General features: G+C 34.1%; 42 protein-coding genes (1 of these 42 only partly in view). 26 read left to right on the top strand and 16 right to left on the bottom strand.

Features of this window, described 5'->3' with window-relative positions; all coding sequences use genetic code 11:
- The 12 genes from K1X16_RS14525 to K1X16_RS14470 all read left to right on the top strand — a co-directional run.
- Positions 1–1,676, top strand: partial view of a SusC/RagA family TonB-linked outer membrane protein gene (locus tag K1X16_RS14525; RefSeq protein WP_225036927.1) — the 3' portion only. Its footprint begins 1,375 nt before the window's first position; the window shows 1,676 of its 3,051 coding nt (coding positions 1,376–3,051); its start codon lies beyond the left edge, outside the window; it ends in the stop codon at positions 1,674–1,676.
- 11 nt (positions 1,677–1,687) lie between these two features.
- Positions 1,688–3,163, top strand: a complete 1,476-nt coding sequence (locus tag K1X16_RS14520; RefSeq protein WP_225036926.1) for a RagB/SusD family nutrient uptake outer membrane protein — start codon at positions 1,688–1,690, stop codon at positions 3,161–3,163.
- 11 nt (positions 3,164–3,174) lie between these two features.
- A complete protein-coding gene (locus K1X16_RS14515) occupies positions 3,175–5,274 on the top strand; it encodes a hypothetical protein (RefSeq protein ID WP_225036925.1) in 2,100 nt (699 codons plus the stop codon).
- Positions 5,275–5,287: 13 nt separating this feature from the next.
- A complete protein-coding gene (locus tag K1X16_RS14510; RefSeq protein ID WP_225036924.1) occupies positions 5,288–6,898 on the top strand; it encodes a family 16 glycosylhydrolase in 1,611 nt (536 codons plus the stop codon).
- A 178-nt stretch (positions 6,899–7,076) separates the two neighbouring features.
- Positions 7,077–10,538, top strand: coding sequence for a hypothetical protein (locus K1X16_RS14505; RefSeq protein ID WP_225036923.1), 3,462 nt, complete (start codon positions 7,077–7,079; stop codon positions 10,536–10,538).
- 13 nt (positions 10,539–10,551) lie between these two features.
- Positions 10,552–11,844 carry a glycosyl hydrolase family 17 gene (locus K1X16_RS14500; RefSeq protein ID WP_225036922.1) on the top strand — a complete coding sequence of 431 codons (1,293 nt, stop codon included), beginning with the start codon at positions 10,552–10,554 and terminating at the stop codon, positions 11,842–11,844.
- A 2-nt stretch (positions 11,845–11,846) separates the two neighbouring features.
- On the top strand, positions 11,847–12,902 hold the full coding sequence (locus K1X16_RS14495; RefSeq protein WP_225036921.1) for a glycoside hydrolase family 2 TIM barrel-domain containing protein: 1,056 nt from the start codon (positions 11,847–11,849) through the stop codon (positions 12,900–12,902).
- Between the two features lie 11 nt (positions 12,903–12,913).
- Positions 12,914–14,431 (top strand): glycoside hydrolase family 30 protein, encoded by a 1,518-nt coding sequence (locus K1X16_RS14490; protein ID WP_225036920.1) that lies wholly within the window; start codon positions 12,914–12,916, stop codon positions 14,429–14,431.
- Between the two features lie 2 nt (positions 14,432–14,433).
- Positions 14,434–15,855: an MFS transporter gene (locus K1X16_RS14485; RefSeq protein ID WP_225036919.1), complete on the top strand. Its 1,422-nt coding sequence runs from the start codon at positions 14,434–14,436 to the stop codon at positions 15,853–15,855.
- A gap of 13 nt (positions 15,856–15,868) precedes the next feature.
- Positions 15,869–16,753 (top strand): glycosyl hydrolase family 17 protein, encoded by an 885-nt coding sequence (locus K1X16_RS14480; protein WP_225036918.1) that lies wholly within the window; start codon positions 15,869–15,871, stop codon positions 16,751–16,753.
- Between the two features lie 660 nt (positions 16,754–17,413).
- Positions 17,414–19,015 (top strand): T9SS type A sorting domain-containing protein, encoded by a 1,602-nt coding sequence (locus tag K1X16_RS14475; RefSeq protein ID WP_195871508.1) that lies wholly within the window; start codon positions 17,414–17,416, stop codon positions 19,013–19,015.
- A 249-nt stretch (positions 19,016–19,264) separates the two neighbouring features.
- Entirely contained in the window at positions 19,265–20,272 is a 1,008-nt protein-coding gene (locus K1X16_RS14470; protein ID WP_225036917.1) for a LacI family DNA-binding transcriptional regulator, read from the top strand.
- 74 nt (positions 20,273–20,346) lie between these two features.
- On the opposite strand, the gene K1X16_RS14465 is transcribed toward K1X16_RS14470, so the two are convergent.
- The gene (locus K1X16_RS14465; protein ID WP_225036916.1) at positions 20,347–20,748 is read right to left on the bottom strand and encodes a hypothetical protein; all 402 of its coding nucleotides are present in this window, start codon (positions 20,746–20,748) and stop codon (positions 20,347–20,349) included.
- 294 nt (positions 20,749–21,042) lie between these two features.
- Between K1X16_RS14465 and K1X16_RS14460 the strand changes: the two genes are divergently transcribed.
- Together K1X16_RS14460 and K1X16_RS14455 are read left to right on the top strand one after the other, a co-directional pair.
- On the top strand, positions 21,043–22,362 hold the full coding sequence (locus tag K1X16_RS14460) for a M20/M25/M40 family metallo-hydrolase (protein WP_225036915.1): 1,320 nt from the start codon (positions 21,043–21,045) through the stop codon (positions 22,360–22,362).
- 28 nt (positions 22,363–22,390) lie between these two features.
- A complete protein-coding gene (locus tag K1X16_RS14455) occupies positions 22,391–22,993 on the top strand; it encodes an alpha-ketoglutarate-dependent dioxygenase AlkB family protein (protein WP_225036914.1) in 603 nt (200 codons plus the stop codon).
- Between the two features lie 15 nt (positions 22,994–23,008).
- On the opposite strand, the gene K1X16_RS14450 is transcribed toward K1X16_RS14455, so the two are convergent.
- Complete coding sequence (locus K1X16_RS14450; protein ID WP_225036913.1) at positions 23,009–24,247, bottom strand: 3-deoxy-D-manno-octulosonic acid transferase; 1,239 nt, start codon at positions 24,245–24,247, stop codon at positions 23,009–23,011.
- 124 nt (positions 24,248–24,371) lie between these two features.
- Here K1X16_RS14450 and K1X16_RS14445 point away from each other — a divergent pair, with 124 nt between their 5' ends.
- The 4 genes from K1X16_RS14445 to K1X16_RS14430 all read left to right on the top strand — a co-directional run bounded on the left by K1X16_RS14445 (position 24,372) and on the right by K1X16_RS14430 (position 28,228).
- A complete protein-coding gene (locus K1X16_RS14445) occupies positions 24,372–25,532 on the top strand; it encodes a DegT/DnrJ/EryC1/StrS family aminotransferase (RefSeq protein ID WP_195871502.1) in 1,161 nt (386 codons plus the stop codon).
- 1 nt (position 25,533) lies between these two features.
- Positions 25,534–26,553 carry a UDP-glucose 4-epimerase GalE gene (galE, locus tag K1X16_RS14440; protein ID WP_195871501.1) on the top strand — a complete coding sequence of 340 codons (1,020 nt, stop codon included), beginning with the start codon at positions 25,534–25,536 and terminating at the stop codon, positions 26,551–26,553.
- A gap of 16 nt (positions 26,554–26,569) precedes the next feature.
- On the top strand, positions 26,570–27,847 hold the full coding sequence (locus tag K1X16_RS14435; protein WP_225036912.1) for a metal-dependent hydrolase family protein: 1,278 nt from the start codon (positions 26,570–26,572) through the stop codon (positions 27,845–27,847).
- A 189-nt stretch (positions 27,848–28,036) separates the two neighbouring features.
- A complete protein-coding gene (locus tag K1X16_RS14430; RefSeq protein ID WP_195871499.1) occupies positions 28,037–28,228 on the top strand; it encodes a hypothetical protein in 192 nt (63 codons plus the stop codon).
- On the opposite strand, the gene lspA is transcribed toward K1X16_RS14430, so the two are convergent.
- The 6 genes from lspA to K1X16_RS14400 all read right to left on the bottom strand — a co-directional run bounded on the left by lspA (position 28,225) and on the right by K1X16_RS14400 (position 37,349).
- Positions 28,225–28,734 carry a signal peptidase II gene (gene lspA / locus K1X16_RS14425; RefSeq protein ID WP_195871498.1) on the bottom strand — a complete coding sequence of 170 codons (510 nt, stop codon included), beginning with the start codon at positions 28,732–28,734 and terminating at the stop codon, positions 28,225–28,227. The genes K1X16_RS14430 and lspA overlap by 4 nt on opposite strands.
- 11 nt (positions 28,735–28,745) lie before the next feature.
- Positions 28,746–29,639, bottom strand: a complete 894-nt coding sequence (gene fabD, locus K1X16_RS14420; protein WP_225036911.1) for an ACP S-malonyltransferase — start codon at positions 29,637–29,639, stop codon at positions 28,746–28,748.
- 658 nt (positions 29,640–30,297) lie between these two features.
- The gene (locus K1X16_RS14415) at positions 30,298–30,996 is read right to left on the bottom strand and encodes a LytR/AlgR family response regulator transcription factor (protein WP_225036910.1); all 699 of its coding nucleotides are present in this window, start codon (positions 30,994–30,996) and stop codon (positions 30,298–30,300) included.
- Complete coding sequence (locus tag K1X16_RS14410; RefSeq protein ID WP_225036909.1) at positions 30,986–33,061, bottom strand: tetratricopeptide repeat protein; 2,076 nt, start codon at positions 33,059–33,061, stop codon at positions 30,986–30,988. Before K1X16_RS14410 ends, K1X16_RS14415 begins: the two co-directional genes overlap by 11 nt.
- Positions 33,062–33,110: 49 nt before the next feature.
- Positions 33,111–34,670, bottom strand: coding sequence for an NAD(P)/FAD-dependent oxidoreductase (locus K1X16_RS14405; RefSeq protein ID WP_225036908.1), 1,560 nt, complete (start codon positions 34,668–34,670; stop codon positions 33,111–33,113).
- A gap of 132 nt (positions 34,671–34,802) precedes the next feature.
- Positions 34,803–37,349, bottom strand: coding sequence for a S9 family peptidase (locus K1X16_RS14400; protein ID WP_225036907.1), 2,547 nt, complete (start codon positions 37,347–37,349; stop codon positions 34,803–34,805).
- 162 nt (positions 37,350–37,511) lie between these two features.
- Between K1X16_RS14400 and K1X16_RS14395 the strand changes: the two genes are divergently transcribed.
- Positions 37,512–38,516: an App1 family protein gene (locus K1X16_RS14395; protein WP_225036906.1), complete on the top strand. Its 1,005-nt coding sequence runs from the start codon at positions 37,512–37,514 to the stop codon at positions 38,514–38,516.
- A 56-nt stretch (positions 38,517–38,572) separates the two neighbouring features.
- Here K1X16_RS14395 and K1X16_RS14390 read toward each other — a convergent pair whose 3' ends face one another.
- The 4 genes from K1X16_RS14390 to K1X16_RS14375 all read right to left on the bottom strand — a co-directional run bounded on the left by K1X16_RS14390 (position 38,573) and on the right by K1X16_RS14375 (position 42,292).
- Positions 38,573–39,187 carry a deoxynucleoside kinase gene (locus K1X16_RS14390; RefSeq protein WP_195871491.1) on the bottom strand — a complete coding sequence of 205 codons (615 nt, stop codon included), beginning with the start codon at positions 39,185–39,187 and terminating at the stop codon, positions 38,573–38,575.
- 3 nt (positions 39,188–39,190) lie between these two features.
- Positions 39,191–39,985, bottom strand: a complete 795-nt coding sequence (locus K1X16_RS14385; protein ID WP_225036905.1) for a hypothetical protein — start codon at positions 39,983–39,985, stop codon at positions 39,191–39,193.
- 92 nt (positions 39,986–40,077) lie between these two features.
- Positions 40,078–40,761 carry a response regulator transcription factor gene (locus K1X16_RS14380; protein ID WP_195871489.1) on the bottom strand — a complete coding sequence of 228 codons (684 nt, stop codon included), beginning with the start codon at positions 40,759–40,761 and terminating at the stop codon, positions 40,078–40,080.
- Positions 40,754–42,292, bottom strand: coding sequence for a sensor histidine kinase (locus tag K1X16_RS14375; protein ID WP_225036904.1), 1,539 nt, complete (start codon positions 42,290–42,292; stop codon positions 40,754–40,756). The genes K1X16_RS14380 and K1X16_RS14375 overlap by 8 nt, the downstream gene beginning before the upstream one ends.
- Positions 42,293–42,416: 124 nt before the next feature.
- On the opposite strand from K1X16_RS14375, the gene K1X16_RS14370 reads away from it, so the two are divergent.
- The 5 genes from K1X16_RS14370 to K1X16_RS14350 all read left to right on the top strand — a co-directional run bounded on the left by K1X16_RS14370 (position 42,417) and on the right by K1X16_RS14350 (position 48,413).
- Positions 42,417–42,791, top strand: coding sequence for a hypothetical protein (locus K1X16_RS14370; RefSeq protein WP_225036903.1), 375 nt, complete (start codon positions 42,417–42,419; stop codon positions 42,789–42,791).
- Between the two features lie 10 nt (positions 42,792–42,801).
- The gene (locus tag K1X16_RS14365) at positions 42,802–43,650 is read left to right on the top strand and encodes a GLPGLI family protein (RefSeq protein ID WP_225036902.1); all 849 of its coding nucleotides are present in this window, start codon (positions 42,802–42,804) and stop codon (positions 43,648–43,650) included.
- A 118-nt stretch (positions 43,651–43,768) separates the two neighbouring features.
- Positions 43,769–44,626 carry a GLPGLI family protein gene (locus tag K1X16_RS14360; protein ID WP_225036901.1) on the top strand — a complete coding sequence of 286 codons (858 nt, stop codon included), beginning with the start codon at positions 43,769–43,771 and terminating at the stop codon, positions 44,624–44,626.
- A 112-nt stretch (positions 44,627–44,738) separates the two neighbouring features.
- The gene (locus tag K1X16_RS14355) at positions 44,739–45,608 is read left to right on the top strand and encodes a GLPGLI family protein (protein WP_225036900.1); all 870 of its coding nucleotides are present in this window, start codon (positions 44,739–44,741) and stop codon (positions 45,606–45,608) included.
- 75 nt (positions 45,609–45,683) lie between these two features.
- Positions 45,684–48,413 (top strand): TonB-dependent receptor, encoded by a 2,730-nt coding sequence (locus tag K1X16_RS14350; RefSeq protein ID WP_225036899.1) that lies wholly within the window; start codon positions 45,684–45,686, stop codon positions 48,411–48,413.
- A 358-nt stretch (positions 48,414–48,771) separates the two neighbouring features.
- Here K1X16_RS14350 and K1X16_RS14345 read toward each other — a convergent pair whose 3' ends face one another.
- Both K1X16_RS14345 and K1X16_RS14340 read right to left on the bottom strand, forming a co-directional pair.
- Positions 48,772–51,189, bottom strand: a complete 2,418-nt coding sequence (locus tag K1X16_RS14345; protein WP_225036898.1) for a sodium-translocating pyrophosphatase — start codon at positions 51,187–51,189, stop codon at positions 48,772–48,774.
- A gap of 145 nt (positions 51,190–51,334) precedes the next feature.
- Positions 51,335–51,862 carry an inorganic diphosphatase gene (locus tag K1X16_RS14340; protein ID WP_195871481.1) on the bottom strand — a complete coding sequence of 176 codons (528 nt, stop codon included), beginning with the start codon at positions 51,860–51,862 and terminating at the stop codon, positions 51,335–51,337.
- A gap of 293 nt (positions 51,863–52,155) precedes the next feature.
- Here K1X16_RS14340 and epsC point away from each other — a divergent pair, with 293 nt between their 5' ends.
- A complete protein-coding gene (gene epsC, locus K1X16_RS14335; RefSeq protein WP_225036897.1) occupies positions 52,156–52,944 on the top strand; it encodes a serine O-acetyltransferase EpsC in 789 nt (262 codons plus the stop codon).
- 1 nt (position 52,945) lies between these two features.
- A complete protein-coding gene (gene cysM / locus K1X16_RS14330) occupies positions 52,946–53,824 on the top strand; it encodes a cysteine synthase CysM (RefSeq protein ID WP_225036896.1) in 879 nt (292 codons plus the stop codon).
- Between the two features lie 49 nt (positions 53,825–53,873).
- Here the strand turns inward: cysM and K1X16_RS14325 are convergent, their stop codons facing one another.
- On the bottom strand, positions 53,874–56,384 hold the full coding sequence (locus K1X16_RS14325) for a DUF5686 and carboxypeptidase-like regulatory domain-containing protein (RefSeq protein WP_195871478.1): 2,511 nt from the start codon (positions 56,382–56,384) through the stop codon (positions 53,874–53,876).
- Positions 56,385–56,474: 90 nt separating this feature from the next.
- A complete protein-coding gene (locus K1X16_RS14320) occupies positions 56,475–57,452 on the bottom strand; it encodes a pyruvate dehydrogenase complex E1 component subunit beta (RefSeq protein ID WP_195871477.1) in 978 nt (325 codons plus the stop codon).
- Positions 57,453–57,671: the final 219 nt, after the last annotated feature.

Below are 57,671 nucleotides of genomic sequence, written 5' to 3'. Positions count from 1 at the left end.
AAATGGTAGACTACGGAGGTAAAGTATTTGATGTAGGGCGAAGTAGAGTAGATCAAAATGCCATAAATGACAATGATTACTCATTAGATATATTTGCGACCTATCAAAACACATTCTCTGATAAGCACAATGTTACTTTTACAGGAGGTACAACTATCTTTAAAACATTTGGAAATGGTTTATTTGCTACAGGATATGATGTGCCAAATAACTCATGGAGCTTTGCAGATATTGCATTAGCTCAAGGAACTGGTGGAGATGGAGTAAGAGATGTAGGTTCTTATGCTTATGATGAAAGACGCTTGTCTTTCTTTACAAGATTGCAATACGATTTTAAAGGAAAGTACTTATTCTCTGCAATGTTACGTAGAGATTCATCAACTAAATTTGGTCCAGATAATAGAGTGGCTTATTTTCCATCAGCAACGGCTGGTTGGGTAATTTCAGATGAAGATTTCTTTGGCGACTCAAGTATATTTAGTTTTATGAAACTTAGAGCGAGTTACGGTATTTTAGGAAACGATCAAATTCCTAACAATGGCTACGTAGGTCAATTAAGTGGAGAAGCGACTTACCTTTTTGATGATGTATTAACAAATGGTAGAGCAATTGGACAATTACCAAACTCAGAATTACAATGGGAGGAAGCTAAAAAGTTTGATGTTGGTTTAGATTTTAGGCTATTAAATAATAAAATAGACATTACAACAGATTACTTTATAAACAAACGTGATAATTTATTAATTACTAACATCCCTGTTTCTGGTATCACTGGTGTATTTGGACCTGGTGGAGGATCACCGACAGTAAATGCTGGTGGAGTTGAAAATAGAGGATTTGAATTTGCAATTAATTATAGAGAAAACTTCTCAGATGATTTTAGAGTTTCCGCGAGCTACAATGTTACTACATTACAAAATGAAGTAACTGAAGTAAATAACAGTACAGGTTTCTTAGAAGCTGGTAATTTTAGTGTTGGTCAGCCTGTGATTTCAAGAATGGAAGTGGGGCAACCAATAGGCTACTTTTATGGTTATAAAACAGATGGTATTTTTCAAAACCAAGATGAGGTTAATGCACATCCTTCACAATTAGATTTAGGGGCAGAAGCATCACCAGGTGATATTAGATACGTAGATATTAATAACGATGGTGAAATTACAATAGATGATAGAACAAATCTGGGTGATCCAATTCCAGATGTTACAATGGGACTTAACCTAACATTAAACTACAAAGACTTTGATTTTACTGCATATGCATTTGCCTCTATAGGAAATGACATGGTAAGAAACTACGAAAGAACAGTAACTGATGTTAATAGATTAAATTATGTATTAGATAGATGGACAGGTGAAGGTACAAGTAATACAGTGCCAAGAGTCACTACTGCAGCGACAACAAACAGATTGTTTTCAGACTTTTTTGTTGAGGATGCATCTTACTTAAGAATACAAAATGTTCAAATAGGTTACTCAATTCCTCTAAATACAATTGAAAAAATAGGTCTTAGTAAAATGAGAATATATTTTGGTGTTAACAACCTTTACACATTTACAAAATATAAAGGTTTTGATCCAGGAGCTAGTAGTGGAGCACCGATAGGAGGAGGTATTGATTATGGTTTCTACCCAATACCAAGAACTTATTTATGTGGAGTAAACCTTAATTTTTAAAAAAAGAGAAAATGAAAAAAAATAGAATAACACAACTTATAGCTATCGTTATGGTAGTCTTTGCAATTCAATCTTGTTCTGACGAATTTATAGATAGAAATCCAGTGTACTCAATCGATTCCGAAAATTACTTTAACTCGGAAGACGATTATTACAAAGCATTAATTGCAGCGTATGACTTGTTACAAACCACTTATGTTAATGCGTTGTTAGGTGAAATAGCCTCAGATAATACTCTAAGTGGAGGTGGAGACGCGACAGATGTTATTGGTTATCAGCAAATCGATGATATGATCCATACTCCTGTGAATAGCAACCTTAGAGATATATGGAATTGGATGTTTGCAGGTGTAAATCGTGCAAACTATTTGTTAGAATTTCAAGATAGAACTGATTTTGAGGGAAAAGAGGTAATTATAGCAGAAGCAAAATTTTTAAGAGCTTATTATAATTTCGAATTAGTAAAGTGGTTTGGAGGTATTCCTTTGAAAGTAGACCAGCGTTTCGCTTTGGGTGATGAAAAAGTTACCCCAAGATCTTCACCTGAAGAGGTGTATGCATTAATTGAATCTGATTTGCAATTTGCAATTGATAATTTATCCTATGCAGCACCTCAAGTAGGACGAGCAACAAAAGGATCAGCTCAGGCTTTATTAGGAAAGGCGTATTTATATCAAGATAAATTTACAGAAGCAGCTTCTGTTTTAGATAACTTAATTAGCAACGGACCTTATGATTTAGTCGAAGATTACGATTCAATTTTTGAACATGCAGGTGAAAACAATATAGAATCGGTATTTGAAGTACAATATACAGATATTGAAGGTGCTAGTTTTGATTGTATGCAATGTAGTGAAGGAAATATTGCTGTTGGATTTAGTGGTATTAGAAATTATAATGGACCTTTATTTTCATCAGGCTTTAGTTTTAACGTACCAACGCAAGATGCTGTAGATGCATTTGAAGCTGGAGATTTAAGAAAAGATGTTGCCATTTTAGATATTGAAAATTGGGCTGCTTTAACCGGAGCTACTTATGGTACAGGTTATAAACATACAGGGTATTTTAATAGAAAATATTTGCCTAGAAAACGAGGTGAAGATGCTGCAGGTGATTTAAACTTAACGAACCCAAACAATTATAGAGCTATTAGATTTGCTGACGTATTATTAATGGCTGCCGAAGCTTTTAATAGAGGTGGTATTAATGATGGAAAAGCACAACTTTATTTAAATAGAGTAAGAAATAGAGCTTTTGGAAACACTGATAATGAGATTAACTCTACAGGTTCAGCATTGACTGAAGCTATTTTCCATGAAAGAAGAGTTGAGTTAGTTGGTGAAGGACATCGCTTTTTTGACTTGGTAAGAACAGGAAGGGGTTCTGAAATAGATGGATTTACGGAAGGTAAGCACGAATTATTCCCTATACCTCTTGAGGAAATTCAATTTGCTAATGGAAATTGGGATCAAAACCCTGAATATTAAAAAATAAAAGCATGAAAATATTAAAACACACATTAAGATTATGTCTTTTAGTAATGGTTTTTTATGGCTGTACTGAAGATGACGCAAGCACTAGTTTTGTCGATGAATTTAAAGCTCCTACAAACATTTCAGCGAATGTGGTGGTAACACAAGACAATACAGGCTTGGTAACTATTACACCACTAGGTGAAGGTGTTTCAAGTTTTGAAATTAACTTTGGTGACGGTTCAGAAGTTTCAGAAGGAATAGAGCCTGGTTACGGAATTAATCATACCTATGAAGAAGGGACTTACGAAGCTTCTATAATTGGGTATGGTTTAAATGGAGCTTCTGCAACTGCTTTACAGACCATTGATGTCTCTTTTCAAGCACCAGAAAATTTAGAGGTTACTATTGAAAATGATGCGGCACTTTCTAAAACAGTAAACGTAACAGCCACAGCTGACTCGGCAATTTTTTATGAAGTAACGTTTGGTGAGGATGATTCAGCAGATCCGATTTCAGCTAATATTGGAGAAACAGTATCATATACTTATCAAGACGTTGGGACGTATACCATTACAGTTGTCGCCATGGGTGCCGCAATTGAAACGACAAGTTACACTGAGGAGTTCGAAGTAACAGCAATATTGCAGCCATTAAATTCTGCACCAGCACAACCTGCAAGGGCAGAAAGTGATGTTATTTCTATATTTAGTGCTGCTTACAATGATGTAGAAGGTTCTGACTATTTCCCAGATTGGGGACAAGGTGGTTGTTGTGGTAGTGGATGGGCACTGTTTAATTTAAACGGTGACGATATGTTACAGTATTCAAACCTAAGTTATCAAGGTAATCAGTTTGCAGATCCAATAGATGTGTCTCAAATGGAATACATTCATTTAGATATATGGACTGCTGATGTTTTACAATCTGTAGATGTATTTTTAATCAGTGCAACCGAATCTAACGGTGAACGCGCTGTAACCGTGGATTTAACACCAAACGAATGGACAAGTGTTTCTATTCCAATTTCAGAATTTACGGATCAAGATGGCTTTGATGTGACTGATATTCATCAATTAAAATATGAAGGAACGCCGTCTAGTGAGGGCACAGCATTTATTGACAATATTTATTTTTATAGAGCAGCTACCCAACAATTATCAATTGCTGGAACGTGGAGAGTTGCAGCAGAAGATGGTTCATTTGCAGTAGGACCTGCTGTTGGTGATACAAGCTGGTATTCTTGTGAAGGTGAATGCGTGGCAGCAAGAGCCTGTTATTTTGATGATGCTTACGTATTTGGTGCCGATGGATCATTTACAAATATTTTAGGGTCAGAATCATGGATTGAGCCATGGCAAGGAGGTGAAGATAATTGTGGTGCACCAGTAGCACCTCATGACGGAAGTGGGTCTGCTACATATACATTCGATTCAGAATCAGGAGCCTTAACTCTGAATGGTGTAGGAGCTTTTATTGGCTTACCAAAAGCTAACAATCAAGGAGAGTTACCAAATGTAGCTGTCCCAGAATCAATTACGTATACAGCGACACTTTCTGACAATAACAATACAATGAATGTGTACATAGAAGCTGGTGAAGGAGTCTTTTGGCAGTTTAAGTTAGTAAAAGATGGTGTTCAAGACTCTCCAATTATTGGAACTTGGCAAATGGCTGCAGAAGCTGGATCATTAGCTGTTGGGCCACATGTTGGTGACACAAGCTGGTATTCTTGTGATGATGGCTGTGTAGTAGATAGAGCTTGTTACTTTGATGATACTTATGTGTTTGGAGCTGACGGTTCTTTTGCAAATGTTTTAGGAGCCGAAACATGGATAGAACCATGGCAAGGTGGTGATGATACTTGTGGCGCACCTGTGGCACCACATGACGGATCTATACCTGCAACATACTCTTATGATATAGGTTCTGGTACACTGACCATTATGGGTGAAGGTTCTTATATTGGATTACCAAAAGCAACTAATCAAGGGGAACTGCCAGATGTAGATGTTCCTGGTTCTATAACTTACACAGCTACATTGTCAGATAATAACAACACGATGCACGTAAATGTTGAGACAGGTACAGGTGTGTTTTGGCAGTATAAGCTAGTTAAAAATTAAAAAAAATAAGATTATGAAAAATATAAAGTATACCTTAATAAGTTGTCTTGCTGTTTTATTTGTCGTTTTAGGCTGTGAAGAGGAAGATGCAGTTTTCGGAGATGTAATTGCACCTAGTAACCTAGTTGTAACTGCCGATGTTGTAGGACAAGATGCTTCAAATCCAAATGGAGATGGAAGTGGAGTTGTAACGCTATCGGCATCTGCAGACAATGCAATTAGCTATAAGTTTATCTATAATGGAACAGAGTCAAGTGCGCCTTCAGGAACAGTTGATGCCTTATTTACAAATCTTGGAGTTAACACTTACGTTGTAAATGTTATTGCATATGGTACAGGTGGAGTTTCTACAACAACATCAATAACTGTAGATGTATTAGCAACCTATACACCACCACAAGAATTAGTGGATAAATTAATTGGAGACGGTACAAAAGTTTGGAGATTAAAATCTGAAACACCTGGCCATTTTGGCTTAGGTCCAGTTGGAGGAGGAGTAGTTTCTGAGTGGTATGGTGCAGGACCTCAAGAAAAAGTTGGAGTTGGTATGTACGATGACCGATTTATCTTTGGTAACGATGGTACATTCACACACATTACAAATATTAACAATGAAGATGCTTCAGGTACAATATTTGGACGTGGAGGATTAGTGAGTGAAATTGGACAAGGCGGAACACCAAACGGTGATGATGTTGAAAATGTTCCATATAATGATTATACAGAGAGTTTTGTAATAATTGCACCAGGTGGAGTTGAAACTATAAACTTAGGAGGTTTAGGGTTTATTTCTTATTACACAGGCAGTCATAGTTATGAAATTTTTGACAGATCAGTTCCTAATGAAATAATATTAAAAACAACAGATGCTAATAATGATTTTGACTGGTGGTTTATATTAACCTCAGAAGATGAATCTAGTGGCGGAGAGTTTAATTCTGTTTTTAATGATTTAGTTTGGTCTGATGAGTTTGATGTAGATGGTGCTCCTGATGCTGCAAACTGGACTTACGATCTTGGCGCAGGTGGTTGGGGAAATCAAGAATCTCAAACATATACATCTAATGAAGAAAATGTGATTGTAGAGGATGGTTTCTTAAAAATTACAGCCAAAGCTAACGGTAATAGCTATACATCTGCAAGAATAAAGTCAGAAGGTTTGTACGATTTCACATACGGAAGAGCTGAAATTAGAGCAAAATTACCAAGTACTGTTGGTACTTGGCCAGCAATTTGGATGCTTGGCTCTGATTATCAAACAAACACTTGGCCTGCATGTGGTGAAATTGATATTATGGAGCAAAAAGGACAGGATAAAAATACAGTTCTATCAACTGTTCATCATCCTGCTGTATCTCCAGGTGCTGGTGATTCTGCAAGTACGCAATTAACAACATCAACCACAGAGTTTCATCTTTATTCGGTAGAGTGGACTGCCCAATCAATTACATTCTTAGTAGATAATGAAGTTTTTCATACTATAGAGAACTCTGCGAATTTACCATTTCATAGTGACTTCTTCTTTATTCTAAACGTGGCAATGGGAGGAACTTTAGGAGGAACAATAGATCCAAATTTCACAGAAGATAGCATGGAAGTTGATTATGTAAGAGTATATCAATAAGCCAAGAGCTAAGAGATTTTAAATAGAATTTAATAGCAATCTAATATTGTATATCATAAAAGGTTGAGCTGTACTGTTCAGCCTTTTTTATCCCATCAAATACATTTCGAAAAGTGTTTCTTAGAAGAATAATCTTATTTTTTTAATAGCGCTTCATATTGAAAGAATATAATTACCAATGACAAAAAAACCCGTATACATAGGAAATAATAGAGCTTCAAACGATGAATTTGAAGTTAAAGGAGAACTCGTTTCGCTTCATAATGAAGACTATTATAAAATCTCTAACAGTGATAAGATGAGACCGTTTTTTATGAGTCTTGTTAGTAATTCTAATCACTGGATGTTTATTTCAAGTAATGGAGCATTAACTGCAGGAAGAAAGGACTCTAATAATGCATTGTTCCCCTATTATACCGATGATAAGATCACAGAATCTTTAGAAACTACTGGTAGTAAAACCATAGTTCAGGTTCATAAAGACGATAAAACATTTTTATGGGAACCGTTTTCTAACCGATACCAAGATGTCTATGCAACAAAACGAAATCTTTACAAAAACAGCTATGGAAATAAATTGCTTTTTGAAGAAATAAATGATGATTTAAACTTAACGTTTAGATACGAGTGGAATACAAGTGATCAATTCGGGTTTGTAAGAAAGGCTAATATTATCAACAATTCAAACGAAAATGTTGAGGTAACCATTTTAGATGGTATTCAAAATATTTTGCCTTATGGCTTAACGTCGGTATTTCAAAATGTCACGAGTAATTTAATCGATGCCTATAAGAAGTGCGAATTAGAAACAGATTCAGGGATTGGTATTTTTGCCTTAAGCGCCATTATTGTAGATAAAGCAGAACCGAGTGAAGCTTTAAAAGCGAACACAGTTTGGTTTTCAGGATTAGAAAATCCAACGCATTTAATATCCTCCTTACAGTTAAATGAGTTTAGGAATGGTAAAGCTATTTCACAAGAAAAAGATATAAGAGCGGAAAAAGGGGCTTACTTTATTTGCAAGGATTTAAGCTTAGAGCCAAACGCAGAAAACAACTGGATGTTTGTGGCGGACGTCAACCAAACGATTAGTGCGATAAATAATATTTCAGAAAAAATAAAAGGACATACGAATCTTGAAGACCTTGTACAGCAAGATATCGATGCTGGTACAAAACATCTTTTAGAATTGGTAGGAGCTTCCGACGGTATTCAATTAGGTAACGATCAATTAAGAAATACAAGACATTTCGCCAATACGCTTTTCAACATTATGAGAGGTGGAATTTTTGATGATGATTACAAAATTGAAAAAGAAGACTTTCTAAAATACATGGCCAAGGCTAATGTAAAAGTGTCTAAAAGTAAAGAAGCTATTTTAACTAGTTTACCTGAGCTTTTTACGGTAGATGAGATTAAAAACATTGCAGATCAAGATGATGATAGCAATTTTAAACGCTTATGTTACGAATATTTACCACTTAAATTTAGTAGAAGACATGGAGATCCAAGTCGACCTTGGAACAAGTTTTCTATCAACACACGTAGTGAAGTAGATGGTTCTAAAATTTTAGATTACGAAGGTAATTGGAGAGATATTTTCCAAAACTGGGAAACATTAGCGCATTCGTATCCTGCTTTTATGGAAGGTATGATTCATAAGTTTTTTAACGCCACTACCTTCGAAGGTTACAATCCTTACCGCGTAACAAAAGATGGGTTCGATTGGGAAGCCATAGAGGAAGATGATCCATGGTCTTACATTGGATATTGGGGAGATCATCAAATTATCTATTTATTAAAGTTCTTAGAGTTTATTGAGAACCATTATCCTAATAAATTATCTAAGAGTTTTACCCAAGATGTGTTTGTTTACGCCAATGTGCCTTACAAGATTAAGAGTTATCAAGACACTTTAAAAAATCCTAAAGACACCATTGATTTTGATCACGAATTACACAATAAAATCAATCTTGTAAAAGAAAGATTAGGTGCAGATGGCGCTTTATTAAGAGATGAAAATTACTTCATCCATAAAGTTAATTTGATCGAAAAATTATTAGCAACCGTTCTCGCAAAGGTGTCTAACTTCATTCCAGAAGGGGGAATTTGGTTAAACACACAACGTCCTGAATGGAACGATGCTAACAACGCTTTAGTTGGTAATGGAGTTTCAATGGTAACATTATATTACCTCAGACGTTTTATCAATTTCTTTGAAGGTATCGTAGAGAATGCTACTGATGCAGAATACAACCTATCAATAGAATTAAAAACCTTCTTTGAAGGTGTGGTGTCAACATTAAATGACAATGAAAGTGTACTGTCTGGTAAAGTTTCAGATTCAGAACGAAAAACCATTTTAGATGGCTTGGGTTCTGCAGGAAGTGATTACAGGTTAAACATATACGAAGCCGGATTTACAAGTGATAAGGCATCCATTTCAAAAGCCGATTTACTTGCGTTTTTTAAAGTGCTAAAACACTATTTAGACCATACGATTAAAGCAAATAAACGCGCAGATAACTTGTATCATGCCTATAACTTAATGACGGTAGAAAACGACAAGGAAGTGTCTGTTTCTTATTTGCCAGAAATGTTAGAAGGTCAAGTTGCTGTGTTAAGTTCGGGTTATTTAGAGCCAAAAGAAGCGTTGAGTTTATTAGATGCCTTAAAAGCAAGTGCACTTTTTAGAGCAGATCAATACAGCTATATTTTATATCCTAATAAAGAATTAGCGCGTTTTGTAGATAAGAACAACATTCCATCTAAAGCTGTAGAAAAATCAAAGTTATTGAAGCAATTAATTGCCGATAATAACACGCAGATTATTGAAAAAGATACCACAGGTCAATATCATTTTAACGGTAATTTTAATAATGCAGACAGTTTAAAAGCTGCATTAAAAGACTTGCCAGAAGGACAATATGACGATTTAGTTGAAGCGGAAAAACCATTATTGTTAGCCATTTTTGAAGAGCTATTCGATCATAAATCATTTACAGGTCGTTCAGGTACATTTTATGGTTACGAAGGTTTAGGATCAATTTATTGGCACATGGTGTCTAAATTATTATTAGCAGTTCAAGAAAACTGTTTATTGGCGGTAAACACTAACGAAAGTGAAGAAACTATCGGCAGATTATTAGAGCATTATTACGAGATTAACGAAGGAATTGGTGCTCATAAATCACCAGAATTATATGGAGCGTTTCCAACAGATCCTTATTCGCACACACCAGGAGGAAAAGGTGCACAACAACCAGGAATGACAGGTCAGGTAAAAGAAGATGTCTTATGTCGTTTTGGAGAATTAGGAGTTTTTGTTGAAGACGGAAAACTATATTTTAATCCAAGACTTTTAAGAAACGAAGAATTTTTAAGGACCTCAAAAGAATTCCACTATACAAGTATTAATAAAGAGCAAAAAACAATTCAACTGAATGAAAACTCACTTTGTTTTACCTATTGCCAAGTGCCAATTATTTATAAGCTTGAAAATGAAACTAAAATAGAAGTTGTAAAAACTGATGGTTCTGTTTTAAAGTTTAAAGATTTAAAACTCGATACAACAACAAGTAACGACATTTTTAATCGCACAGGAGAGGTCAATCAAATTATAGTGTCGGTAAATAGGTAGAAAAACAGTTAACATGAAAGGAATTTTAAAATTAACGGTATATGTTTTTGCAATGCTATTGGTCATTTCATGTAAGGATGAAAAAAAAGAAGAAGACAACGATACAACCGTAAAAGAAGAACAAACTGTGAGTGCAAAAGACATTTTAGGAAACCCGGAATATTTGGCAATTTCTTATGGAGGTTACCGAGAAAAACAACGGGAGGTGCAACCTTCAATTCTAGAGCTTAAAGAGGATATGAAAATCCTAAGTGCTATGGGAGTAAAAGTGTTGCGAACGTATAATGTTCACTTTGCACATGCCGAAAATGTGCTTAAAGCCATAACGGAATTAAAAAAAGAAGATACAGATTTCGAGATGTATGTGATGTTGGGTATTTGGATTGATTGTGAAAATGCATTCGATACTGGAAACGGAGATCCAAACCATAATGCAGAAAGTGAAAGAAATCCTGTTGAGGTAAATACAGCTGTAGAGTTAGCGAAACAATATCCTGATGTTGTGAAAATTTTGGCGGTAGGAAATGAAGCAATGGTCAGATGGGCGACAAGTTATTTTGTAGAGCCATGGATCATTTTGAAATGGGTAAACCACCTTCAAGATTTAAAGAAGTCTGGAGAATTACCTAAAGATTTATGGATTACAAGCTCAGATGATTTTGCCTCTTGGGGAGGAGGCGATCCAAGTTATCATACAGAAGATTTAGAAAAAATTGCGCATGCCGTAGATTATATTTCGATGCATACGTATCCATATCACAATTCACATTACAATTCTGAATTTTGGAAAGTCCCAGAAAATGAGATGCATTTATCAGATAAAGAAAAAATAGATGCTGCGATGTTACGTGCCTTAGAGTTTTCTAAAAGTCAATACGATAGCGTTTCAAATTATATGAAAAGTATTGGCGTCAATAAACCAATTCATATTGGGGAAACAGGTTGGGCAACAGTATCTAATGGTCATTATGGTGAAAAGGGTTCAAGAGCCACAGACGAATATAAACAAGGACTCTACTATAAGTATTTGCGCGAGTGGACCAACACGGAAAACATTTCTTGTTTCTATTTTGAAGCTTTTGACGAACAATGGAAAGACGGACATAATGCTTTGGGATCAGAAAATCACTTCGGGTTAATCAATTTACAAAGCCAAGCAAAATATCCACTTTGGAATTTGGTAGATGAAGACATATTTGATGGTTTAACCAGAGATGGAAAACCAATTACCAAAACCTATAATGGTAATCTAGATGCGTTAATGAAGGATGTTTTAGTACCAAATACAGATTATCAAAAGAATTAATAATGAAAAATAGCTTATTCATAACCGTAATTTTATTCGCTTTTATGTCATGTAAAAACGAAACAAAAAAAGAAGTTGCACCTGTTGAAAGAGACATTGTAACTAACGATGTTGTTTCAGTGTCTGGGCGACAACTCATGGTTAATGACGAATTTTATTTAATCAAAGGCATCTGTTACCACCCAGTGCCAAAGGGCAGTGAGGTTAAAAGAGATTTTGGAACCTTAACGCAAGATTTAGAGTTGATGGTTGAAGCTGGCATTAACACCATTAGAGTTTATGCACCAATTGTAGAAGAAAGTGTGCTTGACGAAATTAATGAAGCAGGTTTAAAAGTAATTATCGGATTTGGTTATAACCAAGGTGGTAAAAATGATATTCTTTCAGGTTCATTTATAGATTATGTGAACAAATACAAAAATCACAATGCCATTTTAATGTGGGAATTGGGTAATGAATACAATTATCATCCAGAATGGTTTGATGGAGATATTAAGAATTGGTACACTGCTATGAACGATGCAGCAGCTTTAATTCACAAAAATGATCCATCACATCCTGTAACTACTGCTCATGGCGATTTACCAAACGAATTAGCATTGTCTATGAGTCCAAATATTGATGTTTGGGGAATGAACGTATACAGATTTGTACGACCAGAAACCATTTTTAAAGAATGGAAAGAAGTTAGCGAAAAACCAATGTATTTAGCCGAAACAGGAGCTGATAGTTATATGCAAATCGCAAAAGATGGTTATGAGCAAGGTGTAAATGAATTAGCACAGGCAGATGCCACAGAAATTATTCTGAAAGCAACATTTAATGGTCAGGATATTTGTTCTGGAGTCACTTTGTTTCAATATACAGATGGCTGGTGGAAAGCAGGAAACAATGAAGTACAAGATACTGGAGGAACAGCACCAAACAGTACAGGTGTACCTTTTGATGGTAGCCCAAATGAAGAATTTTGGGGCATCGTTGATATCGATAGAAACAAAAAACAAGTATTTGATGTGGTAAAGGACATCTATACAAATGTAAATCAAACTAATAATTGATAAAGTTGAATATGAAAACAACAAGAAACAGCATATTGGTTCTCTTAACTCTCACAATAATGAGTTGTAATTCTGAAAAAAAAGAGAATAAAGAAAGCAAAGACTTAAATGTTGAGGTATACGAAACTTCAGAAAGTGGAAATAAACTGACCAGAATTACGGAGTTTTCTAAAGTAGATTCTTCAGCAGTTATAAAAATATTACCAGAACAAAAGTTTCAAACTATAACAGGTTTTGGTGGTTCGTTTACAGAGTCTTCGGCTTACTTATTAAATAAGTTGAGTAAAAAGAATCGCGACACTATTCTTCAAGCGTATTTTGCAGATGAAGGAGCACGTTATTCATTAACAAGAACACATATCGCTTCATGTGATTTTTCTTTAAATAACTATACGTATGCACCAGTTGCAGATGATATGGAAATGAAAAATTTCAGTATTGAGGAAGATCGAGATGATTTAATTCCGATGATTAAAGAAGCTCAAGCCATTTCAAAAGATGGTTTCGGAATCATAGCATCACCTTGGACATCACCACCATGGATGAAAGACAATAAAGAATATGTAGGTGGTACATTATTACCAAAATATTACGATGCATTTGCTCTCTATTTTTCTAAATACTTAGAGGCTTATAAAGCTGAAGGCATAGATATTTGGGGTTTAACACCAGTTAATGAGCCACATGGAAATGGAAATAACTGGGAAAGTATGCACTTTACACCAGAAACAGAAACGGAATTTGTACAAAACCATTTAGGACCAAAATTAGAAGCTGATGGTTATGGAGACGTTAATATCCTTGGTTACGATCAAAACCGAGCAGGTTTAGGAGAATGGGTAGATGCCATGTTTAAAGATGAAGCTTCTTCTAAATATTTTGCGGGTACAGCAATCCATTGGTACGAGAGTACATATGATTATTTTCCAGAAGAGTTGCAATATGCACATGAAAAAGCACCAGACAAGTACTTAATAGAAACAGAAGGATGTGTAGATTCAGAAGTTCCTGCATGGCAAGATGATGCTTGGTATTGGAAAAAAGAAGCTACGGATTGGGGTTATGACTGGCGTGAAGATGATAAGAAACACTTACACCCAAAATATGCACCTGTAAACCGCTACGCAAGAGATATCATTGGTTGTCTAAACAATTGGGTTGACGGTTGGATAGATTGGAACATGGTTTTAGACCGTCAAGGTGGTCCCAACTGGTTTGAGAATTGGTGTGCGGCACCAGTAATTGTAGATCCAGATGCGGATGAAGTTTACTTTACACCATTGTATTACACTATGGCTCATTTTAGTAAGTATATAAGACCAGGAGCAGAGGTTATTGGTGTAGAGAATGGAGTAAAGGACCTTATGGTTACAGCAGCAACAAATCCAGATGGATCTATTGCAGTGGTGTTGTTTAACGAAGGGAAAACACCAAAAGACTTTACACTATCGCTTGGAGAAGACACCGTTAATGTAAAAATTAGTCAACAAGCCATTCAAACGATATTGATTCCATCTAAAACACTATAATTATGTCCACACTAACCAACAAAGTTCCATTTGGGCAAAAAGTTGCCTTTGGAGTAGGAATGTTTGCTAATCAAATGTTTCCTGCCATAATGGGAATATTTATGGTGGTTTTGGTCGAGGACTTAGGCTTTCCTGGTTGGATGTGGGGCGTTATTTTCTTTGCGCCAAGAATATTCGATTCAATTACGGATCCTATTATGGGTTTTATTTCAGATAATACAAAATCTAAATGGGGACGTCGAAGACAGTATGTATTAATTGGCGGTATCATTATGGGAATTGCCTACATTTTTATGTGGCAACTTTATAGAGATAATTCTTTGGAATTTAACTTCTGGTATTTCTTTATATGGTCGCTGATATTTTATTTAGGACTTACGCTGTTTAGCGTGCCATACGTAGCAATGGGATATGAGATGAGTGACGATTTCCACGAGCGTACTAATATTATGGCGATTTCTCAATTTATTGGGCAATGGGCTTGGGTAATAGCACCTTTATTTTGGATTATAATGTACGATCAAGATTGGTTTCCATCTGCTGATGTAGCAGTTAGGCAATTATCTGTTTGGGTTGCCATTCCGTGTGCAGTTTGTGCCATGGTGCCTGCATTATTTATAAAAAGCGAGTCAACACTTAATAAAGATTATGAGCCTTTAAACAGAGCAAACATTGGAAATAGCTTACGGAAAATATATGACAGCTTTCTTGAAGCTTTTAAAATTAAAGAATTTAGAAAAATATGTGGAGCTACCTTTTTAATTTTTAATGCCTTTAATACGGTAGCAGCACTTACGTTTTTCGTAATTGTATACAAACTATTTAATGGTGATGCAGAAGCCTCTGGTGTTTGGGTATCTTTATTTGGTTGCTTGGGTGCATTAGGAACAACTTTTATTGTTATACCTGCAGTAGCAAAGATGTCTAAAGCATTTGGAAAGAAAAAAGCATTTATGTTAGCGCAAGGCATTTCAATCATAGGCTATGTATTATTGTGGTTTTTATTTGTTCCTGGTAAACCGTGGCTGTATATCATAGCGCTTCCATTTTTCTCTTTCGGTATTGGAAGCTTATTTACTATAATGATGTCTATGACCGCGGATATAATAGATGTAGATGAACTCAATACAGGCATGCGTAGAGAAGGAATTTTTGGAGCTATTTATTGGTGGATGGTAAAAGTAGGTTTTGCTATTGCTGGTGCTTTAAGTGGGTTTATTATTTGGATAGTAGGTTTTGATTCAAATTTAGCAACGACAGACCAACAATCTGCGGTAGATGGTTTACATGCTTTCTTTTGCTTTTTTCCTTTGGTAGGAACGCTTGTCGCTATGTATATAATGCGTAATTACGACATCACCGAAGAAAAAGCTAATAAAACGAGAGCCCAATTAGATCAACGTAAAACGAATACAACCCAATAACTGAATATTAATTATGTCTTTAAGAGGAGAAAAATTTTTGGCATTAGCATCTTTAGATTATGCTGATAAGGATATTGAAGGACTAAAAACGATATATAAAAACATTTTATCTCAAGGTGTACATGGTCTTTGTTTTAGTCCTTATATGGATGGCCAAGAGCCTGGTGACCAATTATCCGAATCTCAAGTAAGAAGACGTATAGAAATCATAAAACCTTATACCAATTGGATTCGTTCCTTTTCATGTACAGAAGGTAACGAGTTAATTCCAAAAATTGCAAAGGAATACGGACTTAAAACATTAGTTGGTGCTTGGTTAGGAAATAATAAAGCTATAAATGAAAAAGAAGTTTCGGGACTTATAGAGCTAGCTAATCAAGGGTATGTGGATGTTGCCTCAGTAGGCAATGAAGTGATGTATCGTGGAGATTTAACGGAAGAAGAGCTATTACAACACATTTATAATGTTAAGAAATCTATTAAAAATATCCCAGTTGGCTATGTTGACGCCTACTACGAATTTGTAGATAGACCTCACATTACAGAAGCTTGCGATATTATTTTAGCAAATTGTTACCCGTTTTGGGAAGGTTGTGATCAGGATTATTCGCTATTATACATTAAAGATATGTATAATAGGGCATTAAAGGCTGGCAACGGAAAAAAGGTAATCATAACAGAAACCGGTTGGCCAAATAAAGGGACTAACTTAGAAGGTGCGTTTCCTTCTGAAGAAAATGCACTTAAGTACTTTATTAATTCTCAACAATGGTCTAAAGAAGAAGGTATTGAGATGTTCTACTTTTCATCTTTTGATGAATCTTGGAAAAAGGCTGCAGAAGGAGATGTTGGATCGTTTTGGGGCATTTGGGATAAAAATGAAGTGTTAAAATATTAAATAAAAACACCCTTAGATTAGAATAATTATTCGCTAAAAAAGTCATATTGAATTAATCAATATGGCTTTTTTTGTTCTAACAACCATCTCATTGGCCTATTTTGGTTGGTCGTGCACATTAGACACATTTCTATCGGTTAAATTTAAACAATTAATGTTCTGTTAATCGTCAACAATATTATACAATATCTTTGCGTTTTGGTACTTTGTAAATGCTAGGTTCGATGTGGCACTAACTTCTTTTTTTGATATTAATTAAGTTCAGATTATTTATATTTTCATGGTAGTATTTATTCAATTTAAAGCCTAATTAATTTAACTTATTACGTCAAGATACTTCATTGTGCTCGCGGTAGCCACAACATGCATATTAAGCAACACTACATTACCTATACAATGGGTTATAATTCATAGCTTTTCTATCTATTTAGCAATTAGTGAAATGCCCATAAAATCAAGGGTAAATTGCCAACTTTTCAATCATATAAGAAAATTATTACGATGTATGCTTTTTGTATTGTAAAATATTTGGGAATCATTAATATTTCATTTTAGATTTGAAGCAATCAATATTAGAGTTCTCTAATTATGGTTACAAAAAACCATTGCATAGCCCTGTAATATTGTATTAAACTAAATAATTAACCAATATAATTTATTATGAAAAAAATTACATTTTTGTTTGCTTTTATGATTGTCGCCTTTGGGTACAGTCAAGAGTTGCCATTTACATTTACGCAAGATGGTAATCCAACAGTACACGGTATTGTAGGTGATGTTCCTGAAGTTATTATTGCAAACGTTACAGATCCAGACGATCCAACTAATGATGTATTATCAATTACTGGTAATGGTAGCGAATGGGATAATGCTCAAGTATTTTTTGAGAATAACTTGGATTTATCTGATGACAATAATAACACCATTACATTCAGATTTAGAAACACAACTGATGGTGGTGTGCGCACACATGCATTAAAATTTGAAGAAGGTACTACTAGTAATACCGAATTGGTGTTCACAACAGAAGACGATCAATGGAAAGAGATTTCATTAGATTTTCCTTCTGGTCTTGGAAATTATGGTAAGATGGTGATATTCACAGATTTTGGCGTTGGTAATGCAGAGACTGGAACGTATTTAATTGATGACATCGCTGGACCACCTCATGTAACAGAGACTCCAGCATTTAATTTACCAGTAGATTTTAGCGATGAGTTTAATGATGTTATGTATGCTTTTGAAGATGCTGTTGCGACAATAATAGAAGATCCAGATGATGCTACAAATAATGTATTAGAAATTGCTGGTTCTGGTGCAGACTGGGATCATGCTCAAGTTGTGCTAGAAAACCCTATAGATCTTTCTGATGAAGCTAATAATACAATAACATTTAGAGTAAGATCAACGACTGCTGGTCCTGAGGAAGTGAATGAACACCTTTTTAAACTTGAAGAAGCATCGTCTGGTGGTCCTGTGCAATTACCGTTTACAACAACAGGAACCGATTGGCACGATATTGAATTAAATTTTGGTAGTGGTTTATCCTCTTATAGTAAATTAGTCATATTTGTAGATTCAGGTATTGGTTCTTCTTCAGATGTTGTTGGAACCTATTTGTTCGATGATATTTCAGGAGCTGTTGCAGATTCAGAAGAACCAGAACCAGAACTTCCAGATCCAGCTGACAATACAGCATGTTCAGGTATTTCGGATGAAGCAGGACAAGGAGAGTTTACAACAGGTTACCTTTACTCATTTGAGACTACTGGTACGTCTGTAGAGATTACATTTCAACTACTTGATGATAAAGCAGGTCTTGTGGCTTATTTATGGCAACAAACTCCTTTTACTGAATATCCAATGGATAATCTTGGTGATAAAACGTTTTCAACGACGATTGATGATTTAACCATTGGTGAAGAAGTTACCTATGCTTGTAAATTTGCTTATGCAGGCGGACTTTCGGTTACAAAATATTTTACCTATGAAGTTGGTGATGACTGTACATTAAGTACAAGTGAGTTTGAGGCAGCTGCGTTTAAAGTTTTCCCTAACCCAACTAATGCTGACTGGAATATTGAAAGTAATACAACTATAACTTCAATTACTGTATTTGATATTTTAGGAAATAAAGTAAGTACTTTAAAGCCAAATGCAACTGAAGCAAAAATTAATACATCTGCTTTAAAATCAGGTGTATATTTTGCCAGAGTTGAGGGTCTTAATGGAACTAAAAGTGTAAAGCTTATAAAGAAATGAGATTAATTAATAGCAATAAATAAATCTTGTATAAAAGCGTGTTTATAATATTTAAACACGCTTTTTTTATGATTTAAGTTCATGATGCTTTAATTTAGTGCTATAAATGTGAATTGCTAATAATAGCTGAATAGTTTATTTTAGATAACTAGTACGAAAAAAAAGTTATAACAGTTGTGTATTACAAAAGAGGATAAAATACGTGTTATAAAGGAACTGTTTTCCTCACTTTTGATTAAATAATATAAAATGACAACACTCAAAGAATTAGCTGCCCTTTTGAATATTTCTGTTTCAACCGTATCAAAAGCGTTAAATGACAGCCATGAAATCAGTGAAAATACAAGGATTAGAGTTAAGGAGTTGGCCGCTAAGTTAAACTATAAACCGAATAGGATTGCACAACAACTAAAAACAAATAAGACCAAGATTATTGGTGTTATTCTTCCAACAGTAACCAATCCCTTTTTTGCGGAAGTATTACATGGCATTGAAAAAACGGCAACAAGTAATGATTACGATATTATTGTTTGCTTATCTAACGAAACCTTGCACAAAGAAAAGCGAAGCTTAGATCTATTGGCTAATGGAAGTGTTGATGGTTTTATTATTGCAGTTGCTAGAGAAAGCCAAGTGAAGGAACAAACGGATCATATTAAGTCTGCCATAAAAAGTAAGCTTCCCGTTTTAATGTTTGATAGAGTTGTTGATGATATAGAATGTAATAAAGTCATTGTAGATGATTTTCAATCTGTTTACGAGGCTACCGAACATTTAATTGTAAAAGAGAAACGAAAAAACATTCTTTTAGTCAGTAATATTGAAGAACTTAGTGTTGGTCAGCTTAGAATAAGTGGCTATACGAAGGCATTGGAGGATTATAATTTAGAACCTAATATTTTAAAATTAGATAACGCAGTTGACCTTGATGTTGAAAAGAGAATTTATAGCTGCTTAAAAGAGAATACATCTATCGATGCCATTCTGTCTATAGATCATGTTACAGGAATTGTAGCAATAAATATGGCTAAAAAATTAGGAAAAGAAATTCCTAAAGATTTATCGGTAGTAGGTTTTGGTTATGAGCATACTCAGGTATTATCGAGTCCAAAAATCTCAATTATTCATCAAAAAGCGCATAAAATAGGTGAGATGTCAACAAGGTTATTGATTGATAATATAAAAGATGAGACTCTAAAGCTAGAGACTATTGTTGTTCCTAGTGAATTGAAACAAAGCGAATCGTTTAAAAATTAAATTTTAGAAATAAGGTATAAAAAAAGGCTTGATTTTTAAATCAAGCCTTTTTTTATTTTTTGATATTTAGGATATTATAATCCTTTAGCTTTATCTATAGCATCGTTACCAGCTTTTTGAGCTTCGTCAACGGCATCGTTACCAGCTTTTTTTGCGCCTTCAACGGCATCGTTAGCAGCATCTTTAGCATTGTCAACTGCATCTCCAGCAGCATCCTTTGCGTTATCTATAGCTTCACCTGCTGAATCTGCAGCGTCGCTAGCAGCATCTTTTGTACTGTCAATAGCTTCGTCAGCAGCATCAACGGCATCGTTGGCAGTATCTTCAACTGCATCAGCAGCATCTTCTAAAGCATCTCCTGTAGCGTCAGTAGCGTTTTCTACTGCGTCTCCAGTTTTTTCAGCGGTTTCTCTACATGATGTAAATGATAATCCTAATACAGCAACTAGTGCTAAACTTAATACAACTTTTTTCATTTTATTGGTTTTAGTGTTAATTTATGTTAATATACGAAAATAATGATTTTAACGAAACATTAAATTTTTTTCGATAAAAAACGGCGTACATCCATATTATATACGTTTAAACTTTACTATTTGGATTATATTTAATCTATTTTTACTAAATATCTTTGGAATTATGACCCATTGATAGTTAGAAATAAAGTCAAATAATACGTGAATGTCATATCTTAAATTCTAAGTTATTAAAATCTGTATTGAATTGTATGGCAAAAATATGGACTAGATAATATTAAAAATCAATCAAACATGATTTCAAAAGCGAACAAAAAAAACTCACTTTTCATAACCCTATTATGTTTTTCACTTTTAAGCTTTTCACAAAACAACAGAAAAGAAAAAAACATAATAAAAGCCGTAGATAACCACACAGAAAGTGCTGTCAACTTGATTAGAAAAACAGTCAATATGAATAGTGGTACTATGAATTTTGAAGGTGTACGCGACGTTGGAAAACTGTATCAAATAGAACTAGATAAATTAGGCTTTAAAACAGAGTTGACCAATGGTGATGCTTATGGTAGAGCAGGACATTTAATAGCCTCTAGAAAAGGTAATAAAGGCCCAAAATTTCTAATGATTGGTCACTTAGACACGGTTTTTGAATTGGATAGTCCGTTTCAAGAATACACTATGCTCAACGATTCCATTATGAAAGGCCCTGGAGTTGCTGATATGAAAGGAGGAGATGTAATTATAATTCTAGCCATGCAAGCCTTGCATGACGCCGGACTTTTAGATGATATGTCCATAGAAATTGTAATGACTGGAGATGAAGAAAAAAGTGGAGATCCTATAGAGTTATCTAAGAAAGCTTTAGTAGATGCAGCAAAACGCGCCGATATTGCTTTAGGGTTTGAAAATGGAGATAATAACCCAAAAACCATTGTCGTTTCTAGAAGAGGTTCTTCAGATTGGCAACTTAAAGTCACTGGAAATCCTGCACATTCCTCACAGATTTTTACGGAAGAGATTGGAGCAGGAGCGATTTATGAAACCTCAAGAATTTTAAATGCGTTTTACGTGCAATTGGCCAAAGAAAAAGATTTAACCTTTAATCCAGGATTCATTATTGGAGGTACTACTTTAAAGCCAGATGAAGATGGAACTGGTGGACACGCTTTCGGGAAGTCTAATGTAGTTTCTCAAGAAACCATTGTTCGTGGCGATTTGAGAGCTGTGTCCTTAAATCAATTGATAAAAGCTAAGGAAACTATGCATAAAATTGTTTCAGAAAATTATCCTAAAACAAAAGCAGAATTAACGTTTTCAGCAGGTGCTTATCCACCTTTAACGAGAACGGATGGTAATGTAAAATTATTAGGTTATTATAATACGGTAAGTGAAGATTTAGGTTTCGGTTCAGTGACTGCGGTAAATCCAAGAAATGCTGGTGCTGCGGATATTTCATTTACATCAGAATATGTAGACATGGCTATTGATGGTCTAGGACTTACAGGTGGAGGGGGCGATCATACCATAAACGAAACTGGTGATCTAAAGACAGTCGCGACGCAAGCAAAAATAACAGCTGTTTTGATGTATCGCTTAGTGAATTCGAAATTTTAATGATTGGTATCATTTCTCTTTGTGATATATGGACTTATTTAATTCAGAAATAGCATCTAATATTTTACCTTTTGATGGTGAAGTGAATTATTATGGCTCCATAATGTCTTTAGCTAAAGCCCAAGTTTATTACGAAAAATTATTTCAAAATATCCATTGGGAAAACGATAAAGCCATCATTTTCGGAAAACTCATTATCACCAAACGAAAAGTGGCTTGGTATGGAGATCAACCTTTTAGTTACACCTATTCTAAAACCACAAAATCGGCTCTGCCATGGACTAGAGAACTTTTGGAGCTCAAAGAATTGGTAGAACAAAAAACTGGAGAAACCTTTAACTCTTGCTTACTCAATTTATATCACAGTGGCGACGAAGGCATGGCTTGGCATAGCGATGGTGAAAAGGATTTAAAAAAGAATGGAGCTATTGGGTCTTTAAGTTTTGGTGCAGAACGTAAATTTTCATTTAAACATAAGGCAACCAAACAAAACGTTTCTATTCAGTTAGAAAGAGGAAGTCTGTTAATCATGAAAGGAGCGACACAAACCCATTGGTTACATCGATTACCACCAACGAAAAAAGTGAAAACTCCACGAATCAATTTAACGTTTCGGACTATAGATATTTGATTTGTAATGGAGACGTTACGAATTGAAATAATTCATAATCTGAAGCACAGCTCCAGTATTAGAAGCGATATAAGACTTCGTAATTTGTCCTTGCTGTTTCCTCAAAGTATTATCAGTAATCAAAGCTGTTAACGTAGAGTCAAAAGCAGTTGCACTTGCCAAGCTGGTGAGACCACCTAAATCAATAAGTGTTTTTGCCTCAGGAAACTTGTCATAGTTTTTTCCAATAAGAATAGGCATTCCAAACACTGCAGGCTCTAATATATTGTGCAAGCCAGTGCTTCCTGCACCTCCACCAACATAAGCCATATCCGCATAACTATACACTTTGCTTAAATACCCAATGGTATCCAAAATAAACACCTTATAATCTGCTAAATTGTCGTTCTCATTTAATTCCGAATAACAAATGGTGTTGACCTTCAGTTGTGATTTTAAAGAAGTCACATAACTCGCTTTTATATTATGTGGAGCAATCACATACTTTACATCTGTATGCTTATTAGAATTGATAAAATCCATATATAATTTATCGTCGTCAGGCCAAGTACTGCCAAAAACTACACATAATTTGTCGCTTTTAAATCTTTCAATAAAAGAAACAGAATTGTCCGTTTTTAGTTGATTAGAAACCCGATCAAAACGTGTGTCCCCAGAAACGGAAACGGAATTATAGTCGATACGTTCTAATAATAGTTTAGAATTTTCATCTTGTGTAAAAATATGCTTAAAACCAAATAAAGCAGATTTGGCATAGTTGCCATACCATTTGAAAAAAGCATGATCGTTTCTAAATACGGCCGAAATCAAAATCGCGTTCAAATCGCGTTTTTTTATTTCATTTAGAAAATTAGGCCATATTTCATATTTTACAAACAGTATATAATCTGGTTTTACCAAATCTAAAAACCGTTTAGCATTTGCTGTAGTATCAAGCGGAAGATAAACCACAACATCAGCTATTTTAGCATTTTTTCTAACCTCATAACCAGAAGGCGAAAAGAAGGATAACACTACTTTATAGTCAGGATGTTTGGCTTTTAAAGCTTCAAAAACAGGTAAGCCTTGTTCGTATTCACCTAAGGACGCACAATGAAACCAAAAGCTTTTATCCGTAGGTTGAATCGTATTTTCAAGTTTAGTAAAGGTTTGTTTTCTGCCAATAACTCCTTGCTTCAATTTAGAATTGAATACAGCTGCAATCTTTACAACAAAACTTGCGATATAAATTCCTATGGAATAGAGTCCTTTCAAAAACAAAAATTTGTGCTAAAATACATTTCTTTCATTTAATTGCGTTGCCGTAGCGCTTACAATTTCGTATTTTCGCTAACAGCTTTTAGCTTTTTTATATTCATACTTAAATGCAATATTCAGAATGAAAAAAATTCAAATGGTTGACCTTCAGAGTCAATATGCCAAAATTAAAGATATAGTAGACCCTTCGATTCAAGACGTTATGGACAGTGCCACTTTTATCAATGGACCAAAAGTGCATGAGTTTCAAAAAAATCTCGAAAATTACTTAGGTGTTAAACATGTTATACCATGTGCGAATGGTACGGATGCCTTACAGATAGCAATGATGGGTTTAGGATTACAACCGGGAGATGAAGTTATTACGGCAGATTTTACCTTTGCAGCAACTGTTGAGGTGATTGCTTTGCTACAGTTAACTCCAGTTTTAGTTGATGTAGACCCTGTGACTTTTAATATTGATGTCGAAGCCATAAAAAAGGCGATTACACCAAAAACGAAAGCTATTGTGCCAGTGCATTTATTTGGCTTAGCTGCAGAAATGGATGAGATTATGGCCTTAGCAAAAGCACATAATTTATATGTTATTGAGGATAATGCTCAGGGTATTGGAGCAAGTTATACACATAAAGATGGTAGTAAAACCAAGACTGGTGCTATTGGTGATGTCGCTTCAACATCATTTTTTCCATCTAAAAACTTAGGTTGTTATGGAGATGGTGGAGCCATTTTTACTAATGACGATGATTTGGCGCATGCCATTAGAGGTATCGTTAATCATGGCATGTATGAACGTTATCATCACGATGTGGTCGGTGTAAATTCACGCTTAGATTCTATTCAGGCGGCAGTATTAGATGCTAAATTGCCGCATTTAGATACTTACAATGATACAAGGCGTAATACAGCAAGAAAATATAATGAAGCCTTTAAAGATCATCCAAACATTACAGTTCCTAGTGGATTAACGGATTGCGAAGGGATTTGCGATACTTGTGATTGCCATGTGTTTCATCAATATACTTTAAATTTAAAAGGTGTAGATCGTGATGCATTAGTGACGCACTTACAATCGAAAAACATTCCATGTGGAGTGTATTACCCAATTCCATTACATAGACAAAAAGCCTATTTGGATGACCGCTATAATGAAGCAGATTTTACAGTGACAAATGCATTGGTTAAATCTGTAATTTCATTACCAATGCATACAGAACTCGATGATGAACAAATTGAATTTATTACAAGTACAGTTTTAAATTTTATAGATACCAATAAATAATATGAAGATTTTAGTAACAGGCGGATTAGGTTTTATTGGGTCACATACCGTTGTAGAATTACAAAACGAAGGTTATGAGGTTGTAATTATAGATAATTTATCTAATTCATCCATTGATGTTTTAGACGGTATTACAGCGATTACCAATAAAAAACCACATTTTGAAAAGTTAGATTTAAAAGTAAAAGCAGACGTTCAAGATTTTTTTAAACGTCATAATGATATTGTTGGTATTATTCATTTTGCAGCCAATAAAGCCGTTGGTGAAAGTGTTGCAGAACCCTTAATGTATTATGAAAATAATATAACAAGTTTGGTTTATTTGCTTCAAGAATTGAGAGGTTTAAATAAAAAGAATTTTATTTTCAGCTCGTCTTGTACTGTTTATGGACAAGCCGATGAGTTACCAATTACGGAAAATGCACCTGTGAAACCTGCAGAATCTCCTTATGGAAATACCAAGCAGATTGGTGAAGAAATCATCAGAGATACTTGTCGTGTTAATGGCGACGTTAAGGCGATTGCATTACGTTATTTTAATCCTATTGGAGCACATGATTCAGCTGAGATAGGTGAATTGCCAATTGGTGTGCCTCAAAATTTAGTGCCTTATATTACACAAACTGCTATTGGTATGCGAGAACAATTATCTGTATTTGGAGGTGATTACCCAACGTCTGATGGGACGTGTGTAAGAGATTATATTCATGTTGTAGATTTAGCAAAAGCACATGTTGTGGCTTTACAGCGCTTGTTAAATGTAGAAAATGACTCAAATTTTGAATTTTTCAATCTCGGAACAGGAACAGGAAGTACGGTTTTAGAAGCTGTTCAATCTTTTGAACGTGTTTCCGGAACAACGTTAAATTATAAAATCGTAGATCGTAGAGAAGGTGATGTTATTGCCGCTTATGCCGAAACATCTAAAGCAAACAAGGTTTTAGGTTGGAAAACAGAACTAACCCTTGATGATGCAATGGCTTCAGCATGGAAATGGGAACAAAAAATTAGAACTAAATAGAAACAAACACTCACAGATGAAAACTTTACTCGGAATTTTAATGTTGCTATGTGTAGTATCACTTTCGGCACAAAATACGTATTTACATTGTGGCAAATTAGTAGATACAAAATCTGGGAAAGTACTCAAAGAGAAAACCATTGTGGTTTCTGGTGATAAAATTATTTCAGTAGAAAATGGATACATTAATCCAACAAACCCTGAAGATGTTACAATTGATTTAAAATCTAAAACCGTAATGCCAGGTTTAATAGATATGCACGTGCATATTGAAGGAGAAACGAGTCCGAAATCTTACCTCAATAAATACACCTTAAATGATGCAGATGTTGCATTTAATTCAACAAATTATGCTAAAGTGACTTTAATGAGTGGCTTTACAACTGTAAGGGATTTAGGAGGTTCTGGGGTAAATATAGCATTGAGAAATGCCATAAACGCTGGGAAGATTGAAGGGCCAAGAATCTTTACATCTGGTAAGTCTTTGGCGACTACAGGTGGTCATGCAGATCCAACAAATGGTTCTAGTAAGAAAATTATGGGAGATCCTGGGCCAAAGGAAGGTGTTGTAAATGGAGTAGAGGATGCCAAAAAAGCTGTAAGACAACGTTACAAAAATGGTGCAGATTTAATTAAAATTACAGCAACAGGAGGTGTGCTAAGCATGGCAAAAAGTGGTCAGAACCCACAATTTACAATTGAAGAAATAAAGGCGATTTGTGAAACAGCTAAAGATTATGGGTTTCATGTAGCAGCTCATGCACACGGAGATGAAGGAATGCAACGTGCTATTTTAGGTGGAGTTAAAACTATAGAGCATGGAACAATGATGAGTGATGAGACTATGGAACTTATGAAAAAACACGATGTGTATTTAGTACCAACGATAACGGCTGGGAAATTTGTATCTGATAAAGCTAAGATTGATGGGTATTACCCTGAAATTATTGTGCCTAAAGCATTGAATATAGGTCCGAAGATTCAGAATATGTTTGGAAGAGCTTATAAATCAGGTGTCGGTATTGCCTTTGGAACCGATGCAGCGGTTTTTTATCATGGTGACAACGCAAAAGAATTTGGTTACATGGTTGAAGCAGGAATGCCAGCAATTGAAACTATTCAAAGTGCCACAATTACCAATGCGATGTTATTAAAAATGGACAACCAAATTGGGCAAATTCAACCTGGTTTTGTAGCCGATATTATTGCAGTAAATGACGACCCAACAACAACCATTTCTACTATGGAAAACGTCATTTTTGTTATGAAAAACGGTGTTATTTACAAAAAATAGGCCTTTTTTGTCGATTTTTTGTTTCTTGAATATGTAAATGATGCACTATCCCATTGCGAATATGTTAATTCTTATAGTGTCTGATTTTCAATATGATAATAACAAAAGCTCTTAACCCTGTTTTAACATCGATTTCTTGGAGTTGGTCATCAATCTTCGTTTTTTTGTAATGAATGATAATTGAAGACCATGAAATTGATAAGTATTAAAAGAGAGACCAAAAGCGAAGGTCGCTTCACGAAAAAAATGGGTGCATTACAGACTAAGGTTACCTATATTAAAAAACAATTCTTAAGTATTCCATACAAAACACTTCACAAATACAGAGAGACGTATTATGGTGAAGTTAAGGATTGTGAAGATTGTGTATTAGCGCGTTAAGCAATATTATCTTCAACCGTATCTTTTTTCTTGCTAAAGATTCCTGTTAATAATAAAAGAATCATTCCTGTGGTAACAGACATATCAGCAACATTAAAGATACCTGTTCTAAATACACCTCCTAAATTTATATAAAAGAAGTCAGTGACTTGGCCAAATACTATGCGGTCAAATACATTGGCTATTCCTCCTCCTACAATACAGCAGAATGCAATAAGACTTAAACGGTCTAATTCTTTAGTTTTTATAATATAATACATTACATAAGCCAATACAATTGTCGGTAGAATTAATAAGAAGATTAATCTTAATGTTGGATTCATATCACTTCCCATACCTAAAAAAGCACCTTTATTTTCAACCCAAATTAATTGAAAATAATCTTGAATCACATTGATTTGACCTTTTCCACCTTTAATCATTGTCGATCTTACGATTACCTTAGAAATCTGATCGATGGCAATATTAAACGTTATTAGCAGCGTAATAAATAGTGTTCTGTTCAAAGCAGTAGTATTTAGGCGTTAGTTTCAAAAGTAGCCGAAGTTGTTTCAGCGCCTCTATGTATTTTCTTTACTAAACCTTGTAACACTTTGCCAGGACCAACTTCTGTAAAATGTACTGCTCCGTCTGCAACCATTTGTTGTACAGATTGCGTCCAACGAACAGGAGCCGTTAATTGTAAAATTAAATTGGCTTTGATTTCATTTTCGTCTGTTATAGCAGAAGCTGTAACGTTCTGATATATTGGGCAATTTGGTTTGCTAAATGTTGTGTTTTCAATGGCAGCAGCTAATTCTTCACGAGCAGGTTCCATTAGAGGTGAGTGAAATGCTCCACCAACAGGTAATACTAATGCGCGTCTTGCACCAGCATCTTTTAAAGCTTCGCAGGCTTTATTAATCGCCTCAACTTCACCAGAAATTACTAATTGCCCAGGGCAGTTATAATTGGCTGCAACGACGATGCCATCGGTAGTTTTACATATGTCTTCAACAATGTTATCTTCTAAACCTAAAACCGCAGCCATAGTACTTGGTTGTAATTCACATGCTTTTTGCATGGCTTGTGCACGTTGAGAGACTAATTTAAGTCCATCTTCAAAAGTCAAAGCTCCTGCAGCAACTAATGCCGAAAATTCACCAAGTGAGTGTCCTGCTACCATATCTGGTTTAAAACTATCTCCAAGGGTTTTTGCTAAAATTACAGAATGTAAAAAGATAGCAGGTTGTGTAACCTTAGTTTCTTTTAAATCTTCCTTAGAGCCCTCAAACATAATATCTGTAATGTTAAAGCCTAAAATCTCATTAGCTTTTTCAAACAGTTCTTGTGCTAAAGGTGAGTTTTCGTAAAGGTCTAATCCCATTCCTGAGAATTGAGCACCTTGTCCTGGAAATATATATGCGTTCATTTGATATTAAATTTGATACGCGAAAATAATAATAATTTATTTAAACCGCTTGTATATATACCGTATTCAATACTATAATTTATTGCTTTTACGGTGCTTATAATTGAATATTAACAAGAATAAGGATGCTTTTTATAAAGCATCCTTAAAACTAATCCCTTAATTAATTTTATTCTTGTTTTGAGTGTTGTGCGTGTCTGTTGAGAAATTTTAAACTGGGCATACAAAGGCTTAAATATTTTTGATAGCTTTTAATTGCCCTTTCTTTAAGAGCTCAAGAGTTTTGCTTATAATATCTTTGCTTTAATAGGGTTTCCATTCTACAGTTTGCTATTTTAAATTCATATAGAATTAGTAAAATAAATGTTATAGCCATTACAAGGCTAATCTGAAACTAACTTAATGGTTTAAGTTGTACCAGAATTATAATTTGTACAGTAATAAGTGTTACCGATGATGCAATTAGTATACCAATTAAGATAGATTTTTTTTTCATTATAAGTAGGTTGTTATTTCTATACAATAGTAGGGTATAATTTAAAGTCGAAAAAAAAAATGTCGTGAAGTACCGAGTTTTGTCCGTAAATAATTAAAGTTAAATATTGATAAGAAATCCGTGTTAAGGTTATCTAATAAAATTTACGATGCGATTCTATGCTTAAAGAGAGTTATATCTTTTTTTAAAAGCTTTTCTATAGGTGTTAGATATTGGTATCTGTTGGTTATTAATTTGGATAAGTGTTCCTTTTACGCTATCAATATTGTCAATTTTTACAGCGTAAGACCTATGAACACGGCATACGCCTTCAATATTGTTTTCTTCAATAAAAGTGTCAATGCTATCTCTCTTTAAATACTTTTTTGTACTGGTATGAATTTCTATATACTTATCTGAAGATTCAATATACAGTAAATCATTCGTTTTAACTTTATGTAATTCATGACCAATTTTGATTGTAAAATAGGAATTGTTTTTAAGGTGTCTATCTAATACAATATTCAAAGTAGAATAAATACTAGCTTCGTTAAATGGTTTTAGTAAATACCCATCAGGAATTAATTTTGAAGCTTCCTTAACCGTAGAGGCATCAGCAAAAGAGGTGAGAAATATAAAAGGAATGTTTAAGTGGTCATTGATGTATTGTGCAATTTCAAAACCTTGATTTCTACCATGCATATTTATGTCTAGTATAGCAATATCAGGGCGTTCTGTTTGTAATGCCGCAATAGCGCTTTCAGCATTAAATGCTATTGCTGTAACTTCATAGTCTAAATCTTCTAAAATACTATTCAATTGCTCTGAGATGAATACATCGTCATCTGCAATTAAAACTTTTATTTTTTTGTTATCTCGCATTAAAAGTGATTTTTATCGCAAAACCATTGGAATTACAAATAGTTGTTTTTCCAAGTAATTGTCTAGTGGCTATTGAGTAGATTAACTTTAAGCCGAAAGATTTTGTGGTTGTTATATCTATTGATTTTGGTAAACCGATACCGTTATCAGAGTAGTCAAATTCTATGGTGTCATCCTTTTTTAAAATACTAATTTTTACTTCTTTTGTCTTGGTTTTAGGCCAAGCATATTTTATGCTATTTGTAATCAATTCATGCAATATAAACCCTAAAGCTTGCGCCTGCTCTACATCTGCCCATAGATTGTTGCCCTGTACGGTAAAATTATCATTTTCTAATTGAATAGGGGACAGTAATAACTGCATTATGTTATTAAAATATTCTTCAATATCAATCTGCTTATAATTCCCTTTTTGATACATTTTTTGATGTGCTAATTGCATAGCATCGATTCTCGTTTTACTATCAATTAAGGCTTCCTTAGCAATCTTGTTTTCTGTGTTTTTAGATTTTAAATACAATAAAGAGGCGACTATTTGCATATTGTTTTTTACACGATGGTGCACTTCTTTTAGTAAGATCTCTTTGTCGTTTAATGCATCTTCTATAGTCTTGTTTTTTTTAGAAAGTACAGCTGCAATTTTCTTTTTTTGGTTGTAAAAATATGTGATGCATAAAACGATGAGTAGGAGAATTATACTACTAGAAATAGCAGTGTAAATTTTTAATTTATTACGTTCTTCTTTCTGGTCATAGTCATACTGAAGTAATTTAATTTCATTGACTTTGTTAATGCTATCTGCTATAGATTTTTGTTGATAAACGTCTTTAATTTCTAGACGAATAATGTTTCTAATACCCTCTTCACTTCTAATTTTGTTGCTATAGCTATTAAATTTTTTATAGTAAGTTATAGCTTTAGATAAATCACCTTGATTCTCATAAGCTCTGCCAAGGCCCAGACTTGCCAATTTTAGTGTCTTAATATGGTTTGTAGTTTTAGCAATATTGTACGCTTTTTGATAGTATGTAAAACTTTCTTTTTTTTGATTTAAGACTTTGTAGGTTTTTGCGGCAACAATATAAGCTTTATCTAAATCCTCTTTAATTTTTAGATTTTCAAATTGTGTGATAGCTAGTGTAATGTTATTTTTAGCTTCTTTAATTTGGTTTTGCAGTAAATTATTATGGGCTAAATTAGCTCTTACTTTTGCTTCTAGTATAGTAGCTTTATTAGTTGTGGCTATATGTAAAGCTTCCTTATAGTTAATTTCTGCCTTTTCTAAGTTTTTAAGTTCTTGATGTAATTCTCCTAATTTGTTTAGTGAATTAACAAGTCTATTATTGTTGGTTAATCTTTTTGCGTATGCTATGGCTTTTAGATAATTTTTTTCAGCAGTCTGGTATTCCTTAATGGTAATATTTACATCGCCAAGACTTTCGTATATAGAGGATTTAAACCCTGCGTACTTATGTTTGGTGCAAAAATCTAAGGCTTCTTCAAAAGTTTCTATACTAAGTTTATACTTCCCCTGAGATTCATAGATTTCTCCAATATTAATTTTAGCTCTTGCGTAATCTACATTAAGATTGTGTTTATCGGCATACTCTAAGCTTTTGAAGTGATAATCTAAAGCAAGTGAAGCATTTCCAAGGCTATTATTTAGATTCCCAAGGTCACCATAAATTTTTGAAATTCCTCGTTTAGATTCATGTTGTATTGCGTGTTCTAAACCTTCTTGATAGGTTGCACTAGCCTTGTCAATTTCCCCTAGCATCATATACGAATGCCCTAAGAAATGATGAGCCTGTGATCTTAAATTATGATATGTACTCGTTTTTGCTAGTTCTAAGTATTCTGAACTATGCTTTAAACCTTGATTAAAATCTAAATAAATGGTTTTCCAACAACAAAAACTATAGGCTTTAAGTCTAACTTTAGTTGGGTTTTTAGGGTTTGCTGCAATTTGATAAGCAGAATCAATGGCTCGTTGTTTTTGTGGTTGAACTTGCCCTAAACTCTTAAGGGAAAAAAATAACGCAATTAATAAAAAGGCAAATTTCATTTAAGGTAATGTATTCATTTAATTGATGAAATGCATCTAAGATTAAAAATTAAAAGTTAGCCGTTGCAGCTTCTGCACAGCGCTCACCATCCATAGCCGCAGAAATAATACCGCCAGCATAACCACCACCTTCACCGCAAGGAAATAGGTTGGTAATTTCAGGGTGTTCTAAAGTTTCATTCCTTGGAATATTTACTGGAGAAGAGGTACGCGATTCTACACCAATAATATTAGCTTCCTCGGTATAATAACCTTTCATTTTTTGTCCAAATGCTTTAAAGCCTTTGCGTAATGAACCTCCAATTATCTTTGGTAGTAAGGAATGTAACGGTGCCGATTTTAAACCGGGTTGATACGACGTTTCATTTAAGCTTGAAGACAATTTACCTTCCACAAAATCGGTGAGTCGTTGCGCAGGAGCCGACTGTCGTCTGCCTCCTGCAGTAAAAGCTAAACGTTCTAAATCTTTTTGGTATTCTAGCGCTTTTAAAGGGCCAAAATGTTCGTATTTATAAAGGTCTTTGTCGGCATTAATTTCTGTGACAATACCAGAATTCGCAAACTTATTATTTCGTTTAGAAGGCGACATACCATTGACCACCACTTCGCCATTTGCTGTGGCTGCAGGAACGATAAATCCACCAGGACACATGCAAAAGGAATACACTCCTCTGTGATTCACTTGCTCTACTAAACTATAAGAGGCAGCTGGTAATAATTCGTCTCGTGGTTCGCCTTTGCAATGGTACTGTATACCATCAATAATATCTTGAGGATGCTCAACCCTTACTCCCATGGCAAATGATTTGGCTTCCAATTTAATCTCCTTATCATTCAGTAAATAAAAAATATCTCTTGCCGAATGACCTGTGGCTAAAATGACTTTTTCAACATCTAATTCTTTGCCGTCTAAAAGTTGAATAGCAACTATTTTATTATTTTTAATTGTGAAGTCGGAAACTCGAGATTCAAAATGAACTTCACCACCAAATTTGATGATGTTTTCTCTAATATTCTGAACAACCTTAGGTAACTTATTAGTGCCAATATGAGGATGAGCATCTACTAAAATCTGATCCGTTGCACCATGATAAACTAAATTCTCAAAGATTCGTCTAACATCGCCTCGCTTTAAACTTCGCGTATATAATTTTCCATCAGAATAGGTGCCAGCGCCACCTTCGCCAAAACAGTAATTTGAATCTTCGTTTACAAAATGATCTTGGTTAATGGCTTTTAAATCACGTCGGCGATCTTGCACATTTTTACCGCGTTCTAAAACAATGGGTTTAAAACCTAACTCAATACAACGCAAGGCTGCGTACATGCCTGCAGGTCCGAAACCAATAATATGAACCGGTTTGGCGTTGGAAACATCTTTGTAATCAAAATGATAGTCTGAAGTTTCAGGCACTGGTTCATTGATAAACACTTCAACTTTATAATTAAATATAATGTTCCGCTTACGCGCATCAATTGATTTTCGTAGAATTTTTATGCCTGTAATTTCAGAAGTCTTCACATTTAAATCATGTGCAGCTTTTTTTAGCAAACCATCAGGCTGTCGTTCTTGATGTAAATTGATGCGTAGTTGTAAGGCTTTTATCATCTTGCAAAATTAAAGAAAAGAAACCGTATCTAAATTTTTTAAATGAAATCAAGTTGTAATGTTTTAATTTAAAAAATAGGCATAAAAAAACCACGTTAATTAACGTGGTTTTCTAAACTTAAATAAAACAAATTAAGGTTTTGATTTTGGTCGATCTCTATTGATTTCTGTAATATCAATATCAGTAGCTTCAACCCCAAGGAAGTGTTTGCTAAAATGATCGGCACGCAGCCAAAATGAATATTCTGTCATATTTCCAAAGCTATGACGCTGACCTGGCATTAGCATAAAATCGAAACGTTTGTTCGCTTTAATTAAGGCATTTGCCATTCGTATTGTTCCACCTGGATGTACGTTATTGTCTACATCACCTGTAATAAGCATTAAATTCCCTTTAAGGTTTTTTGCTAAAGACTGGTTGTCGTCAATAAGATATTTGTATTTGGTATTACCATCATTATCCATTTCTTCTTGTACACCATGATGTGTTTCGCTCCACCAACTGTTATAAATATTATTATCGTGGTTTCCGGCAGAAGATACAGCGGCTTTAAAGAAATCTGGATAAACCAGCATAGCTGCGGTTGACATAAATCCGCCTCCTGAGTGACCATAAATACCTACTTTCTCAATGTCAATAAAATCATGTTGGTCGGCAAGTTGCTCAGCAACATGTCTTTTATCGGCTAAACCATAATCTCTAAGGTTGCCATAACCATAGTTGTGATACCATTTAGAACGGTCTGGATGTCCACCACGGTTACCCATAGTTACCACAATAAATCCAACTTGAGCCATACGATCTACACGATCCATTCTAATAGAAAACGATTTGTTTACGGCTTCCGTTTGTGGACCTGGATAAACGTATTCTAAAAGCGGATATTTTTTAGTCTCGTCAAAATCAAAAGGTTTGTACATTACGCCGTATATATCTGTAATCCCATCATCGGCTTTCATTTTAAAGGTTTCAGGAAATTGATAGCCAGTAGCCATTAATTGTGATAAATCGGCTTCTTCTAATTCCATTATGAGTTTTCCTGTACTAGATCTTAATTCCGATTTAGGAACGGTATTTACTCGAGAATAATTACTCACAAAATAAGCGTTAGAATCCGCCATATCTGTACTAGAATTGTAGTCACCAGGATTCAAAGCTTTAAGACCTGAGCCATTTAAGTTAATGCTGTACATGTGCTCGTAATAAGGGTCTTGGTCTTTAGGAATGCCATGAGCAGTGAAGTAAAGCGTTCGGCTTTTTTCGTCTACACCAATAGCACGTTCTACATGGTAAGAACCAGAAGTGACCTCATTTTTTAAATTTCCTTCAGTATCATATAAATAATAATGCGCCCAACCTGAACGTTCAGCCCAATGTAGCATTTCAGTTTCGTTATTAAGTAATACTAATGGACGTGATTCTATATAGGTGTTAAAACGTTCTTCAATTAAAACTTTGGTTTCGCCTGTATTGATGTCAGCCACACAGATATCGAATTTTTTACGATCTCTGCTGATGGTGTTGTAATAAATTTTACCTTTTTTAGATAACAATAATGATGGGTTAAAGTCATCGTCATAGCTTGATTTTTTTCGTGGCTCACGATACACTTGAATACTTTGTTGTTTCACCGTATCGAGTTTTACTTGGATATTTGATTTAGAAGGGATATCAAAGACGTGAAGTTCGGTTTTATAATATTCGTCTTCACCTGGCATATGATATTTATAGGTTTCTAAAGTTGGGCGTTTACTCGAGGTTGTGTTTATAACCCAAAGATCTTTTATATGTCTTGAGTCTCTTCGTTGAAAAACAAATTTCTTAGAATCATGAGACCAAATGCCACGAACAGACTTACGTTTGTCTTTATTCTTTAGTTTGGTTTCGTTGTTTTCATTTCTTCCGCTACTGCCATAGCTGTAGTTTTCTTCACCATCTTTTGTCCATTGATTTTCTACAATTGTAGTGTCTTTTTCATTTTCTACAGCTTTCAGGAAATTTTCCTTATCCATCCAGTATAAATTATGGTGTTTTGAAAACAATACTATAGAACTATCTGGAGCGATATTAGCCCATCTTTTCCAGTTTTCTTTTTCTTTCTTTTTATTGCTGATTACGGTTAGACCGTTGCTGCCAAGTCGGTATTCAAAATGATATACTTTATTAACTTTTTTTGCTCTTTTAGCTTTGCCTTTTTTCTTTTTGTCTGTTTTGGTAGAATCTATTTCTTTAGTATTCTTTATTTCATCTTCGTCTTCCTTTTCTTCATCCACTTTCTCGGTAGATGTTACATAAAAACGGATAGCGGTTTCATTTTTTACGAATTCAAAATTGAATCTTGGTAAATGTTTGGCGTCGTATGGGTCTTTTGTAATTTCCGTGAGCCATTTTGCCATTTTTTCATTATCAAAAAGCTCTTTTTTAGATTTTTTATCGGCATCAACAATATAATATTTAGAGCCTTCGGTTGTTTTATATTGGTACCAAAATCGGTTGCCATTTTTTAACCAATGAGGTCGTACTGATGTTGAATGAACCAGTTTCCCTAAGTTTTTTGGAGAATATTTAGCGGCAGCTCTGTAATTTGGTGTTGGTGTTTGACTTTCCTTCTCGGTATTTTGTGCAGTTATCAGGTTAAATGATAAACCTAAAACTAGTAGAAATATTAATTTTTGCATGCTTTGTGATTAGTTTAGTGTGGGTTTATGTGTTGAGTTGACTAAAGTACACGATTATTATAAAATTGGTAATTTTTTAACATTAGCCTAACGATTTAATTGACGAAGTATACTTTGAGTAAGGCTATTTTAGTATATTGAAAATTCTAAAAAACTATTTAATTGAGCTGGTTAAAAAAAGACCCATTTCAAATAATTGCGTTTCAAAGTTATGGGACCAATTCTCATTTTTATGCTCGTGGACGCGCTTTAGAGGATGAGTCTATTGATCTAGAAGCCAAGAACACATGGCGACTTCTTGTAAATTCATGGAAACGCTTTGAAACTGATGAGGTCAAAAACGTTGGGTTAGATTTAAAACTACCAAACAACACTATTATTAAAGCGACGACCGATCGTAAAGGTTATTTTATAGTTGAAGCTAATCTTCAAGACTTAAAAACGCTCACCAATGACGAAGGTTGGTTGTCTTTTGAGTTGTCTTTTAACGACGTTACAATTAAACGTAATATTCAAAATCAAAATCGGTTTCCGGGAGAATTGTTAATTCCGTCAAGTAGGGCACAATTTGGCGTGGCAAGTGATATTGATGATACGATTTTGCAGACCGGAGTGGTGTCTTTGTTAAAATGGAGATTAATTTATAATTCTATTTTTAAAAGTGTTAAAAGCAGAATGCCTTTGGAAGGTTCTGTAGATTTATTTCAACGATTACATCGTGGAGTTTTAGGTAAAAACGCGAATCCTATTTTTTATGTGAGTCATAGTCCATGGAATTTTTATCGCTATTTAGAACTCTTTTTAAAACAAAATAACTTTCCTAAAGGGCCAATTTTATTGCGTAGCGTAAGTGAAGCCTTAAAGAAAAAACAAGAGGGAGAAAAACCACAGAAACAGAAAGAAATTTTAAATATTCTAAAAACATATCCAAAATTACCATTTATCTTAATTGGTGATAGCGGAGAGCATGATCCTGATATTTATATTGAGATCGCTGAAATGTTTCCAGATCGAATTTTAGCTATTTACCTTAGAAGTGTAAAGCATAAAAAGAAAATGTTGCGCGTTAGAAGTCTTGTTAAAAATTTTAAAACCACACCAATGATGTTGATCGATAATAGTCAACAAGCAATTGAACATGCTAGAAAACACGGTTTTATTACTTAAGGATATTGTCTGATTTTTTTTGTTATGTTGTTGTAATACTATAGTGAAATAGGCACTTAGAATAACCCGTTTACTTGTGCGTCAATTTTATTAATAATATCTCCTAAGTCTTCAGGATTATCAACAAAATCGAGATTATCTACATCAATGATAAGTAAATTTCCTTTATCGTATTTTGAAATCCAAGCTTCATAACGTTCGTTGAGTCGGCTTAAATAATCGATGCTAATTGTATTTTCGTAATCACGACCTCTTTTATGAATTTGAGAAACTAAATTAGGTATAGAACTACGTAAATAAATCAATAAATCGGGACCTTTTACAAACGATTCCATCAATTCAAATAATGATGAATAATTTTCAAAATCGCGATTGGTCATTAAACCCATAGCATGTAAGTTGGGTGCGAAAATATGAGCATCTTCATAGATGGTTCTATCTTGAATGATGTCTTTACCACTATCGTGAATTTGATTCACTTGGCGAAATCTGCTGTTTAAGAAATAGACTTGCAAATTAAAACTCCAACGTTCCATCTGATTATAAAAATCATCTAAATACGGGTTGTCAACCACATCTTCCAGTTGTGCTTCCCACTTAAAGTGTTTGGCAAGTAATTTTGTGAGCGTTGTTTTTCCAGCTCCTATATTTCCAGCAACAGCAACATGCATAATCTATTCTATTTTTAATTGGTAATGACGCAGTAAATTCAAGCCGTAAATATACACCGTTTCATTGGTTACCAAAAACTGTTTTATTAACATTTTTGGATGTTTTATGGGTTGAATTATGGACTCGTTTTTCTCTAAGATAAATAACGATTCTCCCTTTTTTAACACTAAATGCGCTTCGTTAAATGCTAAACTGTCGTATCCCGAGTTTTCTATTTTACGTATTAGACTTCCAAAATAATTATAAACGTAGAGGTGATTTTTAGTCAATAAATAACAATAATTATAATCGCTTTTTAAATCTAAAACTTCAGACTGAACAGGAACCGTTTTGAGTTTTATGGTATTGGTTTTATAATCGTATAATTCTAAATATTGAAAATCGTCATTAAATAACCAAATTGAATTATTAAAGCCAGATGAAACAAAAGAAACATTCTTGTACGGCTGAATTGAATTAAAGTTAATTTTTGAAATCTCAGCCAAACGATTATCTAAAATTACAACTGTATTAAAATCTCTATAGAACAGATTTATTTTTAAAGGATTAAACGTGTTTGCAGAGGTGATGTCTCCCAATTGAAAATTGGCATATGTAATTGTAGTATCCTTTGTTTTTTTATGAAATGAATTGTTTTCTGTAGCATAGTAAAGGGTGCCGAAATTATCAACTCCAAAAATTGATTGAGCTTCAATGTTTGTTGAATCTTTTAAAATCGCAGTAAAATGTTGTGCTGTGTTCTCTTGTGCGACACAAAATGAACAGAAAAATAGAAATAAAAAGACAAGCTTTTGCATGAATGTGGACGAATAAGCTTGAAAAGTACGAAAAATGTGCCAATCTTAAATATTAAGACCTCCTAGATTATTTGCTGCAAGACCTGTCAGGTTTAATCCGTCAATTTATATCCAAAACCACGCACATTAATTATCTGAATATTCTCATCTGCTTTAAGTTTTTTACGTAATTTGGTAATAAAAACATCCATACTTCTAGCCGAGAAAAAATCGTCGGTTCCCCAAAGTTTGTTTAAAATAAGTGAACGGTCTAAAACTTGATTTTTGTTTTTTATTAAATGAAAGAGTAAGTGCGCTTCTCTATGTGTTAAATGAATAGCATCTGCAGATTTAAACTGTAATTGTTGTTTTGGGAAATCGAAAGTATAATCGCCAATTTCTAACACCTGAGCTGTTTTCTGTTCTTTAGTTCTGCTGACTAAATTATGAATTCGCACAATCAGCTCTTCTATACTAAAAGGCTTTTTTAGATAATCGTTTCCTCCAATAGAAAAACCTTCAACTACATCTGCGGTTTGCGATTTTGCTGTAAGGAATATTATAGGGATTGTATCATCGATCGCTCTAATGTCTTTTGCTAAAGTGAATCCATCTTTTTTAGGCATCATAACATCTAATACTAATATTTCTGGTGTTTCTGATTTGTATTTTTCAAACGCTTTTTCGCCATTATCACAGAGAATAACGTCAAAGTTTCTGGTTTCAAGACTTTCTTTTATAATTTGTCCAAGAGCTGCTTCGTCTTCAGCTAATAATAATTTGATCTCATTAGCCATTGGGAAGTGTGATTTTAAAGGTGGTTATATTTTGATTTAATTCTAAAGCTATTGAACCCTTATGTTTATCGATTATGGTTTTGGTGTAAAACAATCCAATTCCAAAACCTTTTACATCGTGAGTGTTACCTTTTGGAACCCGATAAAATTTTTCGAAAACCCGATCTTTATGTAACTTGGTTAAGGTATTACCATTATCTGAAATTAACAGATTTATACTTTTTTCTTTCGGAATTACATTGATGGTAATAGTATTGCCACCATATTTTACAGCATTGTCTAAAATATTATTTATAGCATTTTCAAAATGAAATATATCAACATTAATTAATAGGGTGTCTACTTTAAAATTGGTGTTAAATCTCTTATCAGGAAATTGACTTTTATAATGATTAACGATGGTGTTAAGTAATTCTACAACATCAACAGAATCTTTATTTAATTCCAGATTATCACTATCTAAAGATGCAGTTTCTAGTAGTTTTTCAACCATAATGTTTAACTTTCTGAGTTGCTCAGAAGACATATTTAGATATTTTTTTGCTTTCGTTTTGTCTTCAATAGCATTAAAACTGTCCATGCTTTCTACCGCAGCACTTATGGTAGCAATCGGAGTTTTAAACTCATGTGTGATATTACTGATGAGATCGTTTTTAATTTCAGCCAATTGTTTTTGGTGTTTAATGATTTTTAATAAATAGAACAGGCAACTAATTACAGCTATGACTAAAAGAGCTGAGATTAAGATACCTCCTAAAATTCGGAATAAAATAACTTTCGTTGTATTGGTAAAAAGGATGGTTAAAAAAGAGCCTTTTGGAAGAAACGTGGATTTTGAATCGGTTTGAAGATAATTATCAGGTCCGTGATTAGGATCCAACATAGGTATTTCTTTTGTCTTTATTCGGTGGTCTATATTAATTTCAGGGTTTTTGTAATCTAAATAAAAATCGACTTCAATATTTTTTCGTTTTAACTCCTTTGCTATTAGTTTTTCAACGGCTTCAACATCAAGTGTGTCGTTTTTTATTGAAATCATCACCTTGGATGTTAAAAATTCGGCATTGGTTAAACTAATATCAGCATTTTTATTTTTTAGGCTGTCCATTTTTTGTTTGAATGCATCAATTGATACAGACTTTTGATTTTTGTCTTGTTGTTTAGACATAGAGTCGGCCTTTAACCCTCTAAGTACTGTTATGTTTTCAATGGAGTTTACATCTAAGGAATCAAGATTTTTAAATTCTCTATTAGTTTCGTCAATCTTTTCAAAGAGTTTTTCGAGTTTGCCACCTTCTTCAAAGGCATTCTTTTGCTCATCGCCTTCAAGGAAAACACCAATAGTGGTACGTTCTGCTAAAGCTGTATAATAATCATCAACGGCTTTGTCTAAACTAATCTGAACATCATTAATGAGTTGCTGTTTATTAGTTTGGTAGTTTTTATAATTCCAATAGACTTGTATGCCAATTGTGGCTATAATCACAGTAATAATGGTATATAAAATCCATTTATATCTTTTGTTATTCATATTTCAAATGTATAAAGTAAAAATATAGTAACAATAATCGGTTAACACACGTTAACACTTGTTAACCTAAAAGACAAAATGTGGTACTGATATTTGTAAGGTATTAATGAAAAAACTAATTATAATGAAAAAGTTATTTGCTTATGTAATGGTATTGGTTTCGCTTTTTGGATTTAGTCAATCTCAAAACGATGAACAAAATGTTTTAAAAAATGACAACATCGAGTTTCAAAATCTTGATATGATTATTACTGTAGAATCTTTAGAAGAACTAGAACCTGAATTAAACGTGTCCGATTTAAAAGATTTGTTTGAAGAGATCAAGGCATTTAAAAGGGTGTCCTTTCAATTGGTTTGTAATGATATGAGGACATCTAATGTTTATAAAAAAAACATGTCTGTTAAAATTGAGAGCCCAATAGAAAATGAAGCTTTATTTTTAAAACGAATTCAAAATTTAAAAGCAATGGCTATCACTTATTATGAAAATAACAATTAAAACTAACCAGATGAAACTATTAATTAACATTATACTATTAACTGTAATAATAGCATTTTCCACTGTAAATGCCCAAGACTTTCAAGGAGTAGCAACCTATAAAACCCATCGTAATTTCGATATAAAAATGGATAGCACCAAGATGAATGATGCTAAGCAGAAACAAATAATGGAGATGATGAAAAAGCAATTTCAAAAAACATACATTTTAACTTTTGATAAAAAGGAGTCCTTATATCAGCAAGAAGAAGAATTAGATAAACCACAAGTCGGGAGTGGTTTTCAAATGTCTTTAGGCAGTAGTGGATCAGATGTCTTTTATAAAAACATAAAGGATAAGCGTTATGTAGATCAAAAGGAAACCATGGGAAAACGATTTTTAATTAAAGATTCTATCTCTCCAATTGAATGGAAACTAGAATCAGATACCAAACATATAGGAGAATATATGTGTTTTAAAGCTACGTACACAAAACAAGTTCCTAAAATGAATTTCAACTTTAGTAGTAATTCAAACAACGATGAAGAGAAAGACGAAGCGGAAGCACCAGAAATGATAGAGCGTACTGTTACGGCATGGTATACACCTCAGATTCCAGTAAGTAATGGACCTGCAAAATACCAAGGTTTACCTGGTTTAATTTTAGAAATTCACGACGGAAAACTCACGGTCATTTGTAGTAAAATTGTCATAAACCCAGAAGAAAAAAATGAGATTGAAGCGCCATCAAAGGGAAAAGAAGTTTCGCAAACGGAATATGACGACATCATGGAGAAGAAAAGTAAGGAAATGTTGGAACGTTATGCACCAAGTAGAGGGGCTAAAGATGGAACGATTCATATAACTGTAGGTGGATAATAATCTTTTTATTCGAAATTTTTAATACCGAAAAAGAATAGGTAATGTTAATTTTGATGTAAAGTGAAAAAATATTGTTTAACAAAAACTTATATTTGTTAAACAAAACAATTCGATTATGAAGTCACTTTTATTAAAATTTAGTGCAATTGTGCTTACTTTAAGCCTGTCTAGTCTTTCCGATACAAAACAAAATGAAAAAAAACAGAGTTTTCAAGGTAAAGCCTATTATCTCTCAAAAGCCAAAATGAATTTAGGTACTTGGGGAGCGCGTTTAACCGAAGGTCAGAAAAAAGAAATTGAAGCGCGTCTGAAAAATAGATTACAAAAAAGTTATGTCTTAACTTTTAATAAGGAAGAATCTTTTTTTAGTGAAGAGGATCAATTGGATGCTATGTCTGGAGCTACTGATTCTTGGGGGAAAAATTTTGCACCTGGTGATCAATATAAAAATGTAAAGACGAACTCGCAGATACAAAATCAAGAGTTTTATGGAAAAAACTTTTTAGTTAACGACAATTTGCAACCAATAGAATGGGTATTAGGAAAAGAAACTAAGCAGATAGGTGACTATATGTGTTTTAAAGCTACAGCTTCTATTCCTACAAATGAATTAACATGGTTTAATTTTTCTTGGAGTAAATTACGAGATTCCAATCCAAAAGAAACAGATACAATACAAGCGGAATCTAAAGCTGGTGAAATTGCAATGACAGAAGTTGAAGCTTGGTATACTCCTCAAATACCAGTAAGTCATGGTCCTATGGAATATTGGGGACTTCCAGGTTTAATTTTAGAGGTAAGTGCCGGAGAAACCACTATGTTGTGTTCTAAAATTGTAATGAACCCAGAAGAGAAGATGGAGATTAAAGCACCTGAAAAAGGAACACAAGTGACAAAAATGGAGTATCAAGAAATTATAAGCAAGAAAATGAAGGAGTTTAGAGATAACAGAAGCGGACGTCGTAGAGGTTAAAACTCTTAACACAAGTTTAACATGTTGAAATTTAACTTTTCTTTATTTGCAGAGTCTTATGGTCGTAAGATTAACCAACAAAACGTTATTCTTTTTAACTAGAAACTTAAAAATGAAGAAATTACAAATTACAATTGCATTACTGTTTACTGTGTTTTTTACCAGTTCTCAATTGTTTGCACAAGATGACTTTCAAGGAAAGGCTTATTACATGTCTAAAACCACAATGGACCTAGATCAGTTTGGAGGACAAGACATGAGTGCAGAACGAAAAAAGCAAATCCAAGAACGAATGAAGAGCTTTTTGGAGAAAGAATTTACCTTAACGTTTTCAAAATCTGAATCTATTTATAAAGAGGAAGAAAAGTTAGAAGCACCAGGTGCAGGTGGACGACGAGGTTTTGGAGGAAGCATGGCTGGTGGACCAAAATATAAAAATGTTCAAACTAAAGAAATGCTTCAAGATCAAGAATTTTTTGGAAAGCAATTTTTGGTTAAAGACGAATTAAAGCCTATAGAATGGCAAATGGGTACAGAAACTAAAAAAATTGGGCAATACATGGCTTTTAAAGCTACGGCAACTATAGAACCTAGTGGTTTTGATATTAGTAGTTTTAGAGGACGAAGAGGAAGAGGGCAAAATAATGATACGGAAAAAGATTCTACAAATTCAAACGAATCTGCTACACCAAAAACCATTGAAGTTGTTGCGTGGTACACGCCACAAATTCCTGTTAACCAAGGACCAGATGATTATTGGGGTTTGCCAGGTTTAATTTTAGAAGTAAATGCAGATAGAACTACTATTCTTTGTACTAGGATTGTATTAAATCCTTCAGATAAGGAAATTATTGAAAAGCCTAAAAAAGGTGAAGAGGTGACGCAAAAAGAGTATACAGAAATTACCACTAAAAAGATGGAAGAAATGCGAGAAATGTACGGCGGACGTGGTGGTCGTGGCGGACGAGGCGGCAGAAATTAACACTATATTATATTCAACTTTAATTCTGAGCGTTACTTAAAATACGCTCGCCATAACCAACCCAAAGATATTAGTATGAAAAATATTTTAGCACTACTATTTACATTAGTAGCAATGAGTTCTTTTGCTCAAATTAAAATGCAAGGAACTGTAAGAGATAGTATTGGTTCACCTTTAGAACTCGCCAATATTATTGCCATCAATAAAGAATCTAACACTTTAGAATCTTATGCCATTACTGATGCTGATGGAAAATATGTGATCTCATTAGGTGAAAACGGTTCTTACAATATTCAGGTTAGCTATATTGGTTTAAAATCGGTAGATGAAACTGTTGAAACTAAAGAGGCTGATATTACAAAAGACTTTAGTATGGTTTCTGATAACATGTTAGATGCTGTGGAACTTACATATGATATGCCAGTGACTATAAAAGGAGATACCTTAATCTATAATGCAGATTCCTTTAAAAGTGGTACAGAGCGAAAGCTTGAAGATGTCTTAAAAAAATTACCAGGCGTTGAAATAAATACTGATGGCCAAATTGAAGTCGAAGGCAAGGTGGTTAATAAACTAATGGTAAATGGAAAAGATTTCTTTGATGGAGATTCTAAATTAGCGACTAAAAATATTCCTTCAAATGCTGTAGATAAAATTCAAGTATTGCGAAATTATGCCGAGGTAGGACAATTAAGCGGAGTACAAAACAACCAAGATAATGTTGCTATTAACATTAAGCTGAAAGAAGGTAAAGAAAACTTTTGGTTTGGAGATGTTACTGCAGGTGGAGGTGTAGCGCCATCACCAAATGACGAGTTGTATATGGTACAACCCAAATTGTTTTACTACAGTCCAAAGTACAGTATTAACGTTATAGGCGATTTAAATAATATTGGAGAAGTTGCATTAACAGGAAGAGATATTCGAAATTTTGGAGGAGGTTTTAGACGTCCAAGTTCTAGTAGTGGTACAAATCTTAATCTTGGGAATAATGGCCTAAGAGGTTTAACCAATATAGACGATTCGCAATCTATAGAATCTAAATTAGGAGCGGTAAACTTTAGTTACTCACCAAATAAGGCTTTAGATCTTAGCGGATTTTTAATTTATAATGCAAATCGTTTAAAAACTAGACAAGAAAGTTTTGTACGTTATACCAATCCAGAATTAGGAATTCCTGATGAAGAAACTATACAAACAGGAAGGGAAGCTACCAATCAAGGTTTAGCGAAACTAAGTGCGAGCTATAAGCCCAACGCTAGTAATCAATTAGACTATGATGTTTTAGCACGTATCTCTGATGATTCCGAATTACAAAATGAATTTTCCGATGTGGTAGGAAATACCACTCAGTTAGACGAAGCAAAACCATTTAGTATTAATCAAAATTTAAATTATTACTACACACTAAACGAGACTAACATTTTTGCTTTTGAAGCGCAACATTTAATTAAAGATGAGGACCCTTTCTATAATGTCATTGGTTTAAAAGAAGAAGGCGCTTTTGAAAGTACAGCAACAAGTTTAGGGTTAGATACCAATCAGAATAGTTATAATCTTAATCAAGAACGACGAGTAAAATCGAACCAATTAGATGCTAAATTAGATTATTATAATATTTTGAACTCAAAGAGTAATATCAACCTAACTTTAGGTACAATTTTAAGCAAACAGGAGTTTAATTCTAATATTTTTCAGTTTTTAGACGATGGTTCATTCTTTGATCCTACGGCAAGTTTAACTAACGAAGAAGGTGAAGTGTTACGAAATGAAAATGATACCGAATATAATTTTAGTGATATTTATCTCGGAGTTCATTACAGATTAAAAACAGGGAAATTTACCATTACACCAGGATTCTCAGTTCATGCTTATGGAAACAAAAACACACAATTTGGTGAAACTTATGAAGAAAACTTCTTTAGAATATTACCAGATTTTGAAACTCAGATTCAATTTAAAAAGAGTGAAAGCTTAACGTTCCGTTATAATATGCAAAACTCATTTACAGACGTCACGAGTTTAGCAGAAGGTTTGGTTTTAAATAATTATAACAGTCTTCAGTATGGTGAGCCAAGTTTACAGAATTCATTGTCGCACAACTTAAACTTGCGTTACTTTAGTTTCAACTTGTTTAATTATACAAATGTGTTCGCATTTCTTAATTATAACAAGAATATAGATCAAGTAAGATCATTCACTAATTTTGATAACGTAATCAGAACCAATACCTATTTTAATTCTAATTTCGCCGACGAAAGTGTTTCTGCTAGTGGTCGTGTTCAGCGAACTTTTGGTAAGTTGAGAGCGAGTATGCGCGTTGGCTATAATTACAGTAAGAGCAATCAGTTTATTCAAGATGTGAGATCTGTAAATGAAACGTTTTCTCAAACGTATTCACCAGAACTACGTACCAATTTTAGAGATGCCCCAAATGTAACGTTGAGTTATAGATATAGTATTTCAGATACAAAGCAAGGTGATAATAATGAGACACAATTTATCACCAATGCTCCATCGGTAGAATTTGATGCTTATATATGGAAAGCTTTAACGTTTAGAACAGATTATTCTTACACAAGTCAAAGTAGTAATGTTGGTCCTACAGATTCTTTTCAAACCTGGAATGCGAGTTTAGCCTACAGAAAAGATCAGGATGCAAAATGGGAATACCAACTAAGAGCCACCAACTTATTAAATATAGATTCTAATGTAAATAATGGATCGAGTAATATTTCAGTGTATAGTTCGGAAACGTTTATCTTACCGAGATTTATAACTTTTAGGTTGACGTATACGCTTTAAGAAAAGGACGTAAATGGCGTTGCAGACAGACTCAAAACGAAAGGTGTGTTTACTGTTAACTAGAAGAAGTTTACTAAATGTTTTAATGTAATAGCGAAAGCCTCGCATTCAGATTTATGGATGTGAGGCTTTTTTATTAGAACAATTTAGTAGTTTAAAGTATTGTGTTCTATGACTTAATTCTAAGAAATTAATCGGGTTTTAATCAGAATTAATTTAATTGTTATTCAAGCGAGTCCTGTTAATGTATTAAGGATTTTTATCAGACATGAGATCCTTTTTTTGAATTCTAACAATAAAAAACCCCTCAACACTAATTGACATGTTGAGGGGTTTTATGTTCGTGTATTTCTAAAATCTAGCTTTTAGAAATATCTACTTTTTCAATAACTTTTTCAACCTCACCTGCTTCGTTTGTAAGTGACGCTTCAAAAGCTTGTAATTCTTTTTCAACTTCAGATTTAGTGCCTTCAAATACCATGACTTCAGCTGTTTTTATGCCGTTTTTCACTGTAGAATAATCAACAGTTGCTTTGGTTATTTCTTGAGAATCAACGGTCATTTCAATAGAAACTTCGGTATCGTTATTTGCTACACCAGTTTCAGTATGACCACCTAAAATAGGTGCAATCACTAAACCAATTAAACACGTTAATTTAATTAATATGTTCATTGAAGGACCAGATGTGTCTTTAAATGGATCACCAACCGTATCACCAGTTACAGCAGCTTTATGCGCTTCAGAACCTTTATAAGTCATTTCTCCATTAATTTCAACTCCAGCTTCAAATGATTTTTTAGCATTATCCCAAGCTCCACCTGCATTGTTTTGGAAAATAGCCCAAAGCACACCAGAAACCGTAACACCTGCCATATAACCACCTAACATTTCAGCGATAGCTAATGGATCCATTCCAAATAGCATTGGTACAAACGCAATAACTAAAGGAAACCCTATAGTCAATAAACCAGGTAGCATCATTTCTTTTAAAGACGCTTCTGTAGAAATTGCCACACACTTATCGTATTCTGGCGTTCCTGTGCCTTCCATAATGCCAGGGATATCTTTAAACTGACGACGTACTTCTTGTACCATTTCCATGGCAGCTTTACCTACAGCATTCATGGCTAAGGCAGAAAATACAACAGGTACCATTCCACCAACAAATAGCATAGCTAAAACGGGCGCTTTAAAAATGTTAATACCATCAATTCCTGTAAACGTCACATAAGCCGCAAATAAGGCTAAAGAAGTTAATGCTGCAGAGGCAATAGCAAAACCTTTTCCTGTTGCAGCTGTTGTATTACCAACAGAATCTAAAATATCTGTACGTTCCCTTACAATTGGTTCTTGTTCGCTCATTTCAGCAATACCACCAGCATTATCAGAGATTGGTCCAAAAGCATCAATAGCTAATTGCATCGCTGTTGTTGCCATCATTGCCGAAGCAGCTAAAGCCACTCCGTAGAAGCCTGCAAAAGCATAAGATGCCCAGATGGCTCCAGCAAATAATAAGACAGAAGGGAATGTAGAAATCATACCTGTCGCTAAACCTGCGATGATATTTGTTCCAGCTCCTGTAGACGATTGTTGTACTATTTTTAAGATTGGTTTTTTACCTAATCCTGTATAAAATTCAGTTACCGATGAAATCACAGCTCCTACAACCAAACCAACTAAGGTGGCGTAGAAGACACGCATTGAAGAAATTTCTATCAAGCCTTCACCAAAGAAATTCATTTGCATGGTTTCAGGTAACATCCAAGTTACTAACCCGAAACAAGATGCTGCAACCAAAATAATAGATGTCCAGTTACCAACATTTAAAGCTCCCATAACCTGAGCTTCTTTAGCATCATTATTTTTAATTTTTACTAACATCGTTCCGATGATCGAAATAATAATTCCTGCACCAGCAATTGCCATTGGTAATAAAATTGGGCCAATACCTCCGAAGGCATCAGTGATGGCTCCTCCCATATCTTTAATTACATAGTTTCCAAGAACCATAGCTGCTAATACAGTTGCTACGTAAGACCCAAATAAATCGGCTCCCATACCAGCAACATCACCAACATTGTCACCAACGTTGTCTGCAATGGTTGCAGGATTACGAGGATCATCTTCTGGGATACCAGCTTCAACTTTACCAACTAAATCGGCACCAACATCGGCAGCTTTCGTATAAATACCTCCACCAACTCTTGCGAATAAGGCGATAGATTCAGCCCCAAGAGAGAAACCAGCGAGTGTTTCTAAAACAATGGTCATATCCATTGTGTTTGTCCAAAGTCCTCCCATAAATACATGGAAAAATACGATGAAGAAGACTGTTAAACCTAAAACGGCTAAACCAGCGACACCAAGTCCCATTACAGTTCCACCACCAAAAGAGATTTTTAAAGCGTTTGGTAAACTTGTACGCGCGGCTTGTGTAGTTCTTACATTAGTTTTTGTTGCTATTTTCATTCCGATGTTTCCAGCAAAAGCAGAAAATACAGCTCCAAAAATAAAAGCGATAACAATAAGCCAATGTGTAGTTGGTACTATAAATGAAACCACGGCAAGTAAAATACTAACGATAACTACGAAAATAGCTAGCAGTTTATATTCGGCATTTAAGAATGCTAAAGCACCTTCGTATATATGATCTGAAATTTCTTTCATTTTACCATCTCCAGCATCTTGTTTCATAACCCAAGATTGCTTTACAATCATGTAAATTAAGCCTAAAAGTGCCAATGCTATTGGCATGTAAATCATCATTGATTCCATAGTATAATTTTTAAATTTGATTAATTTTTAGCTGGGCAAAAGTAGTGAAATGAATTATATTTTACGAAAAAAGCAATACCAATTACATGATATTGCTTTTTTAATAGTTTTAAGCTTAAAAAGTTAGAATTTCGAAACTGTGATGCTATATAGTAAAAGTGCGTTTCTTTTTGTGTTCGCTCTCATCGTAGCGTTGCACACATTCATTATAAATCTTAACGGCTTCTTTAGCATCTCCCCAACCACCAACATCAACTTTCTTCTTCTCTAAATCTTTATAAACTCTAAAGAAATGTTCTATTTCCTTTAATCTATGTGGATTTAAATCATTGATATCTCTATTGTTACTCCAGATAGGGTCTGAAACAGGAACGCAAATTATTTTCTCATCAGGTCCTTTTTCATCTGTCATATGGAAAACGCCAATTGGCCTTACTTCCATAACTACCATTGGGTAGGTTGGCTGGTGTCCTAACACTAATACATCTAAAGGGTCACTATCTAAGGCTAATGTTTCTGGTATAAAACCATAATCTCCAGGATACATCATGGATGAAAAAAGCATACGATCAAATCTAATTTTATGTAAGGTAAAATCGTATTCGTATTTATTTCGACTTCCTTTTGGTATTTCGATTAATACATCGAAAGTAATGTCTTGTGTTTCTGCCATTTTTTTATTTTTATTTGGGTGTTCTTTTTCTATTTAGAACTGTTGTTATATGCGCTATTAAAGCTTTTTAGCCGTGCAAAGATAATATATTGTGTGAGTTAAGCAATTGGTGTGCCGTAATTATTAGGTTATTATTAAAGGATTACGTCTAGATTGAATTTTATAATGCAAAATCGTCTTAATTTACTAGGCTGTACTTTTCTTGTTCAAAATAGTTTCATTAATTTCGTTTAACATAATAATGTGCAATCTGAAGAAATGAATTGTACATGGTTAAAAGCCGTGATCTCACCATGAATTCGAACTTAATACATGTTATCAATCAGCATAAAGAAACCGTCAAGGTGTCTTTAACGTTAAAGGAAGAATCACAACGATTTACAAAATTACTTTATAAGGCTTTCTATGATTGTGACACAGATGCAGAACAGGCTTTAAAGGAACTTGAAGTGCTTTTTGTGAAAATAAGAAACATTGCTTGTCCACAAATTAAGAATTTGCCATGTAAACGCTGGGATGATTTTAAATCCAATATTCCCGATTTATATACCAATTTAAAGAAAGATGCTGAAGCGATCTTTAATAACGATCCAGCATCGCAATCCGTTGAAGAAATATACTTAGCTTATCCAGGATTTTTTGCTATTTCTACCTATAGAATGGCACGTGTTTTTTATAAATTAAAGTTGCCGTTAATTCCACGATTAATGACAGAATATGCACATTGTATTACCGGAATAGATATACATCCTGGCGCAAATATTGGTGATTCATTTTTTATAGATCATGGCACAGGAGTTGTTATTGGTGAAACTACAGAAATACATAGTAATGTTAAGGTGTATCAAGGTGTAACTTTAGGTGCACTTACGGTTAAAAAACAATACCAAGACACAAAGCGTCATCCAACCATTGAAAGTAATGTGACCATTTATGCTAATGCAACCATTTTGGGTGGTGATACTATAATTGGTAAAAACAGTGTCATTGGTGGTAATACATGGTTAACGGAATCCGTACCTGAAAATTCGATAGTGACACACAATCATAAGGTTGAGGTTTTTGCCAAAACAAAGAAGTAATATGAATAAAACGCTTATAGATCAAATCGGAAACACACCTATTGTAAAATCAATAGCGTTGAACACAAATCCTAATGTAAGTTTATATTTTAAACTCGAAGGGAATAATCCTGGCGGTAGTGTAAAAGATAGAGCCGCTTACAATATGATTAAATCTGCTCTAGATTCTAAAAGAATTGATGCCAATTCTAAGCTAATTGAAGCTACAAGTGGAAATACAGGTATTGCTTTAGCAATGATTTGTAGTGTTTTTAAGTTGAATATTGAACTGGTAATGCCAGAAACAGCCACAAAAGAACGTGTACAAACTATGCGAGCTTATGGTGCTAAAGTAACATTACATCCCGATGGAATTGAAGGTGCTAGAGATTATGCCACACATAAAGTTGAAAATGAAGGTTACTTTTCATTTAATCAGTTTGCAAATAATGACAATTGGAAAGCACATTATAAAACAACTGGTCCTGAAATTTGGAGAGATACAGAGGGTACAATTACCCATTTTGTGTCTTCAATGGGAACTACAGGAACCATAATGGGAACCTCTACGTTTTTGAAAGAACAAAATGCAGACATAAAAATTGTAGGTGTGCAACCAACAGATGGTTCTAAAATTCCAGGTATAAGAAAATGGCCTTTAGAATATTTACCTAAAATATTTGATGCCTCTAAAGTCGATCAAACTATTGAAGTCAGTAAAGATGAAGCTGTAGAAATGACAAGACGATTAGCTAAATACGAAGGCATTTTAGCAGGTATGAGTAGTGGAGGAGCTACAGCTGCTGCTTTAAAATTAGTGAAAGATTTAAAAAGCGGAATCGTAGTTTGTATTATTTGTGATCGCGGCGATCGGTATTTGTCCTCGGACTTATTCGAGTAGGTATTAATCTATCTCAATTCATTGGTGACGCTAAGAGGTTCTACTGTTTCTAGAAATAAAATCCAAAACTGCCTGTAATACCAAAAGGCCTCGCATCTGGTCGGTCTAAGTAGTTTCCTCTAAAGTTAAAATCTAATCGTAGAACTTTAAAAATATTAGCAACTCCAAAGCTGTATTCGTAGTAAATTTGCGAATCTGGTGCAATTAGTGGAATTTCTGCCGGATTTCCTGTAGTATTTAAAGCAATGTTTTCATCTGAGAGTTCTCCCCAAACTCCTCTAACGCCTACTATAGCTCTAAGGTTTTGTTTTTTTAAGAATGGTATTCGTGAAAATATGCGGCCATTAAAATTGTGTTCTACATGCACAGAACTGTATGTGTCAGTGACAAATTCGTAAAAATCTAACTGAGAAAATGTATTGTAAATAGAGAAATACGATTGGTTACCAGGAACAACACTAAGTAAACCAAGCGGAACTTCACCAAAGGTTTTTCCTAATTCTACTGAGGTTGTTAACCTTCCAAAACCACCGAGTTGCCATGGCTGTATATACGAAAACTGTACTTTTGTGTAATCAAAATCACTATCAAACAGGTTTTGATATCCTTGACTTATTTGAGCAAACAAGGTAGCAAATTTGTCGTTCTTATTTCTTCGTTCTACTCCAAAACCTGTCATCTGTCTATTTGGGAAATAGGAAAGAGACAATCGAGATTCAAATTGTTTAATCTCAGACGAAATACCAGAAGGTGAATCGGGATCTAGATAATCTAAACTAAAGGTCGGTGACGCTGAACTCAATTTACGAACGCTACCATCTACGCGAATTTCAAAATTCCTTGCAGGTTCTATAGAAAACCCAAGATTGGTGAGGTTGATATTTGATAATTTATCATTAGTACTTGTACCAATTACGGCAGAAGACGCCAAACTACGACCCAAAACATCCGATGAGCTTGTTAAACTTGCCCCAATTTGCTCTATATCTCGTCTATGACCACCAAAAATTGTAAATCGAGAGCGTTTATCCAATAGCCATTTACCCGAAATACCATGCTTTACTTTATCATCTTTAAATCCATAAGCCAAAAAGCCTTCTAGTCTCCACATATCATTTTGACCAAAGTAGGTACGTCCTCCTCCACGGACTCTAACACCTTCGACGTCATTATATCCAAAAGTTGAAAAAATAGGACCGTAATCTAAATTAATAGAAGGAAACTCTATATAACCAGAAGCTAGAATACTTCCTAAGTTATATAAGCGTTTAAATTTTTTCACTGTTTTTAGCGTATCCAACATTTTGTAAACGCCTTTTTCATCTTTGCTTAAGGCTTCAAGTCTATTGGTTTGCCAAAAATTATCTTCTCGGTTGTATACGTCTTCATTGTAATTATAAACAACCTTTTCATAAAACTTAGGGTCTTTTGGTTGATTGAATTCGTAATTATCATAGATTGTGGTTCGTTTCCCATAAACACCTCTCGATTTTTCTTTTTTGTTCATGGCAAAATCAGAAAGGAAATAATCGCGTTTAATAAGAAATACGGAATCGTTTAAGACCTCAAACTCTTGTTCAATATAAATTTCCTTAACCCAGTTTATATTGGCACTTTTAGACGCCTGAAGATTAATTTCTTTAATAGCATAGGTTGAGTCATTTACCCAGAAATCCCCTTTAAAGGTCAATTCGTTTTTTCGTCTTGGGTAATACACAATGTTATAACACCATTTATCGTCTATAAAAGCACTATCTGATAATACGTAATTATAAGTTTGAACTCCAGTTCTACTCAATGGACTAACAAAACTTTTATCGAAGAACTCTAAATAATTATCATACACATTATATTCGGAATATAAATCGTCTATAAAGTCTATAATAATCTGATTATTACTAAATCCTGAGTTTTTATTTCCTTTTAATTCTTCGTGTTCTTTATTAAGGCTATTATCTCCAGAAATTTTCTTTACGGATTCATTTAAGAAAATGGGTAAATAGGTTTTTCCGGTAACCTTAGAGGTGTCTACTTCATTAAATACAAACTCCATACCTTTAAAAAGTTTGCTCTTTATGAGAGCACTATCAATAGTGTTCAGGTCAAATTCAACTTTTTCGTATTGGTCGTACTGGTATTGTTTAAACTGGCTTAAACCATTTTGTCGTTTGCGTTCCCATATTTTTTTAAGAATACGAATTGCGGGATTTTCTGAAGCTTTCTTAGACTGCTTACCAGTAACAATAAGCACTTCATCTAAGGAGGATTCCTCTTCTTTAAGTGTAAAATTTAGTTCGTAGTTAACACGTTTAGTTAAAGGTGCTTCTAACATTTCGAAGCCTACGAAAGAAATTATTAATGTGTCCCAATTGTTATCAGATTCAAGGTAGAATTTACCATCTTCATTGGTAATGGTGCCTTCTGTAGAACCTTTAAATATAACATTGGCAAATGGAATTGGTTGGCTGTTTTCATCAAAAACATGACCGCTAACTTTGGTCTGCGCTAAGGCAGAAAAAAATCCAAGAACTAGAAATGGAATAAGTAGGTTTTGTCTCATATTAAAAAATAAACTTCATCAATAACCATGCTAAAAATAAGTTAGAGGGTTACTAATGAAGTTTACTAAACGCAGAAATCTGCAATTTATTTACTTGTACATAACTTTTTTCACTGCTTTAACAACATCGTCACTGTTAGGTAACCATTCTGCCAATAAAACAGGTGAATAAGGTGCAGGTGTATCTGCTGTATTTATTTTAACGATTGGTGCGTCTAAATAATCAAAAGCTTCAGATTGTACTAAATACGTGATTTCTGTAGCCACATTTCCAAAAGGCCATGCTTCTTCTAATATTACTAAACGATTTGTTTTCTTAACAGATTCTAAAATCGCTGCTCTATCCATTGGACGAACGGTACGTAAATCGATTATCTCACAAGAAATACCTTCTTTTTCTAATTCGTCTGCAGCTTTGTATGCTTCTTTAATGATTTTACCAAAAGACACAATGGTTACATCTGTACCTTTTCGTTTAATATCTGCAACTCCAAGTGGTAATACATATTCTCCTTCAGGTACTTCACCTTTATCACCATACATTTGCTCACTTTCCATAAAAATAACAGGATCGTCATCTCTAATAGCTGCTTTTAATAATCCTTTTGCATCATATGGGTTTGATGGTACAACTACTTTTAATCCTGGTGTATTAGCAAACCAATTTTCAAAAGCTTGAGAGTGTGTTGCACCTAACTGACCAGCAGAAGCTGTTGGACCTCTAAAAACAATAGGACACTTAAATTGGCCACCAGACATTTGTCTAATCTTAGCCGCATTATTTATAATTTGGTCAATACCAACTAAAGAGAAGTTAAACGTCATATATTCTACAATCGGTCTGTTTCCAGTCATTGTAGATCCAATAGCTATACCTGCAAAACCAAGTTCTGCAATAGGTGTGTCAATAACGCGTTTTGCGCCAAATTCATCTAACATACCTTTAGATGCTTTATAAGCACCATTATATTCTGCTACTTCTTCACCCATAAGATAAACGCTTTCATCTCTGCGCATTTCTTCGCTCATAGCTTCACAAATAGCTTCTCTAAATTGAATTGTCTTCATTATTTTGTTTTTAATCGAATAGCAAAAATAATAATTCTATACTATATAACCCCATTAAAAGTAGTGTGAAAACATAAAAATTTGTGAAGATTTATTTTTTATAAGATTTATAGGAATGCGAATTGGAGCATTTTATTTTTAGGATGATAGAATTGTCGGATAATCATCAGAATTTCTGAGTTTTTTTGAAAAATTGACAGTTTTATCGAAAAATATTGA

The sequence above is a fragment of the Winogradskyella sp. SM1960 genome, from assembly GCF_020179375.1.
In the GTDB taxonomy this organism is placed as follows: domain Bacteria; phylum Bacteroidota; class Bacteroidia; order Flavobacteriales; family Flavobacteriaceae; genus Winogradskyella; species Winogradskyella marina.
The sequence above is the reverse complement of the archived record's forward strand: the minus strand, read 5'-3'. Positions and strand labels throughout refer to the sequence as shown.

Coding starts and splice junctions, on each gene's coding strand:
- cysM (WP_225036896.1), top strand. CDS start 52,946: ATGAATAAAACGCTTATAGATCAAATCGGAAACACACCTATTGTAAAA.
- K1X16_RS14515 (WP_225036925.1), top strand. CDS start 3,175: ATGAAAATATTAAAACACACATTAAGATTATGTCTTTTAGTAATGGTT.
- K1X16_RS14495 (WP_225036921.1), top strand. CDS start 11,847: ATGAAAAATAGCTTATTCATAACCGTAATTTTATTCGCTTTTATGTCA.
- K1X16_RS14505 (WP_225036923.1), top strand. CDS start 7,077: ATGACAAAAAAACCCGTATACATAGGAAATAATAGAGCTTCAAACGAT.
- K1X16_RS14325 (WP_195871478.1), bottom strand. CDS start 56,384: ATGAGACAAAACCTACTTATTCCATTTCTAGTTCTTGGATTTTTTTCT.
- K1X16_RS14430 (WP_195871499.1), top strand. CDS start 28,037: ATGAAATTGATAAGTATTAAAAGAGAGACCAAAAGCGAAGGTCGCTTC.
- K1X16_RS14400 (WP_225036907.1), bottom strand. CDS start 37,349: ATGCAAAAATTAATATTTCTACTAGTTTTAGGTTTATCATTTAACCTG.
- K1X16_RS14355 (WP_225036900.1), top strand. CDS start 44,739: ATGAAGAAATTACAAATTACAATTGCATTACTGTTTACTGTGTTTTTT.
- K1X16_RS14405 (WP_225036908.1), bottom strand. CDS start 34,670: ATGATAAAAGCCTTACAACTACGCATCAATTTACATCAAGAACGACAG.
- K1X16_RS14365 (WP_225036902.1), top strand. CDS start 42,802: ATGAAACTATTAATTAACATTATACTATTAACTGTAATAATAGCATTT.
- K1X16_RS14510 (WP_225036924.1), top strand. CDS start 5,288: ATGAAAAATATAAAGTATACCTTAATAAGTTGTCTTGCTGTTTTATTT.
- K1X16_RS14320 (WP_195871477.1), bottom strand. CDS start 57,452: ATGAAGACAATTCAATTTAGAGAAGCTATTTGTGAAGCTATGAGCGAA.
- K1X16_RS14470 (WP_225036917.1), top strand. CDS start 19,265: ATGACAACACTCAAAGAATTAGCTGCCCTTTTGAATATTTCTGTTTCA.
- K1X16_RS14375 (WP_225036904.1), bottom strand. CDS start 42,292: ATGAATAACAAAAGATATAAATGGATTTTATATACCATTATTACTGTG.
- K1X16_RS14465 (WP_225036916.1), bottom strand. CDS start 20,748: ATGAAAAAAGTTGTATTAAGTTTAGCACTAGTTGCTGTATTAGGATTA.
- K1X16_RS14345 (WP_225036898.1), bottom strand. CDS start 51,189: ATGGAATCAATGATGATTTACATGCCAATAGCATTGGCACTTTTAGGC.
- K1X16_RS14350 (WP_225036899.1), top strand. CDS start 45,684: ATGAAAAATATTTTAGCACTACTATTTACATTAGTAGCAATGAGTTCT.
- fabD (WP_225036911.1), bottom strand. CDS start 29,639: ATGAACGCATATATATTTCCAGGACAAGGTGCTCAATTCTCAGGAATG.
- K1X16_RS14500 (WP_225036922.1), top strand. CDS start 10,552: ATGAAAGGAATTTTAAAATTAACGGTATATGTTTTTGCAATGCTATTG.
- epsC (WP_225036897.1), top strand. CDS start 52,156: ATGAATTCGAACTTAATACATGTTATCAATCAGCATAAAGAAACCGTC.
- K1X16_RS14480 (WP_225036918.1), top strand. CDS start 15,869: ATGTCTTTAAGAGGAGAAAAATTTTTGGCATTAGCATCTTTAGATTAT.
- K1X16_RS14390 (WP_195871491.1), bottom strand. CDS start 39,187: ATGCATGTTGCTGTTGCTGGAAATATAGGAGCTGGAAAAACAACGCTC.
- K1X16_RS14485 (WP_225036919.1), top strand. CDS start 14,434: ATGTCCACACTAACCAACAAAGTTCCATTTGGGCAAAAAGTTGCCTTT.
- K1X16_RS14360 (WP_225036901.1), top strand. CDS start 43,769: ATGAAGTCACTTTTATTAAAATTTAGTGCAATTGTGCTTACTTTAAGC.
- K1X16_RS14455 (WP_225036914.1), top strand. CDS start 22,391: ATGGACTTATTTAATTCAGAAATAGCATCTAATATTTTACCTTTTGAT.
- K1X16_RS14370 (WP_225036903.1), top strand. CDS start 42,417: ATGAAAAAGTTATTTGCTTATGTAATGGTATTGGTTTCGCTTTTTGGA.
- K1X16_RS14380 (WP_195871489.1), bottom strand. CDS start 40,761: ATGGCTAATGAGATCAAATTATTATTAGCTGAAGACGAAGCAGCTCTT.
- K1X16_RS14460 (WP_225036915.1), top strand. CDS start 21,043: ATGATTTCAAAAGCGAACAAAAAAAACTCACTTTTCATAACCCTATTA.
- K1X16_RS14475 (WP_195871508.1), top strand. CDS start 17,414: ATGAAAAAAATTACATTTTTGTTTGCTTTTATGATTGTCGCCTTTGGG.
- K1X16_RS14410 (WP_225036909.1), bottom strand. CDS start 33,061: ATGAAATTTGCCTTTTTATTAATTGCGTTATTTTTTTCCCTTAAGAGT.
- K1X16_RS14520 (WP_225036926.1), top strand. CDS start 1,688: ATGAAAAAAAATAGAATAACACAACTTATAGCTATCGTTATGGTAGTC.
- K1X16_RS14490 (WP_225036920.1), top strand. CDS start 12,914: ATGAAAACAACAAGAAACAGCATATTGGTTCTCTTAACTCTCACAATA.
- K1X16_RS14340 (WP_195871481.1), bottom strand. CDS start 51,862: ATGGCAGAAACACAAGACATTACTTTCGATGTATTAATCGAAATACCA.
- K1X16_RS14435 (WP_225036912.1), top strand. CDS start 26,570: ATGAAAACTTTACTCGGAATTTTAATGTTGCTATGTGTAGTATCACTT.
- K1X16_RS14415 (WP_225036910.1), bottom strand. CDS start 30,996: ATGCGAGATAACAAAAAAATAAAAGTTTTAATTGCAGATGACGATGTA.
- galE (WP_195871501.1), top strand. CDS start 25,534: ATGAAGATTTTAGTAACAGGCGGATTAGGTTTTATTGGGTCACATACC.
- K1X16_RS14445 (WP_195871502.1), top strand. CDS start 24,372: ATGAAAAAAATTCAAATGGTTGACCTTCAGAGTCAATATGCCAAAATT.
- K1X16_RS14385 (WP_225036905.1), bottom strand. CDS start 39,985: ATGCAAAAGCTTGTCTTTTTATTTCTATTTTTCTGTTCATTTTGTGTC.